A 57,671-nucleotide genomic window follows, 5' to 3' on the forward strand; every position below is an offset into this window, starting at 1 on the left:
GCCAGTTGCAGAAGGGGTTTGCCAGACGCCAGAAATGCTGATGTGCGTCTATCCTCATGGCAGCACCATAAAGGTAGCATCAGAGGGAACCGGCGAACGTTCGTCGATAAGCCCCTTACTTTTCAAATCCAGCCAAAAGGCGGCGGGGATCGCAACGGCACTCCATTGCAGAATTTCGTCAAGCTCGAGCTTGCTTCCAAAGCCGGGAATAACCGTACGGACCGCCGGATGTGCGAGAGGAAACTGGAGTGCGGCCGCGGCCAGCGGCACACGATGCGCACGGCACGCGTCGTCAAGTGCCCGAACGCGCGCGACGATATCCGCCGGAGCAGCGTCGTAGTCGAAACGCGCCCCCTCAACTGCGCCCGTTGCGAGAATACCGGAATTAAATGCGCCGCCGATGATGACACTTTTGTTTTCGCGCGTACACCGTTCGAGAAAGGGCACAAGCGCTCCCTGCTCCAGCAGCGTGTAGCGTCCAGCGAGAAGGAAGCAATCCCAGTCTCCGCGATCCATCGCAAGATTACAGACCTGCCATTCATTCACGCCAAGGCCGATCGCCTTGACCGCGCCGGAACGGCGAAGCTCCTCCATTGCGCGGTATCCGCCATCCATCGCAACGCGAAACATCTCTTCGTGCGCGTCTCCGTGAGTCTTCTCACCGATGTCGTGCATCAACAGAATGTCGAGGCGGTCAAGGCCCATACGTTCGAGGCTCTCCTCGAAGGAGCGCATGATGCCGTCGTAGGAATAGTCGAAGACGGGTTCGTACGCCGGAGCGTCGATAAAGTAATCTCGCTGCCCGTGCCAATCCTTGTTCGGCACAAGAGTACGCCCTGCCTTCGTGGAAACGAGAAAACTGTCGCGGGGCTTTTCACCAAGAAAACCGCCAAGGCGCCGCTCACTGAGGCCGAAGCCATAGAGTGGCGCCGTATCGAAATAGCGAAGTCCCTCACCCCACGCTGCATGAAGCAGTACGCGCGCGTCTTCCTCCGCCAACGGACGGTAAAGATTGCCCAGCGGCGCCGCTCCAAAACCCAAGGCCGGAAGCTTCCCCGCGGACGAGCCGAGCACATCTGCCAGTGCCATTCTTCGTCCTCCCGTGTTTTATATACACTAGTACATTTCACGAGTAAATCGAAAGAGTTGGTGGCGCCCTTGGGTCAAGGTAAGAAAAACGCGGCGAAGCCGGGGCTTGCCGCGCAGGAAACCACATCAAGGGGTGTTCAGACGACGCTCAGCCGGGCGGAAATCTCTTCCGCGGCTTCGCGAAGCCGGGCCGCGACCTCTTCCTTGTTGAGCTGATTAATGACGAGACGCACATAGGGCGTTGTGATCGCTGCAACGAACTCTTCATTGCCTGTACTGAGAATGGGACAGGAAATGTCCCAGACACCCTCCATGATGCGGCTGGCCTCCAAAATGAAGCCGTTGCTGCGGATCTGCGCCCGTTCAGCCTCAAGTGCCGCGTGATTAATGCCGCCTGGCTGCCGCTCAAGAATCGAGAGCACGTGCCCGCGCTGTGCCTCATTCATATAAGCAAGAATGCATCTCCCTGACCCCGTTTCGAGCAGCTTCTGGCGATAGCCAACGCGAACCGTAACACCAACAAGATCAGGCGACTCCGCGCGCGAGATGACAACGATCTGCTCATCTGAAGCAATGGCAAGGTGACAGGGATAGCGCGTCTCTGCCGCAAAGCGTTCCATCACCGCACGGGAGATCTCGGTCAAGGCACGATATTTGGGACGCCTGAGACCAATCCGAAGCAGTTTATCGGTGACCTGGTAGTAATCGGTCTCCGGTTCGCGCTCGACATAGCCACGCGCCTCCAGCACCGCGAGCATCCGAAAGATTTCGCCCTTCGTACGCCCCATCTCCTCGGCGAGCTGCGCCAAAGAATAAGACCGGGCGCGCTCAGAAAGAAACTCCAGAATATCGAGACCCTTTTCCAAGGCCGGCGCCGAATAGCGCAGCGCACCCTTTGCCTCCTTGGCCGACGCCCCGGCCCTAACCTTAGCTTTTCCCGTACCGCTCACGTGCCGCCCTGCTTCTCAAGCTCGTTGACCATAAAGTTTTATATATGATAACTGAATTATACATATAAAACACCTCTCTCCGCCGCGCTATCTATTGCGCATGCATCCGCAACACAGCGGCGGACCGACCTTAACAGAAGGGATTTTCGGTGATCGAACAAATCCGGATCAAGGGATGGCGGACATCCGATATCCGTTTTCCGACGTCGAGCGGGCGTCACGGCTCCGACGCGATGAATGCCGATCCGGACTACTCAGCTGCCTATCTCGTGCTTGAGACGGACCATCCCGGCCTTGAGGGACACGGCCTCACTTTCACCATCGGGCGTGGTAACGATCTCTGCACGGCGGCAATCGACATGCTGACGGAACGAATTGCCGGAATGACACTCGGAGATATCGTTTCCGACATGGCTGCCTTCTGGCGCTTCGTCACGGGTGATTCACAGCTGCGTTGGCTCGGTCCTGACAAAGGAGTGATGCATCTCGCAACCGGCGCGCTCATAAATGCGGTCTGGGACCTTTGGGCAAAAGCCGAGGGAAAGCCAGTCTGGCAACTCGTCACAGACATGGCACCTTCGGAACTTCTTCGCTGCATCGACTTCCGCTATCTCACAAACGCTCTCACGCCGGAAGAAGCACTTGGGATTCTGGAGCACGCTGAAGAAGGCAAAAACGTCCGCCGCGAAAGATTGCTCGCAGAAGGCTATCCCGCCTACACGACGTCCGCCGGTTGGCTCGGCTATGACGATGAAACCATCGGACGCCTTGCAAGGCAGGCCTATGCGAAGGGCTGGCGCCACTTCAAGCTGAAAGTTGGACGGGACCTTGCCGACGATATTCGCCGCGCGACTCTTCTGCGCGACGCGGTAGGCCCGGATGCGAAGCTGATGATGGACGCCAACCAGGTTTGGGAAGTCAGCGAAGCCATCGAGTGGATGAATGAGCTCGCGCGTTTCAACCCCTGGTTTATCGAGGAACCAACATCACCAGACGATATCGTTGCGCATTGTGAAATTCGCAAGGCCATCTCACCGGTGAAAGTGGCGACAGGCGAAATGTGCCAGAACCGCATTGTCTTCAAGCAATTCATGCAGATGGATGCACTCGACATTGTGCAGATCGACGCCGCACGCGTTGGCGGGCTGAGCGAAAATCTCGCTATCATGCTGATGGCAGCAAAATTCGGGAAACCCGTCTGCCCCCATGCGGGTGGCGTCGGGCTTTGCGAGTATGTACAACACCTGTCAATGATCGACTATTTGTCTATCTCCGGAACGCATGAGGGCCGGGTCGCCGAATATGTCGATCATCTGCACGAGCACTTCGTTACACCCTGCATTGTCGAAAATGGACACTACATGGCGCCTCGCGAACCGGGCTTCAGCATTGAGATGAAATCCTATTCCATTCGTGAGTTCCTTTACCAAGAGCGGGTGAAATAACAATCTTTAGACTGATAATTGTGCAACCATCGGCCTGATTAGCCCTGCTTTTATTCGGGTGTCGGACCAGCTCTCTTCGCCATATCGGAGGAGAGCTGTCCGTAGATATCAAAATAGGCATCACTCATGGCGCGGCAACTATTCTCACGAACGGCGCGCCTCTGCCACTCAATCACCTGAGACACTTTCTCCTCCTGCCTTTCCGGGTGTCGACGTAATTCCCGCAAGAAATTGGCAAGCGAGAGAGAAGACATTTCAACAAGCCACCCTGCCCCGCTCTCCCTTATACGCTCGCCCACCGCGCCAACATCAAAACCAACAACCGGGACACCTGCCGCCCAAAGTTCCGTCAAAGTATGACAATAAGTTTCCGGCCAAATCGACAAGACAGCACCTAGATGGGGTCGGATGGCATCGATCTTGTCTACAACCTCATCACGTAGATAAGGCCCGTGGACCTGAACATGTTGCGGAAGGACAATGTCACCGGAAACCGTGCCAAGCACGTGGATTTCGATATTTTCCGAGGGAGCGAGCTTCGCAAGAGCTTCAAGAAGTCGCCCCCCTTTTGCGATGGATATCCCCCCGAGCAGCAGCAGCCGAAGAGGTTCATGTTGAACGATGGGTGCGCTGGCGGTCCCGAATCTCTCAAAATCCCGACCATGCGGAATGACGCCAAAACTCCTTTCAGCAAGGAAAGGGAAACTATCAACCACAAGCCTTCGCGCATGCTCGGATGTCGTGATGAAAGCGTCGCATTTTTCAAGCGCGCTCCGCATGTTGGCGCGCCAATCGAAGACTGCCTCGTTCTTTAGTGGAGGGAAGTTTTCACTGTCCCAGAGTTCCACGCGACACTCACCGGGCGTAGCCGTGCATCGGCCTGCGCAGTGGACATTACTTTCGTCGAGCAGCTTCACCGTCGGGCAGACCGAATAAAAATCGTGGAAGGAGAATACGACAGGAATGCCAAGTACCTTGGCTACATCGGCAATACCAAGCCCATGCCATGCGATATGGCGAATATGCACGAGGTCGATCGCATACCGAACCAGCCAGCCTGCCACTGCTTCATCATAGGCAGAGCTGCGATGAGGAAACGCCTCGACAGGCGTGCGGAGAACCTGTTTTTCAAGCTCAACCAGGACTTCGCCATCGAAGAAAGAAATGGAGATTGCCGATCCGTTGCTGTGTAACACGAAACATTCCACGCGGCCGGAAAGCGCCGTCATCAAATCCTGGTTCGTCTGCGGTATTCCCCCTTGTTTCGTCGATAGGACAAAGAGGGCACGGGGCATGATGCAAGACGGGTTGGCGACTGCCGTCTGCGTTGCTCTGCGTATTAATACGTCACTTGCAGGAGCATTTCCGATTTCTTGCTTCTTCCACTCGTCAGAAAGCAGAACCGTTGCATCGTCGACAACGCACCCCCATCCGCGCTGCGCCGCTCGTTCGACAAGCCCGGCAAGAGCGGCATGAGGGTCGCGCGGGGGTGCGTCGTCCCTGCCGGTCTCACCACCTCTATCTATCTCACCCAGACACTGCCTGCGGATATAGAGCGCCGCGAACGGGCCAGTCGACGCGGAAGGATATTTACGCGGGGATGACTGCGTAACGGCCCGGGCAACAGCCGAGGGCTCTCCTCCTGCGAACTCCGTTCCCATCGCGACAGCGACACCCGTTTTATCGTCACGGAATGCTGCGATCCGCATGTTACGCATCCACCCAGGCGCGCCGGCGAAGGCCGGGTCGAGCACCAGCAGATCGGCTGCACCAGCGATTTGCGCACCCGTCTTGATCATACCGGCGGCGCCCAACTCGTTTGCGTTTTCGTGAAATTCGAGACCCGGAAAGTCTTTAGTCAACTCACGAAGTTCCGTGGCAAATCCCGCAGCAGCCTCATCAAACACAATGAGTACCCTGGCGGCAAAACCTCTAGCCGACCTTAACGACGTTAAACACCGCTCAATGCGGACCTCTCCACTGCAGAGTGGGATTATCAGCGCAGGGGGAAGGGTGGCGGCCATTCTTTCGATCGTATTCATGCGCAGCATTATTGGCGGATGGTCTTTGGTAATCTCTTCCCACCACGGCACATAATGTCTTGGACGAACTGGGCTCAGCCCCACCTTTCTGCCATATCTCAAAAAATGCACGAGGGGATTGAGGGAAAAAAGCGACACATCTGGATGCGCTTTGACGTACCACGCCGTACTGAAGGAGGGGCCGGGATCGCGAAGCTCACTGGCACCAAAATCAAGGTAGTGAAGAACCGGGTCCACACGGTTGATCGCCACATCCGGATATTCGGCAGCATACCAAGCTGCATCGAAGAGCCCCGAGCATTCGATCATTGAAAGCTGGCGCGCTTTTTCACGGTCAAAAACATGGAGCAGGATGCGGCTTAGGACGGCCCGCAGATACTTCAGTACGCCGAGACCGCGAGTGAATTTCTGTCCTGCGCCGCTGTTACCATCTCCAGGCACGACGATGTTTCCCCATGTGCAAAACCGCTCCCATGCGTTCGACTGACACGATGGCCTTTCGGCTGGAGACAACAATGGCGCATCGACGAATATTCAAGTAGCGGTTTTCAACCTCAGGTCATCCTTGCTCAGTATCAGAACGGTATTGGGGGTGAATCCTGTCCAGGCTTTTTGCGGAATGTTGGCTTGGCGCAAACGCTCGGCTCCGAAGCGGGCCTTTGCATCAAATTCCGCGGGCAGACTGACAATCGAACCCAGATGGGCGTGCCTGTCCTCGGCCCCAAAGCGCCTAACGTGGTCGTGCTGGCCGAACCGCCGCGTTCTTTCTTCATCCGAAATATCCTGAAAGCACTCATCATATTTTCCTCGCCCAAAGGGAATAATGCAGATTTGCTTCCCGGCCGGCTTCAGCATCCGATGCAGATGGAAAAGCGTGTAGGCAAAATTGCAGGGCACGTGCTCCATTACGTGAGAGTGGATAATGAGATCGTATTCTCCGGATAGCTGCGCGTCGAGATCACAGAGATCGAGCTTGATGATGTTCTCGACAAACTTGTAACGCTTTGGGTTGATGTCCGAGCAGACGTAATTTTCCGGCGTCAGCAGTTTGCTCAGTTTTCGATAGAGCCCGCGTTCGGGTGCAAGATGAAGAACCCGCGTGTCAGGACGGAAATCAACCTCCTGCAAATACATCCAAAGGAGTCGCGTACGCTCGACCGAGCGGCAGCTCCTGCATTTGACCTTTGGTCGCGACTTGACGTCCTCGAACTCTGTGCCGCCACAGAGATTACATTTGATTTCAGACGCAGCCAGCATTTTCCATCCTACGAAAGAGAGACGTTGTCTCAAAATCCGGACCTCAAATGTGAGGTATTCGACGTAACCGAGCTCTTCTCTTTTTTACATAAGCGAGCTGTTTCTCCAGTTCATTCCCGAGCCCTCCAAAATAAGCGGTGGCATCACGCCGTTCTGCTATTTCAAAAGCGTCTGCGTCAAATTTTCGGCGTGGAACAAGACCCAGATCAACCATCGCATTATGAATTTCTATCGGCCGTAGCGTATACGTTGGACTATTCGGTCTTTTCTTTCCCGAACGGCTTGCCATTCGGAAGATAGAATCTCGGCTCGCTAAAACATGAAACTCCGCTCTTGGAAAAATGTGTGGCGTGAAAATATCTACTCCGTTAGCACGCCGAGGAATCATGAATATCTTTCCTCTTATTTTCGCAGTTAATTCGATCGGATAAATACTACTTCCTTCGGCGAATACTATACGTTCAGCGTTTTGAATTATTGAAACCTGATGATGAATATCAAATTCTTCTGGTCGAACATACTCGAAGCCATTGCCGGTTAAGAGATCAGCAAAATAGCTTTCGCCCATGAGCGTCCCCTTCTGAATTAGATGAGTGCGACCATAATAAACATTTCGGGGAGTGTGATTTACGCGCTTGATCGGCAGCTTTTCCAGATGAGGCATGTACCAATCTGCGGGACCAGACTTCAGAATGCTTCCGGGTTCGGCAAATTCCAATTGTTCGAAAACCATCGGCTCGCTGACGATCACGATATGATGTCGTTCCAGTCCAAAGATAGAAACGATATCGTAGAACCAGTCTGGGACCGCCTGTTCACGGCCTTTCAGGTAAGCAAAAACAACACCATCATGCCGCTGAGGATCAAACGCCCAAAGCCTTATGATCGAGTCAACCAATACATGTCCAAAATGGATCTTGAGTGGCCCCCCGTAAAGATACCTTCCTCTTCTCTGTTCCGAGATGTTTTCATACTCTTCGGGCGAAGGAAATGAGTCGATCGGCTCCTTACCTTTGCCCCTTCGTACTCTCCCATGTTTTGGAACTTGTGCGTGGTCTGGCCCCCCTACCCAAGCCTTCCGGTAAGGAAGAATGAGGACGTCACGCCTAGTTTCGATCACACACCCATCCCCAACTTGATTTCATCAAGGATTTTTTGAAAAGAAGCGAGACGAAATATCTGCTGCTCATTTACTAAATTTTCGAATGACTTTTCGCCGACATCACGGATTGTACGCTCATCGACTCGAGGTCTTCTCTTCCTCCAGACAACTGTCTGCCCATGGTTTTCAAGTATCGTCCTATGCTCCATCTGCTGCATAAACGTATCTAGAAAATAAATGCATCGGTACACATCGCCCATCCAGCTTTTTTGCTGGGAACCCGTGTAGCGGCGCACCTGGCGGAAGGTATTTCGGTCCGGAATCGAGGCAAGGTGAGTGGGAGGTCGAACGTCATCTATAAGAATGACGCCATTTTCATCCAAATAGAAAATGGCGTTGAACAAATCCCTTAAAGTCTGTTCTGACGTATGCAGACCATCAAGATAAATGACGTGAAACTTATCGTCAGGCCCAATGATCGAGCCAAAATACTCATCGCTTGTTACCTCATGATACTCAGCGTTGGGATGAGTATCCTTTGCGACCTTTAAATCGAACTTAAAATCGGGATCTACCGCTACCTTCCGGGGAGCGATGACACTATGAAAGGTGACACCTTTGCTAACACCAACTTCCAGATAACTTGGCTGATCAAATAACGAGAGTAAGCCTTGTACGGCCTGGTCTCTGCGAATAGCCATTTATGTCCTCCGCATCTTTTGCGTCAAACTCAATTCAGCAATTATCCGACTGACATTTCACCAACTACTTTGAGCGTTTTCCAGCGCGAGCTTTCTTGTCCAGCCGCGCCAACGCCGCTATAGCCTTTATGGCTATCTCCCCGGTCTTTCGAGGGTCGAGGTCAACCGGCCCAGGAGGTTCTGCCTCCCTAGAGGAGAAGGCCGACGCTTCCCACCACTGCGCATCGCCAGAGATCCCTTCCCTGATTTCCTCATCGACCAGTGAGAGCAGTACCTTGTTGTCTTCCCGAAAGAAGTCGATCAAGTCTGAAACTATCTTGCTTTCCAACACCCAAGGGGCGGAACCGTTTCCGCCAACACGGTTTCTTTCCAAAACGAAATCGATCCCCGCGCCAAGTTTTTCGGCGCGGGTCTTTCTGTACTTCTGGAAGAGACGCAACGTACCTGCATCGAGCGTGACATTGCTCTTCCTCTGTGTGGCCATAAAGGGAAGGTCTGCGCCGAGCATTTCATAGAAACTTTCGACGACGTTGCGTGATACCGGAAAAACAGTGACATTGCGCACGGCGGGAACCTCATTCCATTTGGCTACCGTTTCCGCCCACAGGCCACTTTTCTTGAACTTGTTCGCCCAGACGGGAAACTCCTTGCCACTCCAGGCTCCCCATTGCCACCAGGATGAGTTTATCCAAGGCACCTGAGGGCGCACAAAAATAACAATATGAGGCGTCAGACCTAGTTTCTCGAAGACTTTACGATCCGAGAACCTGGCACTTTCATTGATCCAGCCTTCGTAGGAAAATACTGGTGTGACCCCCTCGTCAGCGATGGCCTTAAGTCGGGAAGCCAGAACGGGGACAGCTTCTTCAGAAAAGAAATCCCTAACCGAAACCGAGGAGGTATAGCCAAAGGCACTCTTCTTCGCTTCAGCGAGGCATTCCTCTCCGCGCTTAAGAATGCCTTCTTTCTTCAAACTCACATATTCGTATCGCGTACCTTCGCGCGAATAGAACACAGGCTCCTTGCTGAGGACCGACTGGAGCGAGCTGCTGCCGCACTTGCCCGCTCCGACATGCATAATACAGGGAAGCATATACCCTCAATTCGCCTTTGAAACCGAATGCAACGACGCGTCGCTAACCAGACTGATCGCAACACAGCTTTTGGAACTCTGTGTGTAGAGCGGGCCGAGAGAGAAGATAGGCCTCCTCTTCATTCGTCAGCGCTTCCCGTCTGGGATTGGCGGAAACATTCACCGTCTGGTTCTTCGCCCCCATACCGGCAAGGTAAGTGCGCAAATCCTCTTTGAGGTCGAGGTCCAGTTTCTCGATGATGTTCTTATCGAGATACCCAAAACCATATTTGATGTGGTCGTCGAGGTTAAACAACAGCACCCGGTCTGGCGCCGCCTGCTTGATCTTACGGTAGTGCTCTACGGATTTCAGATAGTCATCCGCCACCATCTCGATTGTACGGTCCGGCCAACGCGAGCTGATCGACAGATAGTTATCGACAAAATTTCTCACGCAGTAGACATAGACTGCCTTCTGGTCTGCGAGGTGTTTCTCGTAGAAATCGAAATAGAACTCATTGTTCGGACGCTTGTATCCGTAATAGCGGCAATCAGGCGAAGGGTTCAATCTCCTGGACTGAGTAGTATTGGCCCACATAGCATAAATCAGGTCTCTCTTCTTTTCCGTCCACGCCTGATACTCGCGCACTCGCCGGGGGTTCTCCCACTTGGCGGCACCTCTATAATATTTCTCCGACTCCTGAATGAACTTAACGAGCGATCTCATAACGGGGTTCGGAATTTCACCCTGGATCGTCACATCATCAAACGAGTTCAACACTTCGGTCAGGTACCGCGTTCCCGCGCGCTGGCGCCCAACGACGATCAGTGGAGTTACGTTCTTCAGATACATATTCGCATTTCTTTTTAAGCGAGCCATAGAACTAATCCGCGACGAGAGCGGCATCCCGCATCTCCACCCCACCGTAGCTACCGATGTTCCAGAACGGCCGGATGCCATCATGAGGGAAATAAAGCGGTTTGACCTCATATGGGGATGTTGCCAGCGGCGCGACGTCCAGGCTTGTTTCGAAGCGCTCCCGCGCGGCAAACCAGATCGGCAAGAATCTTTCGTCGTCAAATTTGTCGATCTGCTCATAGGGCCAAGGCTTACCTGCGTGGTCCAGCAACCAGCGGGTAGCGCTTTTCAACCCTGCACCTTCCGGTGTGCTGTAGTTCCACAAATCCACCCCCCAACGCGTCCCGAGCTCAGCCAGATTGACCCAGCTCTGCAGATTAAAGCAGCAGTAATGTGCTGTCGTCTTACGCTTCAACTCATCGGGCTGGGCGCCTTCGGGCGTAAACTGCTGCGCTATACGAGACTGCGCCCGGGCGAGAGTATCATACAAAACACCTCTCTCTCCGATGAAGGCGGCAATTGCGGCAACCTGCAAATCGTAGCAAGTTCCGTGATTGTTTTCCGCCGTGCGTTCGGCCTTGCCTTGGCGCGAAGACAGCAACCATTTCAGATAGGTACCAAGCCAATCCCGGAATGCGTCACTGCTGGCGGAGGCCAACGCCCCCGCTTCCTCTATCAGCCTGACGGCATCGAGATAGTAGTACATGTCTTTCATCTCGATCAGACCCGTGGGCGCGCCTTCATTCCCATCATGCCCCATGCGAACCTGGCCGTATTTCAGGTGAGGCTTCATGCGCGTGTCCCTATTTACAAAGAACCGCTCAAGAATTTTCGCTCCGTGGTCGGCGTATCGCTTCTCCCCGAAAACCTTCGACGCAAGTGCCAATGTGAAAGAGTCATCAAAAACACGTTGCAGGCGCGTTCGATCGTATTTCTCGCTATCGGGGTCGTACATGCCGGTGCCGGGAACCCGCTCGCCATCCTTGCGAATGTAGGGCAGTCCATCGGGCTTTTTCGGATCAGGCCACCAATAAGGCGCAGGATGCCAATAGTCCTGTCTGTTTCCGCTCGGAGGCAACGTCGTCTTGTCCGTGACGGAATAGAGGCCTCGAGAAAGTGCCTCCTCGGAAGCGCGGCGCAACGCCTCCGCAACCGGAGAGATCTCCGGCAGACGGCGGCCTGCAACCTCTCGCGCAACCACATCCGACCGAAGCGAAACGCATCTCGATTCCGCCGCCTCGCTCAGGGTTGCATCCAGCGTCTGCAATGTCTCCAGAACCGCGTCGGCTCTCGCCACATGCCTTCTTTCGGCGCCGCCGACGTCTTGTGTTTCCAGTTCTTCAACGCCGGAAAACATACGCGCAACCCACCCCGCCACACCGAACTGTCGGGCCTCCCGGGAGACCGGCCTGCGCTCCCTGTCCCAAGCATCGTCCTTGTATTCGTCCCATTTCCCGGCAATCTGGAGTCGCCAGAAAAGTTCCACCTTCGGTCGCCTGCCGTAGCAGAAGTCCTCGTCAAAGCTTTCCGCAGCATCCTTCCGGAAGAGAACCTGAGGCTCTTCGCGAGGCTCCGCAGCAAAGGCGTCAGAGAGCAAAGCCTCGTTTGACGTCACACGCGTCATCGGCACGACAAAATATTTCAGATGTGCGTTCTGAATAACATTCGAACACAATTCGTCCCACGCAGTTTGCGTAAAGAAGCAATTCCCGTCGAAGGGGAGAATCCACTTCGCTTTTTCCCGACCACTTTTCAGCGCAAGGTTACGGGCACCATTGTTATTCATCACGTAGTTGTTCTTGAGCCGGTAGAGAGCCATCCGAAGCCTTTGCCTGCGCAACGGCTCAAACGAATTGATATATCTGGCCGTGAGCAGGTCCGGCCTGCTCATGGCTGACATATCGAACCCTATACGCCGGTATTCCTCTGGATCGAATGGCACAACCTCATAGGAAGCACCGGATGCATCGAGAAGATCCACAATCTTTCTTTTCTCAGAGGGATCGACAATACGGTTGACGATATAGCGCTTCTCGCACCCAGGAAGCTCCTTCTCATTCTCGAGAATGAACTTGAGGTTCTGTCTGGATTGCCCGAGAGCGTGGCGCGGGTGAAGATCGTTGCCGATGATGCGATAGAGTACAAACTTGTCTTCCTCGCGATCTAATCCCCTCTCGATATATTCCTTCTTCAGCCTCTCAAGCTCCTCCTGCGACAACCGTTCGCGATAGAAAGCGGACGCAGCGGGAGCTCCAGACGCCCCCTCGCTCTCCGGTGAGCCGGCAGAATCCCATTTCACGAAGTAGGCAGAGGCCAATGGCTCCAGCTTATCGAGAGGCGCCAGCCCGTCGAAGCCCGACCGGAACCGCTGGTGAAACAGCGTCTTGTCCTCCGGCACATTTTCCTTGAACACCTTTTTTGCGTCGTTCTCGAGCAGCAAGCAACGAGGATCATAATCCAGCTGATCCGTCACTCGCGCGATTACCGTCAATTCGTTGTCGGCCTTGTGGGCGCGATAGCCGGGAAACAAAACAGCCCCCCCGTAAAGCGACCTGACCCAATCGAGGCGAACCATTCCGAAAGCGGCTACCCGTCCTCGCCATTTTCCGCAATTGAAGGCGAGCAACCCCTTACCGGTCTCCTCCATCCGGCTATGCGCTTCCTTGAGCCAATCGACACCACCAAAAGAATCTTCAGCAAGATACACAACGTATTTCACTCTAAGCCGAGAAACAGTCTCATTCAGAGTACGAATGAACCCCTGCCTGACAGTATCATCAACGATGAAGAATTTAGCTTCGATACCAGACCTGTTCATAAGCAAGCGGGCCGTGCTCAACGCCTTATGCTGGTCTATGCATGGCATGACGACCGCAATTCCGTTCGGATCGTCCCACGACAGCTCCTCGACGTCGGTAACGTCAACGAGATGGATTGAATCATCGGACGGTGAATAGGGCTCGCCGTCCCGCGCACGAATTTTCCGAAGATTGAGGTATTCGTCCTTGTAGGGCTTGACCTCAGGCCAGCGAAACCGCGCATCGAAGCTCTTGTGAAAGCGTTCGTAAAACAGGTCCCGATCCTCAGGTGTCCAATTTGCGTGTCCCCCGCCCTCTTCGTTGTACGATGTTTTCTTCTCATCTATCTCCACCAGGACGCAATCTGGATTGTAGATAAACTCGTCCTGGATCCGCGCAATAACGGTCAGTTCATTGTCAGCCTTGTGTGATTTGTATCCTTCGAAGAAAATCGTCCCCCCATAGACACCTCTGCTCCAGTCACTACGAACCATCCCGAAAGCAGCTATGCGGCCGTCCCACTTCCCGCAATTGAAAGCTAAAAGCCCCTTGCCGGATTTCTCCATAGTCTCGTGAGCTGTCTTCAACCAATCCGTGCCCGCAAAAGCGTCTTCCGCCAAGTATACGAGATACTTTACCTCCAGCCGGGCAGCGACATCGTTCAGGGTATGTATGAATCCCTGTCGCAGCGTATCTAATGCAATGAAGACTGTCGTTTTCATTCCCGCGCGGCGCACCAGCAGGCGCGCCGTCTGAAGGGCGCGACCAGCATCGATACTGGGCATGACGATGGCAATGCCTTCAGCATCGCGATGCCGAAGGCGCCCAATGTTCCGAACATCGATTATCTCAATCGAAGAATCTTCTTCGGCCGTTCCAAGATCAGGTGCTGCAGGGCCCAACGCTTCAGCAATAGTTTGTGAACGAACAACCGGGACACTCACCAGGTCATGTCTTTCCGATCCGGTGATCAAATCCGAAACTTCGCCCGTCTGCCTCCTGTAAAACTCATTGAAGCGGTCAAGGAATGCTTTGGCCGCAGGAAGCGGTCCTCTCACCTCACGCAAAGCACGATAAGCCGTGAGAAAAAAATTAGACCGTGCCGCCGGATAGGAAAACTGGCGGCGAAAGAGCTTGCCACTCGCTTCGCGCATCCTCTCCGTCTTTTCGGGATCATCAAATATTTCGCAGACGACTTTCTTCATTGCGTCCCAGTCGCCGAAAGGAACCAGACGCAAATATCCTTGCCGTGCCAAGTCGCCGAGATCCGAAATATCGTTAGCGATAATGGAAGGCCCCATAGCAAAAGCATCGGTCGCCTTATAGGGCATCTGATAGTGACTGGCGGGCACCTCCGGATCGAGCCACAAGATGACAAGGTCTGCTGCCAGATTGATGCGAGCCATCGCCTCCCGATCTTGCGGCGGCATGACCTTCACCCGCTCGCCATATTTGTCGACAAGCTTCTTTTGATCCGGAGTCGGACGCGAACCGACAAAAAGAAGCTTGTAGCGTGGGTCGTCCAGCCTCTCCACGAGTTCCACAAGCTCGTATATGCCTTTGTGTTTGCGCAGCAAACCGCCAAACAGAATTACTCGATCATCCGGACCTATTCCAAGATCACGCCTCACCTTGGCGCGGTCATAAGACTTCGGATCGTAAACCCTTTCATCCTTCAGATTGCGCATATAGAGGCAATTGCCTCCGAAATGCGCGTCGATATTCTTATTGTGGGTGAGAAGAACCGGAAGCTGCTTCGCTATCGGGTCCATGATACTCGACCAAAGGTCTCCGTATGGGGAAGCGAGATTCTTGTCCGCGAGATCGGCGCTTTCAAATTCCGCCTCGGTATGACGGTCTTCACTCTTCGGCGAGCTTACAACTGTTTCCAGGTCGTTGATCTCTAGGACAATAGGTGTACCGCGAAGTGCGTTGACCAACAAGGCAACACCAAGACTCGGCAAGCGTGGCTTCACGACATAAATCAGATCGCCATCGATTGCATCGACCGCCCGCTTCATCGAATCGAAGAAGTCTGGAAAGTCCGTGCCCGGCAGATATATCGTTTCGAATTTAGGCTCCACGCCTTTCAGTGGTGGAAATATTTCCTCTTCGAAAAACCTGAATGAAACGAGCTGAACCTCGTATTCTTCGCTCAAAGCCTCCGCCAAGGCGAAAGGCTTCGAGAAATGGTTTCGGCACATATCCCACGACAGTATCGTGACTTTTTTTACGGGACGTATGGAAGCCTCGGGCAAACCTCTTTCGATATAGCCTGCAACGCTATTGTTTATGATCGAAACGCAAGATTCGTCTGCCTGCTGCGCTGTAGTGATCTGATTGAGGCTTTCATTTCTCTGGTAGAGCGCGAGGGGCTCCTCAACAAACAAGGGGTCTCGAAGCCAGGTATATTTGATTATCAGGTCGTAGTCCTGACGGCGTGTAAGCCGATCGTCGAATCCTCCGAAACAATCATATAGCTCTCTTCGGTGAACAAACGTATTCAGGTCAATGAAGTTCTTCATCAGCAAGCGCTCATGGTCGAACGGCTTTGCCGAATAGTCCTTTATAGAGTTCACACCCTCTCTATCCACTTGGTAGTCAATATAGCTAGAGCGTGCGGATGAGCTTCCTGGCCGCTCAAGCAAAGCAAGAACCAACCGCGAAAGAAAAGAGGGGTGCCAGCAATTATCGCTATCGAGATAAGCGATCAGGTCGCCCCTTGCGCGCGCCAGTCCTCTGTTGCGCGCCGCCGCCGCACCCGACTTGGGAAGACTCAAATAGCGAATTCGATTCCGATCGAACCGCTTGATAACATCTGCCGTATTGTCGGTGCTGCCGTCATCACAAATGATCAGTTCCCAATTGGAATAACTCTGATCGAGTACACTCTGAATTGCCTCTTCTATTATGGCGGCCCGATTGAAGGTCGGCATAATTATGCTGACAAGTGGCTTTTCTTGATAATTTTCTAGGCGCGCAACCGCGTCGCGAAGCTTCGCCTCGCTCCGCTCGAAAGCTTTGGCAAAATCCGCGGGAAAGCCGTCAGATAAGACCTGTCGCAATTTCCGGCCAAAGATACCCGCCTGAACGTCTGGATGAAGAACGCGTTGAACAAGCTCTCGTCCTGCGTCCTTTCCGCCTTTGTTCGACCAAACCTGTTCGCTACCAAACGCTCCGCCTACGATCTTTCCCGACTGCACTGCGTGTATGAGGGGGTTCGTGCGACCCGCAAGTTCCGGATGTTCCTTCAAATAAGCAGCCGTGTTGAACCAACGGCTCGGGTCACGCCCCTCTTCTGCGCCATGTAACAGATAGTGCTCGAGAGGGTTTAGCCCCGCTTCGGCAACATCAGAATATTGGCTCAGATACCATTGCGCGTCGAACGCCGGGTGAGGTTGCCGCCCCTCATGACCTCCCGATACCAAGAAATGTTCGAGCGGATTGAGCCCCGCGTCCGCGACATCCGGGTTTCGCTCGAGATACATTTCCGTATTGAAAAGGGAATGTGGATCGCGCCCCTCCGAGGCACCAAAAATCAGGTAGTGGGTTTCCGGAGCCATACCGCTTTGGGCAACATCAGGATTTTTTTCAAGATACCACTCTGCATCGAAGAGTGGTGATGCTTCTAGACGCTTCTGACGCCACGCTAGGCTGACCCCCTCTCCGACAAGCGGCAGAGACCAAAGCAACGACAGCGAAAACCTTTCCGCCTGCTGCAGCCTTTTCTTGACTCCGTTCACCCCTGTTGCCCCGGATGCTGCGTCTGAAGCCAACCTCTCATCCATCTTGGCCAAGGTCGCATTTCGGGGACGGTTCCAGATATTTCCTCTCCACAGCCTGGCCGCGAGCCATCCGCTCAACGGGCGCAGCCTCGCCAGATCGTCCAGCAGAACCTGGGCTAATCGCTCGAACTGCGTTTCCGACTTCTCTGTGGCCGCAAGTTTTTTTTGATAAACTTCATTTTGCCGTTCTTGGCGAGCCAATGCTTCCTTCAGCGCTTTCTCTTTTTCTCTCTGCTTTTCACCTTCGGACTGCAGTATCCTTATCCGGTGAAGCGCTTCGCTGCGCTCCCTCTTGTATTCTCCAGCCCTTTCCTGGCTCGCTTCGAGCCTTTCCTTGACTGTGCGGTTCATCTCGCGCAAAGCCGAGAGCGTTTCTTCGTCTGCCTCGAACTCTCTCAATATGGTCGAAGCGCGATTTGAAAGACGCGGCAGTTCAGAGAAATTTCTTCTACGAGAGAGATTTCCCCACAGTTCGGTTTGCTCCGGCGACAGAAGCGCAAGGTCCTCGTCGCCGCTTGCTCGCTCACGACGAAGCGATCCCTGCACGGATTGTATCGCTGCCTCCAGATTGAGGCCTCGGACACCTCTTTCAGCGAGCTCACTTGCCAGCTTCCCGAGCGTTTCCTCCGGCACGGTAACGAGGTCATCATAGTCGACGAACAGATGATCGAGGTGCAATCCGTATCGAAGCGCCGAAACAGTATAAGCCTCCCAGAGGGCGAGCCCTCCCTGAAGCCGAAACCCATTTCTCCGTCGGAGAGATTTCGCAATTTCAACAGGGTGTCTGGTGACGTAGATGACCAGAGGATCAGCTAACGCACTCTGAAATATCGGCAGGAGGAGGCAAAGGCGCGGCTCCTTGAGTGCCCAAGTGCCTTGTTCATTCAGTTCCGAGAGCAATTTTCGTATGGCCGGCCGGGCCTTCTGAACGATGTCGAAATTGATATTGTCGGGATCAAAATTGCTGATCTTCCACCAATCGGCACCCGAGTTGTGGAGAAGCATATCGCATATCTCGCGCGCGTCGCGCCGTTCGAAAAAGCCCTTCTGGTTTTGCCAGTTCGTAGGGGTCAATTCCTCCTCGTCGCCAACATGAACCCCCATGCTCGCGAGCGCGCCCGTCAACGCGGAAGTTCCGGACCGATGCATTCCGAGGACCACGATTTGACGATTGCTCCTCGTTCTCCCTGCCTCCTCGCTTGGCAAGGTGCCTGTCTGCATTTCTTCGCCGTCATTATTCATAAAGCGACTCTGACAATTTCTTGCACGTATGGACCTGCGGACGCAGCCGTCTTTCAAAGATGCAACACGAAACGCAACCGCCTCTTCGGCGGTGCGTATGTCCTTACCAACTCTAAGGCTGTGTTACCCTCTGTTCCCCCAAGGGAATTTATCAATCGAATGATCAAATCTTCAATAGCCGGATGCCCCCAAGTATCAACGAGTTTAGCTTGACCTCTCTATAAGGGTAAGCGAAAGATCGGCGAGCAAAATGCTCTAGCCGCGCTCAAGTTTGACGCTGCGAAGGTACTGAGTTTTTCTCATCGGGCTATAATCCTTACCCTGACGTGGATGCCTTTTTACTAATGATCGAATGCATTCCTACAGTAATTCCTGCCGTAAAAGTGTTGATTCCACGGCGTCATGGCGATGCGCGGGGTTATTTCAGCGAAACCTTCAATCGGCGCGCCATGGCCGATGCGGGCGTCGATCTCGATTTTCTGCAGGACAATGAGTCACTCTCGGCCATGACGGGCACGATCCGGGGATTACATTTCCAGAACCCTCCCTTTGAACAGACAAAGCTTGTTCGAGTGCTGACAGGCGCGATATTGGATGTGGCTGTCGATCTGCGTGCGAACTCTCCCACCTATGGGAAACATGTCGGTGTCCGGCTGAGCGCAGAGGAAGGTAACCAACTCCTGGTACCTGCGGGATTCGCCCACGGGTTCTGCACACTTACCCCCAACACACGCGTTTTTTACAAGGTTGATCGCTATTACTCGGCGGCTCATGATGCGGGCTTGTTCTGGAACGATCCGGATATCGGAATTGAATGGCCGGTCGCCGACGCCGATGCGGTCCTTTCGGAGAAGGACATGCACCTACCGGCCTTTGCCGACTTCAAAAGCCCGTTTACGTTCCAGGGCGCGTGATTCCGGCGGATGTCACGCTCCAGAGGGGAGTTGAAATGCGAGTGCTGGTAACGGGGGGAGCGGGCTTTATTGGCTCCGCGGTTGTCCGAACAATCATTGAAGAGACGAATTTCGAGATCTTGAACGTCGATTGCCTTACCTATGCGGGTAATCCAGACTCTCTTGCACGTATTGCGGGTAGTGACCGCTATTCTTTTTCGAGAACGGATATTCGCGATCTTCCAGCCCTGCGCCGGGCAGTAGAGGAGTTTCGCCCCGACCTCATTATGCATCTGGCGGCAGAAACGCATGTCGACCGGTCTATTGATGGTCCTGCGGACTTCGTCATGACCAACATGGTGGGGACCGCAAACCTGCTGGAAGCTACCCGCGCATACTGGACAGGCCTTGATGATGCCGCAAAAAGGCGCTTTCGGCTTCATCACGTCTCGACCGACGAGGTGTTCGGCTCGCTTGGTCCGAGCGGTCAATTCAGCGAGACGACACCGTACGCACCAAATTCGCCCTACTCTGCCTCCAAAGCCGGTTCCGACCATCTCGTGCGAGCTTGGCATGAAACCTTTGGGCTGCCGGTTATTACAAGCAACTGCTCCAACAACTACGGGCCATGCCAGTTTCCTGAGAAACTGATCCCTCTGATCATACTCAATGCTCTGGAGGGCAAGAAGCTGCCCATATATGGCACTGGCAAGAATATTCGCGACTGGCTGCATGTCGAAGATCATGCGCGGGCTTTGATCGCCATTGCGACCCGCGGTCAGCCGGGGGAGACCTACTGCGTGGGAGGAAACGAGGAACGCACCAATATAGACGTCGTGCTTACCGTCTGTTCCATTCTTGACGAGTTACTGCCGCAATCCCAGAATCGACCTCATGCCAATCTCATAACCTATGTCGCCGACCGCCCCGGCCATGATGCACGCTACGCGATCGACGCTTCGAAGATCGAACGCGAGCTCGGCTGGCGGCCCCAAGAAACTTTCGAGAGCGGCATCAAAAAGACGGTGCAGTGGTATCTCGACAACCGAAGCTGGTGGGAACGTGTGCGCGCTGGCGCCTATCGCGGTGAACGTCTTGGTCTTGCAGGCGCAGGCTGATCAATGAACGAAACGGGGAAGCCCACGCGGCTGCTCGTAACCGGAGCACAAGGACAGACCGGCACAGAGCTTACCCTTAAGGGAAGAGCTGCCGGCTTCGAAATTGTCGCTTTCGGACGAGACGAACTTAACATCGGCGACCACAGAGCGGTGGCTCAAGCCATCGAAAGCAACCGGCCGGACGCGGTTATCAACGCGGCTGCCTATACCGCAGTCGACCGAGCGGAAACCGAACCGGAGATCGCACAGACAGCAAACACCGATGGGCCGGGAAATATTGCGGACGTGTGCGCGGATGCCGGCATCCCGATTTTTCACATCTCGACCGACTACGTTTTCGACGGACGTGGTACGCGGCCATACCTTGAAGATGACGCGATAGCACCGCAAGGTATCTACGGCGCCACCAAAGCTGCGGGAGAAGAGGCCGTCAGACGAGCGACGAAGCAGCATATTATCCTCCGTACATCATGGGTTTTCAGCGCCCACGGCAGAAATTTTGTAAAAACCATGCTGAAACTCACCGAAGAAAGAAGCGAGCTCGGTGTCGTCGGCGACCAGAAGGGCTGCCCCACTTCGGCCGGCGACATCGCTTCGGCCCTGCTGGATATCGCCGCGCAGTCCTTGCGCAGACGCGAGGTCGATTGTTCTCCGTGGGGCACCTATCACTTCTGCAATCGTGGTGAAACGTCATGGTTCGGCTTCGCCCAAGCCATCGTCGAGGGGGCTGCGGCGCGCGGAGGAAGAAACATTCCCGTAAGAAGTATTTCTACCGCAGACTATCCAACGCCAGCTCGACGGCCCGCATACTCGGTGCTCGACAACGGCAAGATCAATCACGTGTTCGGCATCATCCCACGTCCGTGGAAAGACGCTCTCGGCGAGGTTCTCGATGAACTGGCGCAGCCTGTGCTGCGACCAAAAGGGCAGAAGTAGAGGCAAGTAGTATGAAAGGCATCATATTGGCGGGGGGGAGTGGTACGCGGCTTCATCCCGTAACACGGGCCGTTTCGAAGCAATTGCTTCCGGTCTACGATAAGCCAATGATCTATTATCCGCTGACCACGCTAATGCTGGCGGGCATTCGAGATATTCTGATCATTACGACCCCGCACGACGCCGGCGCATTCGAACAGCTGCTTGGCGATGGCAGCCGATGGGGCATCTCGATTTCCTACTCGGTGCAGCCGAAGCCCGAGGGGTTGGCTCAAGCGTTCATCATTGGTCGCGATTTTGTCGGTGGAGGTCGCTGTGCGCTCGTTCTTGGCGACAACATCTTCTACGGCGCGGGCCTTTCATCGATTTTGCAGCGGGCCGCTGGGCGCGGCAAAGGTGCCACCGTATTCGGCTACTGGGTTGCTGACCCCGAACGCTATGGCGTGATCGAATTCAACAATCAGGGCCAGACTATTTCCATCGAAGAAAAGCCGAAGACGCCTAAATCTCACTACGCAGTGACGGGCCTCTATTTTTACGATTCGCGCGTGAGCGACATGGCGGCCGAGGTGAAACCTTCTTCCCGAGGCGAACTCGAGATCACGACGCTCAACGAGATGTATCTGAAGGACGGTACCCTCAATTGCGAATTGCTGGGACGTGGCTTTACCTGGCTCGACACGGGCACACACCAAAGCCTCCTTCAGGCGAGTCAGTTCGTCGCTACAATCGAAGAGCGGCAAAACCTGAAAATCGGCAGTCCCGAAGAGGTTGCCTTTCGTATGGGTTTTATCGACGCGGAACAGCTCCTGGTTGCCGCCCATGATACGGGACGGACGCCCTATGCTGCCTATTTGCGCTCCGTCGCCCGGGGGGACTGAGTTTCTTCCGCGTCCATGCCATCAGCGGTGCAACGCAGATGCCAGCAGAACATTCAGGTCACAAAGGAAAAGGCGAATCCGCTTTTTCCATCGCCTTCTCAAACCGAAAATCCGGTTAATATGAGGGAGATAGCAGATCAATGCTGGCAATCCCCCCGATGCTTAGAGTAGGGTTTTACGACTGTCTCTAGGGGTGGGGACAGCCGGATTTTGATTACGAGGGGGGCAGGCTTGGCCGGCGCGGCTAGCCCGCCATCAAGCAAGGTTGTTAGTCCGATGGGGGTAGCGAAGAGTGTGGCGAAAGTACGTGCCACTGACATAGCCATTGTCGGCATGTCCTGCCGGTTTCCCGGAGGATGCAATTCTCCGCAAGCCTATTGGGATTTGCTCGCTTCCGGCGGCAATGCCGTAAGCGAAATTCCAGCAGACCGTTGGGATCATTCCCGTTTCAAGCACCCAAACAAGAAAGCCAGCGGTCGCGCCTATACTTTCGCGGCGGGCACAATCGGAAATATTCGTGGATTCGATGCGGCCTTTTTCGGCATCTCCCCCCGTGAAGCCGATGCGATGGATCCGCATCAGCGAATGCTTCTCGAACTGGCATGGGAAGCGCTGGAATCCGGCGGGCAGATCCCCGAACAATACGAAGGCAAAAACTGCGCGGTTTATGTAGGAATTTCGTCTACGGAGTACGGCTCCATACAACAAGGCGATTCCGACGGCGCGAATGCATACATGATGCTTGGCACGACACTCTCGATCGCGGCCAACAGGGTTTCCTATCAATTCGATCTGCGCGGCCCGAGCATGGCCATCGACACGGCCTGTTCTTCTTCGCTTGTCGCACTCAACGAAGCGCTCAATGCGTTGTGGGCGGGGCGTTCCGAAATGGCAGTGGTCGGCGGCATCAGCCTTCTTGTCAGCCCCTTTCCCTATGTGGGCTTTTCGAAGGCGACAATGCTTTCCGAGTACGGCCTCTGTCGGGCCTTTGGTGCCAATCCAGGTGGCTATGTTCGTGGCGAAGGCGGTGGCGTGGTCGTCATCAAGCCTCTAGCGGCTGCTTTGCGAGACGGCGACCCGATTCATGCTGTGATTGCCGGGGCAGGCTCCAACGCCGACGGGCGCACAAACGGCATCGCCCTTCCCTCCCATGAAACGCAGAGCGCGCTCATTGAGCAAACGCTCGCGAAATTCGACATAGGTCCTGCTGATATAGACTTCTTCGAAGCACATGGCACGGGAACCGCCGTGGGCGATCCGGCCGAGAGCAAAACTATTGGGCACGCCATTGCCCAAAAGAGGCCCCCGGAACGCGGGCCTCTTCCGATAGGTTCAGCCAAATCCAATATCGGCCATCTGGAGCCCGCGTCCGGTATGGCCGGCCTTTTCAAAGCCGTGCTTGCAATTCGCAACCGCGCCGTACCGAAAACACTGCACGCCGAAGAACTCAATCCCGACATCGACTTCGAAGGGCTCAACATCAGTCCCGTGCAGCAGTTGATGCCGCTGCATGTCTCGGGGAGGCCAATATATGCCGGGCTCAATTCGTTCGGATTTGGCGGTGCCAATGCAACTGTGATCCTGCGCGAACACATGGAAGAAGCGCGCGAGACAGCGCATGGCGATACCGTCCCACCGCTTCTCCTCTCTGCCAAGTCTTCCGCCGCCTTACAGCAAATGGCGCAGCAATATGCTCATCTGCTACAGCAGTCGGCCGACAGCGAGTTTTATAACATCGCCTATACGTCCGCCTTCCGGCGCGCGCGCCTCAAGAACCGGCTGATCGTCGAAGGCGGTAGCCGGATCGAGATAGCGGAAGCCCTTCATGCTTATGCAGCAGGTGACGAAAGCCCTGCTGTTTCCGGAGAGGCATTTTCCCGCACAGGCAAGGTCGGCTTCGTTTTCAATGGCAATGGCGCGCAATGGGCTGGCATGGGCCGGAGGGCCTATGCCGAGAGCAATACATTCCGTATGCGGGTCGATGAGGTTGACTCGCTGATTGACGCAATTGCGGGATGGTCTCTTGTCGAAGTCCTCCACGCGGAAGATGCTTCAGAACAGCTACAGCGTACAGAGCTTGCCCAGCCTGCGCTGCTCGCCATTCAGCTTGCGCTTGTTTCCTGCCTTGCGGAACTTGGACTGAAACCCGATGCCGTTTCCGGTCACAGCGTGGGAGAGGTGGCCGCCGCTTATGTATCCGGGGCCATCGGGCTCGAACAGGCCGTCCGCCTCATTCTTGCAAGGTCCGACGCGCAAGGAAAAACACGTGGTCACGGGCGCATGGCTGCGGCAGGCCTTTCGCCAGAGCAGGCTCGAGAAATTGCGGAAGCGTCGGGCGGAAAGATAGAGCTTGCGGCGATCAACAGTCCGAGTTCCGTGACACTCGCTGGCGACGAGGAAGCGCTGGTTGCGCTTGGCGTTCGCATGGACGAACAGAAAACATTCTATCGGGTACTCGATCTCGATTACGCTTTTCATAGCCATGTGCTTGATCCGGTGCGTGCCTATTTTCTGGACGTGGTCGGAAAGATCGACTGCACATCAACGCACACCCCTTTTTACTCGACGGTAAAAGGACGGAAAACATCGGGCGGGGAGCTCGGAGCTTCCTACTGGTGGGACAATGTGCGCAAGCCTGTCCAGTTCCAGGATTCTATCCTTGCGATGATCGAGGATGGCATCGATGTGCTGATAGAAATCGGTCCGCACGCAATTCTGCAGCCATATCTACGCCAAATTCTTCGTGAGGCTGGACGCGAGAGTGTACCCATTCCCTCCTTCATGAAGACCGGAGATGGCTTGTCGGCTCTGAAGCGCGTACGCGACGTAGCGTTTTGCGCCGGTGCGTCAATCGACCTTGCACGTTTCTTTCCCGAGAAAGGCCGTTGCGTCCCACTACCTTCCTATCCATGGCAGCATGAAGACCACTGGCTTCACGCAACGCCGGAAGCCGAGGGACCGACTTTTCAGCACCGTGAGGGAGTTTTTCTCGGCGCGCGCGCGCAGCAAGGGCACGCAACCTGGGAAAATCAGGTCGACGCCGAACTTTTTCCCTTTCTCGCGGATCACAATGTTGGCGGATCCGTGGTCTTTCCCGCAGCGGGTTATGTGGAACTGGCGCTCGAGGCCGCAACAGCACTCTATAATGGCGAAGGCCGTGAAGTGGAGATGCTGGAAATCCGCAGACCAATTGTCTTCACCCGCGGGCAGGTAATAAACATTCGCTTTGTCCATGATGAGGACGACAAGGCTTTCCGCATCGAAACACGCAAGCGGATGAGCGACGACCGTTGGTCAGTGAACGCCGTCGGCAGAATCGCGCCGACTGTTTTCGAGGCGGCTGACGCACCTCAACCACGGGAAATAACCGGCGAGATGACGGAGGTTGACCGCGAAACTCATTACCAAATCGCGGCGGGGCTCGGTCTTGATTATGGGCCAGCCTTTCAGACGGTGGACTCTATCAAGGTTTCCGACAACGACGCGGTGGTCATTCTCCGCTCGCCAGAGACAGAAGCCGGTGCTTCCTTTGTTCTTCATCCCTCCGTTCTCGACGGCTGCCTTCAGAGTCTGTTTTCGATTTTATTCGCGCAGGGCGTCAGAGAGACGAACGCTTACCTGCCTTATCAAGTTGGCCGCATAAAAGTATTTCAACCTCATACGGCAATCGTTCGTTGCGACACGCACCTTCGAGTGAAGACAGAGAAATCACTGGTCGCTGATTTCACCCTGTTTGACGATCGGGGGAATTGCGTTGCAGAGGCAACAGGCTTCCGCTTTCTTCGGGCTGATCTCAAGCAAGGCGCTGGTACAGGCGCACGCCGGTTCCGCTTCGAACTGTTGCCGCTGGATCACGTAACACCGGAATGCGAGACCCCCGATGCGCTGGAAATCGCACAGGCACTTGATTTCAAAGAGCGCAACTCGGCCACAGGCGGACACGCCGGACCCGACCTCGACGCGATCGCGGAAGATCTCTTTCACGCCCCCACTACTGACTGTGTGACGCAAAATGGCGCGGGCAAGGTCGGCAGTGATATGTGGCGAGATGCCTTCGCCCGATACCCCGCCTATCTCGCCGAACTCAACACACTGATGCAACGCAGCTTCCTCCGCCCAGGTGAGGAGCTCAATATCGAGCTTCGGGATCACCTGCTGGACAGTTCGCCGAGCCTTGCCCCCGCCCGCGCCTTGCTGAAGGATGCGCTGACGGCTATTGCGGCGTCATGGCCTTCGAACCGAAGAATCCGTATTCTCGAAATCGGTACTGCGAATTCTATCGTCCGCGAAATCAATTCCATCGGCGCAAAGGGGACCGTCGACTACACGATCGTTTCTGAAGATGCCGAGCGAGTCGAAAGCCTCGGCATGGAAATCGAGAATGGCGATGTGCGGTTCCTTCATATGGATTTCGCAGGTCTTCTATCAGAAGCCGACCAAAAGAAACTCGGCTGCTTCGATGTGGTGATCTGCCCCCTGCCCGCTGCTTCGAGCGGTATCACGACCATGCTGCGCGCAAATGTTCGCGATGTGCTCGTACCCGGCGGCCTTCTGCTAATTTCCGAGCCTGTTCCCGCGCGTTGGGTCGACTTCGCTCTACACGGATACGAGGCGAACGGCGACCATGTGAAGGCGCTTCCACCGGGGGCTCTTTCGACACTACTTGCCGACGACGGGTTTTTGAACATACAAACAACGCAGGCCGGATGCGGCAGTGTCATCGTTGCCGACGCCCCTCAACCGCGTGAAATGCGGCAGGCCTCCCCTCGCTCGGCGATGGACGCAGTCGGAACTGGCTGGCTTGTGGTTTTCGATCCGGCATCGGAAGATGCTGCTTGCGCCCAGATGGTATGTGAGGCCCTACAGAATTCGGGCGCAATTGCCATCGAAGCCCACGCTCGAACTCACGACGGGTCCGGTGGCGAGGCGGCCCTTATGCTCGACCCGGATGTCGAGGATCAGTGGACAGAAACCTACGAAGCGATCTCTGCGACCGGCATCGATCTGAAGGGTGTCGTATTGATCGGAAGCATTTCCTCCGATGCGCGGCCAGGCTGGAGCACACTTCTTGCTGCACGGGCAATGTCGAAAATGGCGTTCGACCCGATGCCTCGTCTCCACATCGTCACGATGAATGCATCCAGCTTCCGTTCAACCGGTCAAGTGAACCTCGTGCAGGCACCACTTTGGGGTATCGGCCGCGTGATCGCGAACGAAGTCCCGAAATCTCGCACGCGCATGATAGACATGCTTGGAGCACCACATGAAAGAATAAAGCTAGCTTCCAGGCTCGCCGCTTCCCTTCTCGAGATTGAGGCTGAACCGGAAATCGTTATCGGAAGCGACGGTATTTTTGCGCCTCGTTTGCGTGTGGCGGACGCACAGTATAACGAAGAAGGCGGTGCGCAAAAGCTATGCTTTACATCTGGTCGTCTTGGTTCGCTGGCGTGGACGTCGGTGTCCATTCCTGTTCCAGGACCTGACGATATTGTCGTTGCGCCGAGAGCCGCTGGGCTCAACTTCCGCGATGTGATGTATGCGCTTGGCGTACTTCCAGAAGAAGCTCTCGAAGCCGGATTTGCAGGTGCGAGTCTGGGCATGGAAGCGGCGGGCATCGTCGTCGCAACTGGCAAGGATGTAAAAGGCTTTCAGACAGGTGACGAGGTCATCTGTTTTGCGCCCCACTGTTTCGACAGCCATATCGTTACGCCTGCAAAAGCAGCCGTTCACAAACCTCGTCAAATCGGCTTTGAGGAAGCTGCGACGATCCCCACGGCCTTTTTCACTGTGCAATACGCGCTCGAATATCTGGCGCGGACACGCAAAGGCGAACGCGTTCTGATTCACGGCGCGGCAGGCGGCGTAGGTCTTGCTGCCATACAAGTTGCGCAACACCTCGGTGCCGAAATCTTCGTTACTGTCGGCACCACGGAGAAGCGCCAACTTGTCATGAAACTCGGCATCCCTGCCGACCGAATTTTCGATTCGCGTTCACTACACTTCGCAGATGACATCATGCATGTCACGAATGGCGAAGGCGTGGATGTCGTACTCAATTCGCTTGCAGGGGAAGCAATCTATCGCAATCTCGGCTTGTTGCGTCCGTTCGGGCGGTTCCTTGAACTGGGCAAACGCGACTTCTACGAAAACAATCGCATTGGCCTGAAGTTCTTTCGCAACAATCTCACCTATTTTGGTATCGATGCCGACCAATTGATGGTCGAACGTCCGGAGCTCGCACAGGATCTTTTCGCAGATCTCATCAAACGTTTCGAGGATGGCATCTATACCCCACTTCCCTATCGCGCCTTTGACGCAGCGCGCATTTCGGATGCGTTCCGGCTGATGCAGAAATCGGGGCATACAGGCAAAATCATCGTACGTCCTCCACTTGCGCCGGTTCCATCCTTACGCCGCCAGCATCCCGATTTCACGGTTCGTCCCGATGCCTCGGTCTTTGTTTCCGGCGGCTTGTCCGGCTTTGGTCTCGCTACCGCACGCTGGTTCGCGGCCAAGGGTGCCGGTGGCCTGGTGCTCGCGGGCCGCTCCGGTCCTTCGAGCCCCGAAGCCAAGCTGGCTGTCGCCGAACTCGAAGCTCTCGGCGTTAAAGTCATTGCGCGCGCCTGCGACGTTACAAACATTGATTCCGTTACAGCGCTTTTCGATGAAGCAGAAAGCGCGGGGGTGCCCGTACGAGGAATTATTCACGCCGCCGCCGTGTTCGACGATGCAACACTCGAATCTCTGAGTTCGAACCAGTACCAGCGGGTCATTGAACCGAAGATTCTGGGCGGACTTACGCTTCACAATGCGAGTCTCGGACGGGAAATCGATTTCTTCGTCTTCTATTCTTCAATTACGACCGCATTCGGCAATCCGGGACAGGCGAACTACGTTGCAGCCAACAGCTTCCTTGAAGCGCTGGCGCAGCACCGGCGCGCCCAGAATCTACCTGCACAAGCCATCGGCTGGGGAGCTATTGGTGATGCCGGCTATCTTGCTCGGAATGAGGCAATCCGCGATCAACTCGCAGCGAAACTCGGTGCCGATCCGCTGACTACAGACGGCGCCATGGCATTCCTCGAGGAGCTCCTTTCTGGCGGGCAGACGAATCTTTATGCCGGTGATATCAATTGGCAGCGACTGCGCTCCGGCCTCCCCACACTTCAATCGCGGATTTATGGTGAGGTGACGACAAAAGCCGGGAGAGAAGAAGCGGTAGATGGCGAGGACGCTCTCGCCCGCATACAGCACATGTCACCCGCAGAAGCTCTGGAGTTCGTCGCGGTTATTCTCTCTGAGGAGGTGGGGCAGGTCCTTCGGCTTGCTCCGGAAAAGATCGACAGAAATAAACCTGTGTTCGATCTTGGTATGGACTCACTGATGGCACTCGAATTGAAGCTGAGCATGGAAGATCGCTTCCAGATAGACGTGCCTGTTATGGCACTTTCCGACGGCGGCACTATCAATCGGCTCGCCGAACAGGTTGTCCGGCAGGTTCGCGGCGGTGACGTCGAAGAAGAACTCTTGCCTAACGGAGTTCAGGCAATTATTTCCAGACACGTCAACGATGACGACATTGAAAATCTGAACCGCACAGAAGACACTGGCGGCAGTTCCTCTGACAAAATGCAATTTGGCACGTGACGCACCCTGAAAAACCAGAGAAGCCCAGGCTGTCCAAGGAGTCGAAGGAGGAGGCGCTCCGCCGTATCCTGAAGAAGCACGGCAGCGCTGACGGGCAAGCAAAGGGAGCGTCCGTTCAACCTTCTGGAAGTGTTCCCGAATCCCACTACCGCATCGATAAGTTTGCCGACTATCAAGCGCTCACCCTGCAACGCGAACTCGCGAAGAAGGTTGATCTTGAAAGCCCCTACTTCCTTGAACATGACAAACTGGCGCGCGATACAGCCTTCATCGGCGGCAAGGAATACGTCAATTTTGGGACCTACAACTATCTCGATCTGAATGGCCACCCGCGGGTAAACAACGCCGCTCACCAGGCGATGCTCAAATACGGCACTTCGGCCTCGGCCAGTCGCCTTGTATCCGGTGAAAGACCGCCGCACCGGGAGCTCGAGTCACTGATTGCCAAAATTCATGGCACACCTGCAGCGATCACATTCGTTTCCGGCCATGCAACAAACGTATCGACCATCGGAACGCTTCTCGGCAAACGCGATCTCATCCTGCACGACAGATTGATTCATAATTCCATGCTGCAGGGGGCGCTTCTCTCCGGCGCCACGCGACAGCCCTTCGATCATAATGATGTGAAGGGACTTGACGAGCTGCTGACACGCTCCCGCCGCAAGTTCGAGAAAGTTCTTATCTGCATCGAAGGCATTTATTCGATGGATGGGGATATGCCCCCTCTACCCGACTTCATCGAAGTTGCGCGCAAGCACAAGGCGCTCATCATGATTGACGAAGCGCATTCTCTTGGTGCTTTGGGGGCACGCGGATACGGAATTTCCGAACATTTCGGCATTGACCCATCTGAAGTCGACATCTGGATGGGGACACTCTCAAAAACACTGGCTGGCTGTGGCGGCTATATTGCAGGCTCGGAAGCGCTGATAACGCTGCTCAAGCATTCCGCTTCCGGCTTCCTCTATTCGGTCGGCATGCCGCCCCCTATCGCGGCGGCGTCACTCGAAGCAATTAGAATCATGGAGGAAGAACCTGAACGCGTAAGGAAACTTCAGGCCAACGGAAAGCTGATGCTTGACCTCGCTCGGGCAGCCGGACTTAATACCGGATATGCAATCGGCTCACCGGTTCTCCCTATTATCACGGGAAGCTCCTTGCTTGCTGCGCGGCTCTCTAAGGCGCTTTTCGAAGCCGGCATCAATGCGCCACCAATCATTTATCCCGCTGTAGAAGAACGTGTGGCGCGGTTGCGCTTCTTCATCTCAAGCGCGCACAGCGAAGAGCAAATCCGTTTCACCATAAATGAAACAGCCACTCAGTTACGTCTCCTCACCAACGGCCAGGCGAATATAGCGACGGACTAGAGGCCTCGTTGTGCCTTATAGGCCGACGACTGTGTTCCAGCCATTGCTGGTAAGGCACACGGCACTTACCTGTGTCTTGCGAAGAGTTGTATCGGTCAGGATGACGCGCTTGCAACGGTCACCCGCAGCGGAAATATACTCTGCGCCAACATGTACCCGCGCTTGAGAACCCGACGCCATTCTTACAACACCGGTCGCACCGTGAGAGACACCAGTGGCATATGCCGCCACGGGATCGCCTGGGGCAGCGGGCACAATAGCTGCATCCTGGACTGGCATGGAGGCAGACCCCGTATTGTCCATTGTCGCGCAGCCAGCGAGAACAACACAAAGCCAAGCCAAAAGAACCGGCTTCACTGTCATGTTTCGTCCGGACAATTTCATCTTCGAACCCCTCATTTCCCAGCGGCAGCAAGACGCAAGCTTAGCACACAACGTTTCCATTTCAGTCTTTCGAATCTTTGGCAAAAAGAGACAGAAGCGCAGGCGGTGTCGAGATACTAGCGGGCCAATCGACCCCGGAAGTCAACTGCCGACGAAGGGGCAGGTCTTCCACCAATGTCGCCAGTGCTTCAATCCATGCTGCCGGATCTTGCGCGGCACGAAGTAAGCCATTCTCTCCATCGCGGACCACGCAATCGTAAGGCTGTCCATCCGCGTAGATACCTGTGGCGCCGAAGCGTGCGATATCCAGATACTTTACCCATGATCGCGCCCTGTTGAAGGGGGTGGCCAATAGTGGTGCCAGCCCGATATCGAAACGGGCGGTGCGACTCCGCTCAAGATAGTCAGGCCAAGCAAAAGCGGGCCTCACAGCAACGCGTTCAAGTCCCTTGTAGAGCGACCTGACCGCACTATCCCCGACGATTTCGAAACATACGTTTGGATAGCGATCATGGATAGGCCCCACGATCTGACGCAACCAGCGCCTCTCGGTGCGATGCGTCTTTTGCCCATGATAGAAAACCCTCACCCACCCTTGATCCGCTTCTTCCCGCTCGCGCGGTAAGGCGAATGGTTCAGGCAGAGGATCTATTCGATGCGTAGGCCCGGATTGCGCCAGACGGTCTGCCAGAACATCCGACGCGGCCCATATCTCGCTGGTCACACGGGCAAGCCTGCGGGCAAAACGCAGCCAGAAGTGAGCCATGACAGCCCGATAGTGAAGGGGCAAATCTCTGTCTCCAACAGACGCGGCAATGTCGTCATCGAGAAGCCAAGCGACACCGCTCAGCTTCGTTCCGGCGCGCTCGATCTCAGCGATGGAAATGCTATCCACGTATCGCACAACGATAATGAATGCATCCTCAAGAGGCACAGGACAGGCCTCGCCCAGCGTCCAATAGATGACGGGCAAGAAGCCGTCCGACAGCCTTCTGCGCAGATAGAGATCGCGTGTAGGCGAAATCCTTTGGGCCAGGACCACGATCCGGGCGGGCGCTCTATCGTACTCCCCGCCGCATCGGAATGCGGCGGAGTAGTCGCGAATGCTCTCAAACATCGGTGAACCTAGTCGACGTTCAGAACCACCGCTGTCGATAGCGCGACGCGATAGATCACCTCCACGAAGTCCCTGAATACGGCGAAGGTCTTATTATTGGGCGCTGGGAGCACCATGATGTGATCACCCTTGCGAATGGATTCGGACCCGTCCTGTACGGACCCGTCGCTCCTCATGACAAGTACGCGCCCGGAGTCACCGCGATTGCTGACGCCACCCGCCGCGTCGATGTAATCACCCAGCGACAAAGAATCCCGCCAGACAACCGTCTGCGGCAGTTTGACTTCGCCAGAAACCACCACCACATCGCTCTTCTTTGGAATGACGACTTCGTCGCCATTTTCGAGAATCATCTCCTTCCAGTCGCTACCCGAAAGAACCACCCTCCCCTCTGGTTCAACGGCGCGCACTTGCTGCACGAAGCGTTCTACAAGAGAAGCCTCCTGCACACGCATCTGGGCTTCTGTTCCCGTAATCGAGCTACCTGTCAGCACGGAGCGTTGAAGCTCGTAGAGCGCACGATCAATTGCCTGCCGCTGACGAATTGCGACGGACTCCCGGCGGATATAGATCGAGTTGAGATCAGCGAGGTCGGGATCCACCTCAATAAGCTGAGCGACTGCACCAAGGCGAGTGGACCGTGGCACCGCGAAGGTCGACGGCCCAAGATCGTTTCCTTCGACCTTCACGACAATGGTTTCAGCCTCGCGATCGGCATCAACAATCCATGCATCGCCATCTGCCAGATGGTAATTATCCACCTCGGAAAGCGGGACATAGGTATTGAAGCGCTTGCCATCGCGAATTCCCTGGATCAGCACATGACTGGCAACCGGCTCTGGCTGAGCAAGTTTCAGGATAAAGGAAACTTCGCCGATCTCCGCCGGTAGAAATTCAAAGAGATATGCGTTTTTTACTTCGCCACTGACCGCCACGGTCGGAAATTGGTTGCCTACTACCACGACATCATTATCGGAAAAGCGAATATCCGGCATGACGCCCTTGGTAAGAAAATCGTAGAGATCAATGCTCGTGAGTGTACGGCCATTGCGTACGACCCGAATGTCTCGATAGCTGCCACTGCGCGAATCAATGCCGCCTGCGCGCGCAAGATAATAGAGTACGCTGTCGTCCTTGGCGCCCGGATATCGCCCCGGAAAAGGCACGGCACCCGTCACGAATACCCCGAGCGGCTGCGTACCAAGCAGATTCGTGTAAACCTTCACATTGTCGGTATAGACTTGAGCAACGGCGGCCCGGACCCTCTGTGCGAGACGGGAATTGTTGATCCCCTCAACCTTGATGGGGCCGATCTCAGGCAAGAAAATGTTGCCCTGAATGTCGACAACCAGAACGCCGTCGAAAGTTCGCGCGCCCCACATGCGCACAGCGATACGATCGCCTTGCGCGATCGCGTAATCCGGGTTCACGCCCACACTGCGATCGACGAGAGCCGAGTTTTTGAATATTTGCGAGCCGTAAGGCTGCAAATCCCCATCCGACAGCGGCGGAACGGAATGCGGAATATCTGTGCGCATGCCGCTTTGTTGCTGCAACAAAATGTCACCACCCGCTGGAGCAGTCACAATCGGTTTCGGTTGCTCTGCGCCTGTGGGATCGTCAAAGACTTCAGACATCGCACCGGCATCGCTCCCGGTATCCTGTAGAACGCTACGATCCAGCTGGGTGCTCTGCGCCAATGCCGGCCCGGTCATCGCAACTAGAATGATGGCCGCGACTGCCCCCCAAAACTTCTTCATATCCGCGCGTGCTCCCTAATTGCAGCCCCGATCAACATCAGAAGGCCGTATGCAAGCAGTCCCCCTAGAAGGAACGAAACGATAATCAACAGCCGCTCGGGCTTGGAAGGATCTGCCGGCAAGGATGGTTCGACGAAAGCCACAAGATAGGCTTGCTTTCGATTGGCATCCGCCCTGGCGATCTCAAGTGCCGAGATGGCCGATGTATAAGCGGATTTTGCGAACTCTTCCTCGATCATCAATCTTTCGTATTCGGCCAGAAGATCCGAGTAAGTGAGGGAAGGGGTTTCCTCGGTGTTTGTCAGCCTGCCACGCTCCGCTCTCATCTGTTGTTCGATGGCAGCAATGCGGGCTTTTACGCCGGCGATCTGAGGGGCATCCTCGCGCATATAGCTGCGAAGCGACGCCAGCTCTGTCTTGTAGCGCGAGAGTTCTGCCTCAAGGCTCGCAACGATGCCACCGATAGAGGCCGCCGCACTCACCGGATCGAGTTCGCCGTGTTCTTCCCGGAAGCGGTAAAGCACCAACCGATTTTCGCGTAGCCGATCCTCGGCAAGAGTAACCTCTTCCCGGGCAAACTTGACCGCATCCTGCCGTGATTCCTGCGAAATACGATTGACCATGTCGTCGCTCAGACGAACGATGGAAGCTGCAATCTTCTTCGCATCTTCCGGCCGGTAGGCCTGAACTTCGAGATGAACCACATTTGCGGTCGAGTCGAAATAGACCTCGATGCGATCCAGATAATAATCGTAGAGGTCGTCCATGCTCGCGTCAGCGGGCAGGCGGGACAACATGTCCGCTTCGGGTACCCAGTAGAGTGATCTCAGATCGAGGTCATCCTGCAGCTTGGCGACGAGTTCACGCGACTGAACATATTCCTGAACTACATAGCCGTCGATCGCCCCGGGATTAGCACCAAGAGACCCCAGCAACCCGCCGAACGCCGTCGCGATCTGCGCTTCGCTCGAGCGAACCGTCATCAAAGACTGGGAGACATAGCGGTCGGAGGCCCAAAGCCCGTAATAGACCAACGCAAGGACGGTCGGCACGACGACGATGGCGAAGAAGAGAAGCTTGGAAATTCCGAGCTTCATTACTTCAGTAACTTCGTTCTCGATAAATGGGCGTGCTTTCTCGCGAACAAACCTGCGCGCTTTTGTCAGCGCACCATCTTCTCGAAGGAGGTAATCGAAGCGGTTTTTAAAGGGTTCGTAACTCATGGCGCGCACTTTCGCGTGTAAAAATCAATTGCTTCGTCAATATCGCCAAAAGGCACGAGAAAGCCTTCATACAGCACCATACCAATCTCGCAATATTCGCGGACTGTTGTCTCGTTATGCGAGACCAGAAGCATCCCCGCCCCTTCCGATTGTTCAAGGAAAACCTGCCGCGATTTTTGCCTGAAGAACCTGTCCCCTGCGCCAATACTCTCGTCGATCAAATAACACTCGAAGTCGATTGCCAGACTCAAACCAAAAGCCAGGCGAGACTTCATACCACTGCTGTAGGTTCGAACTGGCATATCGACATAGGCACCGATTTCGGCAAAATCTTCCGTCTTCTCGAATATCTCGTCATAGTCGGCGCCATATAGCCTTGCAACGAAGGCGATGTTCTCGCGCGCCGTCAGATCGCCATGAAAGCCCCCTGCGTAGCCGAGCGGCCAGGACATGCGCGCCTCGCGGATAATCATGCCTGTGCTCGGCCGGTCCACACCCGCAATCATATTCAGAAGAGTGGTCTTGCCTGCTCCGTTGCGTCCGAGCACACCGACACGCTTGCCCGTCGGAATGGTCAGATTGGTCTCCCGCAGCACCCGCTTGAAGCCGATATCGGTGTTGTAATGCTTCGATATGCCAACCAGATGGATCATCGTTCCAGCACCTTGTGCCGCAAAGCCCGGTCAGCGATGAGCCCCAAGGCGAATATCGCAATGGCCCACATATAGCCATATGAGATATCGACCCTGCTGCCTCCCATCAACGGATTAAAATTACCGCGCACACCGTCGACAAAATGCAGCAACGGATTATAAGCCGCATACTCAGCGACTTTCGCCGGCATCATGTCGAGTGTGAAGAAAACACCCGAGGTGATGTAAATGATCCTGTTGAAGCCGGTCATGATATTCGGCAGTGACTCGAGGTGAACCACCAGCGAACCTACGAGAAGCCCCATGCCAATGCCGGCTATCCACAAGCCGAACAGATTGGCGAAAACCGAAGAAATATTGCCAAAGCGATATTGCTCGACAACAAAGTAAATAGCCGCTGCAAAAACAATCAATACAAGCAGCTGTGTGAAAAATTCGAGTACAGCGCGCGCCAGGAATATGTCCATAGGCTGCACTGATGCATGATTGAGCAAAGGCCGGTTTTGCCTCAACGCATTCATCATCGAGCTATAGGTTTTCAGATAAAAGAAAAGAGGAATGATGCCTGTGGCTACAAAGAGAACGACATTCATTCCAAGCGTATCTCTCATCCTGATGTAGTAGAAGATGAAAGAAAGAACGGTGACATGAATTAGCGGTTCTATAATCGCCCAGAGGTAGCCGAGGTCATGACGTCCGAAACGCGCCATGGTTTCGCGCAAGATGATCGTTCGCACTGAATGTCCGAGAGCACGAACGGCGTGGAGCGTATTTCCGCTTTTCTGTATCAGCTCAGATGTCCACCGCGGAGTAAATTCGGGAGGAATATTGCTCAGACGATAGAAGAGCTCGGCATCCTCCATCGGATTCTGTTTAATCTTTCGTTTGAGACGCTTCGCCCCCTTTTTGCCCGGTCGCGCTTCTGCGATATCTTTTGCCGATAGACCAAGCTCTCCAATCAGGGCGGGCAGCTTCTCCTCCCCAACATTTGCCAGAACCTGCGCCGCTTCCTGTTTTCGCCCGGCGGTGACCAGGCACCGCCCCAGCATCTCCCGGCCTTCCATCCAACCGGGATCGACTTTCAGCAGCTTTTCGATCGAGGAAATCGCATCGACAGATTTCCCCTCGTTGTAAAGACAGCGGCAAACGATGCGCTGGAGAGGAAGATTGCCGCGCTCGACGTCAAGCCCCTCCTTCGCGGCCTCTTTGGCCGTCTCCCAGAGGCCCTGGTCATAGCAACGCTGTGCAAACTCGCGTATCCGTTGGACGCTTGCACCATAGCTGCGCGCGGCGCGCTGCACCCAGCGGCCCGCGATTTCTGCATTCCCTGCGCGCCAAGCGATCCGAATACCGATATCCACGAGAGAGGCGGGGTCTTCACCAAAATTCAAGTTGGCCTTGAAACAGCGCAATGCGTCTTGCGGTTGGCCACTCGCGGCGAGGAACCGCGCCTTGAGCAGAGACATCTCTCGGGCCGCTTCGTCGGGTGCCAGGCTGATCGCGCTATCCAAAAGGCTCAAGGCTTTGGAGAAATTCCGCGATAGCCCATGAAAAAGAGCCCGCAGATAGAAGATACGCCAACCGCGAAAACCGCGCTCGAATGCTGATTCGACCAAGGAGAGGCCGAGCGCGAACTCATGCCGGTCTCGTAGCCGATCGGCGAGCCACCAAATACTTTCCAAAGGAGGCTCGAAAGAAGCGCCTTCACGCAACGCCGCAATAGCGACATCGACCGCATCCGCCTCCCTGCCCGCAGCATAGAGACGGGAGAATTCATTCGTCGGCTCCCAGAGCCTCCGATCGCCGGCCGCCTCAATACTCACCGGATCAATACTCCCATCACCACGCTCGCCTCAAAATCGGCATAGCGCATATCCCAAACTCGTAAACCGGCTTGTCGTCGCCGGATTGCGATCTCGCCCCCGAGATCTATGGCTATGGCCGGGGTGCGTCCCCCGGGCGCGCCTCTCGGCATCCATCCGGCCGACGGGCCCCGGAGCTCTCGCGAACAGATGATGCGTCGGTTCTGACTTCCATGCCGACCACCGAACACCCGGCAACCGGAGAACCCGCAACGCCTTCGCATCGCGGCAAACCGAAACGAGCAATCGCATTCCTGATAGCGAGCCCCATACCCTGATCGGTATAGTAGTCGCCATTTATCAGGCTTTCACGCCTCAAATAGCGCAAAAAAGCGGAAAAATGCGCAGAGTCGGGCCGCGTGGGAGACTGCCAGAAAGCTTTCAGTTCCCCCTTAAAAGTAAGGCCAGGCAGGTCAAAGATGGCCTTGCCGAGGCAAATGAGGGGACATCCGGCTTCGAGTGCGGTCAATCCCACCGTACTGTTGAGGATAACCGCGCCCTGGGCATGGCGAAGCAGGAGATTGAGGTCACCGCCATCGATAAAATCGACACGAACCAAAACGCCGTGCCGCTGGGCTATGGCCTGCGTCCGGCGCCTGAAATTGACCCACCCATTGTCGAGAGGGTGCGCCTTCACGACAAGCCGGTCATTCTTCTGCGCGTACGCGGCAAAACTGCCTATTACCTCTTCGAGCGCTTCCGTCATCCCTGCAAAAGGGGAATGCACTTTCACCTGCGAATCTGTGTCGAGTTGCATGGGAAAGACGAAATAGCGCTGCCCTTGCGATACGAGCTGACTCACCGTTTTCCGGGCCTGCCGTTTGCGAAACGGCAAAACGGCAAGCCGCTTGAGCCAAGTCGCATATTCCGCCCAGATCGGAAATGGCCGGTGCGTGCGGAACCGTGGATAACGAAGCAAAAGCAGATAGTTCCAAATCTGCCACTGGAAGTCGTAGATCACCCGCCGCTTCATTCCTGAAGGCAGGCTTACGAAATCCGATTCCTCTCCGGCATTGTCGTTGGCACTTTCAAGGTGCACGGCCATGCTGTTCATAAGTGGCGAATGACCGTTGATGCCGCCCTCTTCGAGGGTAAGCCAATGCGGCCGCATGTAACCTTCCTCAAACACCCAGATCCGGCATCCAAGATCGCGAACCGCATCAATTGCACTGCGGTGCCCCGGACGGCAATCATTGTGGAGAACGATATCGGTGATGCTGTTTGCAACAACATGGTCGCGAACAAAATCCCCCAGCCGGGCAGGTGCCCCCTTGAAGTCGACAGCGTTCCAGTTTCCCCAGAAGTACCAGTCGCCGCCGGACATATTGATGCGTGAGACCCCGTAGCCGCTTTCGGCCAAGGCTCCCCCGAGCGCCCGAAAGAAATGGCTGCTATTGCCCTGAAGAAAAAGGAATTTCCTGCTCATGGAGCGTCCTTAATCTGACCGATGCCCGCCGCTCGCGGCGCATTCACGGTCTCGTCGTCCGGCCTGGTCTGGGCGGCTGAAAAAGTCTCCAGAAGCAGACGGTTCAAGGCATCTGCACTTGCGTTTACGCTGCGCCCCTCCACCGGCCCGCCACTCAGCCAAACGAAATAGTCGGTCCTGGGATCGTCAAACCCGATTGACGTAAACAATTTAGGCATGCTCGGAAGGTGGTCGCCATAGAAGCAGAAGATGGATTTCCGCCTGGAGGAAAGCAGCATATTCCGTATTCGGCCTATCATCCGATCGGCATTCTGCAGATGTGCCAGATACTGCGCGAAGGCGTTGGATTTGACGGGCGGTGCCGACCTCAACTCCGGCGGGACTTCAATCCGAGGCTTTTTCCAGGGACCGTGGTTTTCCATCGTGATGGCAAAAACGAAAATCGGCGCCGTTTCGTCTTTCACAAGAGCTTCAATCTTGTCGGCCACGGCATTGTCCGACACGTAAGGCCCAACCCGATCACCCTCGTTGAAGTCGTCGATATCTATGAACTCGTCGAATCCCAGGTGAGGATAAACCTTGTCGCGCCGGAAAAACGATTTGTGAAAAGGGTGAATACAGATCGTGCGGTAACCAATGCTGCGGAGATAGGTTGCCACTGTCCATACCGGCTTGTCGCAATATTTCAGATATGGATTAAAACGATCGACGCCGAGCGCCTCGTCGGGAATACCCGACAGGAAAGCAAACTCGGTGCGGAGAGTGTTCGCGCCCCAGGCAGGGACCCGCAGACGGCCGAGATATCTCGCCTCATGGCACATCGTGCTGAAGTTCTGCATAAATCCCTGAGGCACATTTTGCAAAATCCGCCGGGCATCGAAAAACGATTCACTCTGGACGACAACGACGTTCGGCAGACCGGGGCGCTGTCCAACGGGACGGGCCCGGTCCTCTTCCTCGTTTTCGCGCGACTTGGCGACAGCAATTTCCTGCTCCCCGGCCAGGAGGAAGTAGAAAATCAGCGTGGTGACAAGGCTCAGCTTGTCGACGTCTTCCCGGACATCGGTCGAAGCGCCGAATTGCTTAAGAATGTCGCGAAATTCGTTTCGCAGCGGCCCCCGTGTGATCGCGTAAATCAGCCCGATAACGACGGAAAAATAAGCGAGCGTGGAAAACCATTCCGCGGGCGTGTCGCGGTCGATTACCGGGGGCTCATATATCAGCGAGCCGAATATTACGGCGGCCCCTGCCAGAATTACCGCAGCGACCTTGAATGGGCCGATATAGGTGACGTAAAGCGCCGGATGAGCGATCGCCTGCCTCAGCAATGCGAAATCAGAATAGACCAACGGTTCGCGAAGCTCGCGAAACTTGGCGTTATTGACGATGACGATGCCGAGGAAAAAGATAATGCCAAACACGGTGGCGAAAACCGGCCGATAGGTGGCCATGAATACCGAGAGATAAAACACGATCATCGGCATAGCCGAGAGCATGCTCACTCGATGAAAGACCGGCCTTCTCGAGCGTTGCGGCTGAATGAAACGCTCAAGCACCAACACGATCGCGAAAGCGATCAGAAAACCGGCAAGACCGGCAATCATTTTTCCCCTCTTCCGGTGCCAGCCGCCGCTGGGCGCCCCTTAGCCCCTCTGCGAGAAATCGTAAAAGCAAAGGCAGGCAGGATCAAGAGCGCGAGGCGCTCCGGCAAGACATTCAGAAGCCTTATTCCCACCGATAAAACAAGGGGATAGGACATGCGCGCCGGGTTCCCGCGAAGGGCCCTCCTTATGCGCATTGCGATATCGTCCGGTGTCGTCAAAAACGGCTTTCGCCCGCTCAATTGCTGACTCATCCGGGTTTCTACATAACCGAGACTTATAACGTTGACGCGGACACCCCGGGAGCCGAGAAGCCGCCTCAGAGACAGAAGATAGGTCTCAAATCCCGCCTTCGCGGCGCTATAGGCCGGACAGGATGGCATGGGAGTTAACGCCGCAAGCGAGCCTATTCCGGCGATCTGCCCCTCACCCCTCAATGCCATGACGTTGGCAAGCGGCCCGATACTCCTGAGGGCGCCCATGAAGTTGGTCTCTGCCACCTGCTCTGCGGTATCCCAGGGTTCGAGCCCATCCGCTTCCGAAACACCGGAAGTGACGCCGGCGCAGACGATCAGGAGGTCTACGGTGTGCCTTCGATCGAAACCGAGGATAACGGCTTCCGTTTCCTTCGCGGTGACATCCGCCACAAGCTTTTCCGTGGAAGCGCCCAGAGCACGGCATTCCTCTTCCACCTGCTTGAGCCGTACTTCGTCGCGTCCAAGCAGGCCGAGCGTTATGCCCGGCGCCGCGTAGCCCCTTGCCAGCGCGGCCCCTATGCCATCGCTCGCTCCGGTAACCAGTACGACTTCGGGATTTTTCCACCCCATATCAGGTGAGCAGGGTCTGCAGCAGCAACATGGGTTCCGTATGCCTCAGTGCGTTCGACGGCGGAATCGGGATGCGTTCTACGCATTCAAAGCCCTTGGCCGTGTAAAGGCTGAGAGCGGTCGTGTTGTCCCCCCAGGCATGGAGGGTGAGACTTTCGTAATTGGCACCGCGTGCAAGTTCTGCGGCGAAATCCAGAAGCAACCCTCCGACGCCTTGTCCGCGGGCACCCTCATTCACGGCGAGCGTATTGATATAGAAGCTGTTCGGGACATGGGTGGTGAAGAGCGGCAAAACCGGATCGAGACGTTCGGGCGGCAAAACGCTATAGGCGATTTCGGGCAGACCGATTTGCTCAGCCGGGAAAGCGATCAGACAGCCTCTGATCTCGCCACCATCTTCGACGAGATAGGCATTCTCGAAATGATAGGGGCTATCTTCATCGCCGACGGCAAGGCCGAGCGCGTCGATAGCTGTGAGTCCCGGGTAAGCATCTTCAAACAGATGTTCAAAGAGACCTTCGCCTGCCATAAGCAGAAACCGGACGAGTTCGTCACGGTCGGTCGCCATACCAATTCTAACGTCCATCGCCCCACCTCAAGAAAGTCAGCGCCGCTCCGCTCTTACGACACCGTGATGAGCCATTCGGTCGGATCCGCAAATTCGTTCCAGAATGCCTCGGCCTTCGTATCCTCCCGAAGGCTGTCTCGTGCAAGCGGCTTGTCAGCCGGCCCCGCCATTCTCTCTGAATGGTAACCTTCCATTTCCCGCATAAGCAATTCGAACCAGCCCTCAAATCCGTCTTTCCAGTCGCCCAGATAGATATCACCCCGCCAGGAAGCACTTTCGGGGATATCGAAGGCTGCAATGTGACAGGTATCGGGCGGCAGCGAAGGCCGCACTCCTTGTTTCAGCCAGATGACAAAATCATCCCGCATGGCGGAGGGTGAAGGATAAGCCTTCGTCTCCACACAGCGGACGGACATGCCTCTGTGCCTCAGCGCTCTCGCAAGAAGGAGCTGCCGCCCCTCTTCCTCTCCGCCCACGATCGCGATCCTGTGCTTGTCCCGCAGAAAGCGGGCAACCACAGACATCAGCCCTTCTTTTCCGCCTTCCGGGCGCAACAGTTCAACCGGTCTGCCAATGCGCTCTGCAACTTCAGCGGCAATGCTTTCGTTTTCTGCGACCAGAAGGTCATAGTTGGCCGCTTCACCCCACCCCTCGGGCTGGCGCACCAGAGCAACCGTCACCGCCATGGGGCTCAAATGACGCGCGTATGAGAAGTCAAAGGCAGGATCGCAGGAAAGGACGAGATCGTAGCCGTAGAGATTTATTCCCAGCGGGCCACGCCGTTTTGTGTCCACGAAAGCGAAACCTGAAGGCTCAGCAAGCGAAGGCGCCTCTTCTCCCACGGGTTTAACGATGGCGACCGCGGGACGCCTGCCCCAATCGAAGCCCTCGCCGCCAAAGAGCCCGGCCCAGGCATGGCGGCGGCAAAGATATCCGCAACGCGCGCGGAAAACGGAAAGATTGTAGCGGTGCCAGCGGCGGCGACGCGTCCGGCGCGCGCGCTTGAAGCGCGTAGCACCGACGATATGGGTCGCAGAACAATTGTTGAGCGAGATGGACGGCATACCCGCAACCATTGCCTTCAACCCGAAATCCACGTCCTCATAAGCGTAGAGATATTCCTCGGGGAACCCGCCAAGGGCAAGAAAGCGCTCACGCGAGCAGGCGAGAACGGCTGCCGTTACGACAGGCATCGATGATGGACGGGCAGCACGCAACGCATCCGCAGGGCCCGGCTTCGTCTCATAAGGGACGGTCCAGCCCTGCTGCAAATTCCATCGAAGCCTGATGCCGATCTGCGGCTCTTCCGAAACCACGCCTTCCGGGGATTTCTGCCACAGCTTCAATCCGACGAGGCCACCCGTCGCTTCGCACGCCGCGACCATTGGTGGGACTGCATCTTCGGTAAATTCGATATCGTTGTTCAGAAACAGAACCGTTTCCCCGCGTGCAAGCTGAGCGGCCCTGTTGCAGGAAAAGGCGAAGCTGAAATTGCGGCCGGGAACGAGATGGCGAATGGCGAACTCGGATGAAAGCCCGGCAAGGACCTGTCGGGTCTCTTCGTCCCCGCCGTGGTCCACCACGAGAAATTCCAGATCCGGCCATGTATTGTGCGTTCGGATGGAACGGAACAGCGATGCCAGCATGTCCGCACCATTCAGCGTCAGGATGACGACCGAGACGAGGCCGGAACCGGGCTTTGCGAAACCTGCATCGAGAACACCGGCCTTCGCAGGCGGCCCGGCAACCGTATGTTCGCGGTAAAAGGCATCAAGTGCCGCAATCCGGCTCCCCTTCGCGGCAATCAGGCGCGATGCACTCTCAACGGCTTCTGTAAGGCGGCAAATGAGGGGCATAGGTGCGGGACGGGAATTCTGTGCTTCGTGAATGGGGCGCCGCCGAGACCGCAGACCTCGCGACGAATTTCCTATAGGCTATATTGTTCTCGAGACGAAGCATATCTGGATGGCGAAGATGGCGGCCCCACAGGGTTTCAGGGAAAACCAGGCGACCTTGAGGGAAGCAGCGCGCTTCAGCGGGGTCGGCCTGCATACCGGCCGGAAGACGAACGTCACCATCCATCCTGCACCAGCGGACACCGGCATCCGCTTCCGCCGCGCGGGCGGACGCGGACAGAGCGCGGAACTTCAGGCGGACTGGCGCAACTGCGTCGACTTTCCCCGCTGCACAATGATGAAGGCGGAGAATGGCGCCAAATTTCAGACCATCGAACATCTGATGGCGTCGCTCTTCGCGCTGGAGATCGACAACGCCATTGTGGAGATGGACTCGCAGGAAGTGCCCATCATGGACGGCAGCGCGAGGCCCATCGTCGAGGCGTTGGCGAAAGGAGGCATCAGGGAACAGGACAGACCAAGGCATTTCCGGCGGATCACCGAAAGCATCACGCTTACCGATGAGCGGATATCGCTTACCATCGAACCGCATCCGACCTTCGCGGTCGACTATGCGCTGGAGCTTCCCTACTGGAATACGCAGCGCTGGTCCGGGGATATGTCGCCTGCGCGCTTTCGCGAGGAAATCTGTTTCGCGCGTACCTACGGCATTCTGTCGGTCATCTGGCCCGCCCTTATCCTCGGCAAGCTGCGCCTTATCCCGCTTGTGCGTGGCGCGTCGCTCGGCAATGCACTGCTGATGTACAAGGACCGTGTACTGAACGAAGGCGGCTTGAAGACGCCCGACGAATTCCTCCGGCACCGCATTCTCGATCTCGTCGGCGACCTCGCGCTGGGTGGTGGTCCGATCATCGGGAAGGTGACGGCCTTCTGCTCGAACCACAAGCATAACCGCGCCCTGCTGAGAGCAGTTGAAGAACGGGACGCGCTGGCGCCCGCCGCGTGAGCGCTTAAGGCTTTCCCTTCACTGTCAGATCATAGCCGTAGTGTTCCGCCCATTTGCCGCATATATCGCGGATCACAGCGATATCCTCATCCGACAGAACCGACAGATATTGATCCTGCTCGGCGTGTATCTTCGAAAAGCTGTAGGTGAGCGAGCGCGTATTCTCGCCCAGAAATTTCATCAGTCTTTTGGATTCAATCTTCGGGTCCGAGGTGAACGTCTCATATTTCAGCTCATAGGAGCGGGTCTTGATTGCGGGACGCATGGTGTTGAATATTCCCACCGCTTCCTGCCAATAGTTCGCTGCGGCAACAACGCTCGGCGCGCCAATTACCTTTCCCACCATCAGGCTCGCCACCACGTTCAAGGGGTTTCGGACGATGTGCACGAACTGCGCTGCCGGATAGTCATGAGCAAGAAGCGATAATCCGTAGATATTCTGCGGTGACTTGTCGAACCACCGGCCCTCTTCGTTCCCGGCACCTGCCAGAAAGGCCGCCATGTAGCGGTCCTGAAAGTCCCGGCGGGAGGAAGCCGTGGCGACGATCTCATCGAAAACCGCTTCGTCCACCTTGTCCATCCGGCGGTGCCGCTTGAGGACGCGGCGCTTCGTCACTTCTGTGCGATAGGCATTGCTGCCGAAGGGTTGCCCCCAGCGGTAGTAGTGCGTCTCTTCAGGGCACTCCAGGCGCTCGCTGCTTCGCAACACATCGCGCAGCAATGTCGTGCCGGAGCGCACGCATCCAAGAATGAAGAAGGGAGAATCAGACGTCATCTCAAGACCCGTAGTAAGAATGGTAGTCATATGCGCGCGCGGGTTGAGCGAACTCCCCGTCCGCCAGCATTGCAAGCTCGCCCCGCTGACCAAGAAGGTAATCGACCACGAGAGCCGGGTTTGCAAGCCCCTCCCCCGGCAGATAAATCCCGCGACCGGCCCCCTCTCCCGCAAGACGCTCGTGCTGCGCGCCAAAAGGAAAAACCGCGACAGGAAAGCCCGCGAGCAACGCCTCCGACAAGGTGTAGCAGTAGGTTTCGGGCCAAACGGAGGGAATGAGCGCGATATGCGCCTTTTCCTTCTCGAGGATATCGCTCAGATCGGCGGGGCTGTAAACGCCGGTAACCCGCACATGGGGGTTCTTGCGGAGATCGTTATCACGGTCCGTATAGCCCACCACGACGAAATCCACCGGCAGGCCTTTGCGTTTTGCATATTCGGCCGCCTTCACAAGTATCTTCGAGCCCTTGTGCTGCGTGATCGCGCCCAGCAAGACCACGCGCAAGCGCTCGCCCTCCCGCCAGCGCACGGCCACGGGCTTTGAAGCCGCAGGCTCGGGATGCGGGCGTATTGCAATATCGAGAAACGGAAAGGTCTTCTTCATGCGTTTGGCAGCATCCGTGCTGGGCGCGAGACACAGGCGCACACCGCTCAGAAAATGCCGGAATGCGGCCTGCCAATCGTCAATATCGGTGACGCCAAACGAATTTCCGTTCCGCTTGAGGCAGGCATTGCATTTCTCACGTTCCGCGCCGCCGCAAAATACCCCCGTGTGATCCACCATGTTGATCCGGGGGCAGACGGACATGTAATCGTGAAAGGTGAAGTCGAGCGGGATGTTCAAGCGTTCCGCAATGCGGGGCAGAAGCTGCAAAAGCCGCATATCCCAGCCCGCCAGGCTGTGAACGTGAATGCGGGTTATCCCCGCCAGAGCCAATAGCTCCACGACCTCGTCGATATCCGGCCCGAGCTTCAGATTGCTCAGGTTCGGGATGTTGAGAGTGCCCGCCGAAACATCGCCCGCCAATCCATGTGTTCGCGACGGACGAAGATAGACGACACCTATCCCCGCTTCTTCGCAGATTGCGCCGATGTCGCGCATATGCCTTTCAATGCCGCCACCCCATGTATGCGACACGAAGAGCACATTCCTGCGATGCCGCCCAGCAATGCGCGCCGCGTCGGCACGGCGGCGGAACAGCGAGGCCGGATCGCGGCGGATGAACGCGCGGACATCCCCGGTGTAGGCGGGGTGCTTGCGCGTCAAGGCGCGCATCCCTTCGGCCCGCGCCTTTGCGGAGGTCTCCGCAAAGGAGACGCCGCCGGTATGACGCACGAAAACATCGCCGGCCAGAAGATTGCGCCAGCCCGCCGCAATGGCCCGCTGGCAGAGATCGTTTTCCTCGCCATAGCCGCGCCCGAACGAGGCTTCATCGAACATCCCGATCTCGTCCAGCACGGCGCGCGCGATATACATGCAGAAGCCAACGCCCGTCGGCACGTCAACGGATTGCCTCTTGTTCACGCCCGCGAAAATGCGATCAAGCGCGGCGTAGCCCAGCTCGAGCTTTTCCGGGTTATCCCCGTTCACAACCGGATAACTGCAGATCGTGGCATTGGTGGAGAACGGTGTGACAGTGGCAATGCGCGGGGCACGTCCATGCGCCAGAAGCCTGTCCAGCCAATCGCCATAGACGACCGTATCGGCGTTCAGGAGAACGATATCGCGCTCCGGGTGCAGAGCCATCGCCTTGTTGCAGCTCCGCACAAAGCCGAGATTGGCCTCGTTCCGCAAAAGCGTGATGAGGCCGAGAGCATGAAGCTCCTGCAACTTTTCCGACAGGTGCGGCTCTGGCGAGGCATCGTCGACGACCACAATTTCGAAGGGTGTCTCATTCGCGCTGGAGAGGACCGAATGGAAGCAGGCAAGCGTGTCGTGCCATCCGCGATAGACGGGCACGACGACATCGACCGAAATGGCACCTGCTGTCCGCACCGCCCGCCGCCGCGCATGTTCGGCCCAGACGGAATCATCCGGCGCTCTGGGCTTGGATGCCACCTGCCACTTTCCCCCCGCGCCCGCCGCGCCGGAGCCGCGCCCCTCCTCCCGCCCGAAGCGGAGGTAGTGCTGAAGCGGCTCCATGCCCCCCGTGACGACATCGGGGTAGTGAGCGAGGTATTTCCGCACGGAAAAGCCGGGCCCCGGATCGCGCCGCTCGGACGCACCATGACGCACGTAATGCACGAGGGGGTTCATACCGCTCGCGGCCACGTCCCTATTTTGTGCGAGGTACCAGCGGCTGTTGAAGACAGGGTTTGGCTGACGCCCTTCCTGCCCGCCGCTCATCAGATAGTGAAGGAGCGGATCGACAAAGCGGCCGGCGACGTCGGGATACTCACCCCGGTACCATTTCTCGTCGAAGAGTTTCGAGCGGCGAAGAAGCAGGTAATCCTCGAGGATCGTGAAGCGATCGCCTCTGCCCAGCGCTTCGAGCCATATCTGCACGTGTCCCTTGAACAAGCGGACGTTCAAGCTCCATGACGCACGAATATTCGAGAAATCCAACAGAGACATATCCCCCGAGCTCGCAGGCCCTACCTATGTGCGGGCTGCTCGCCCACGCTTTTCCCCAACCCGCCAAGGGATAAACATAATAGGGACGCGCCGCCACCCGGGAATGGGCAAACGGCGCGCGGCCTGCGGCAGAGGTGAGCCGGGGACGCGCTCAGGCGCCTTTCAGCGCATATTCCGCGAAGTCCGGGTGGCGCATCTGCCACCAGTATTTGGCGGTAAAGCTCGACCAGTTATTGGTGACCTTGCCATCCGCCGTCTTGTACCAGCTTGAGCAGCCAGCGGCCCAGACCGTCTTCTGCATGTCCTGCTGGAGATCGCGGTTGAAGCTGTCCATCGCTTCCTTGCGGACATCAAGGTAACGCAGCTTGCTATTACGGAGCGCCGAAACGCATTGCACGATGTAGTTCGCCTGGCACTCGATCATGAAGATGATCGAGTTATGCCCGAGGTTCGTGTTGGGCCCATAAAGCATGAAGAAATTGGGGAAACCCGCCACTGCAACGCCGCGATGCGCCTCCGCGCCGCGCGCCCAGACATCGTTCAGGTCCGCATTGTCACGGCCGACGACTTTCATCGGCGCGAGGAAGTCCGTGGACTCAAAGCCCGTGGCATAGATGATGACGTCGACCGGATGGGAGACGCCGTCTTCCGTCACGATCGCATCGGCCGTCACCCGCGCGATGTGGCTCGTCTCCACCTCGACATTCGGCCGGGCAAGCGCGGGGTACCAGTCGTTGGTCAGCAGGATGCGCTTGCAGCCCGCAGGATAGTCAGGGGTGAGCTTCTTGCGAAGTTCGGGATCCTTGATGTGGGTTTCCATCTCCTTCAGCGCGGCTTTCTCGAAGAGCTTGCCGAAGAAGCTGCCCTGCACGAAGGCGAGATAGTTCCGCTCAAGTGTCAACCATGTCCACCAGCGCTGAATGCGCGCGAGGATGGGGAATGAACGGTAGAGCTTCTTTTCCCATTCCCGGAAAGGACGGTCGGGCTTGGGCACGCACCAGTTCGGCGTGCGCTGGAAGATGGTGAGCTTGCCCGCCACAGGCGCGATTTCAGGCACGAACTGGATCGCGCTCGCACCATTGCCGATGACGCCGACGCGCTTGCCCGCGAGGTCAACATCGTGGTTCCAGCGCGCGGAGTGGAAGGCTATGCCCTTGAAATCGCTCAGGCCTTCGATTTTCGGGTTGGCCGGACGGTTGAGCTGGCCGACGCCCGAAATGAGCACGTTTGCCGTGAATTCCTCGCCCGCGGCCGAGCGGATGCGCCAGAGGCCTTCTTCCTCGTCGAAACGGGCTTCCACGATTTCGGTGTTGAAACGGATGTTCGGCAGGAGCCGGTATTTCCGCGCAACGGTCTCGAAATACTCCACGATTTCCGGCTGGGGCGCGAATTTGCGGCTCCAGTCCGGCTTCGGTTCGAAGGAATAGGAGTAAAGCATGGAGGGCACGTCGCAGCCCGAACCCGGATAGGTGTTGTCGCGCCAGGTGCCACCGACGCTGGCTGCCTTTTCGAAGATCGTGAAATCCTCGATGCCCGCTTCGCGCAGCTTGATCGCGGTGCAGAGCCCCGCCGCGCCCGCGCCCAGAATGGCGACGCTAAAGGGGCGCTTCTTCACATCCGTTCCTTCGACACGCGAGCCAATGGAGTCTCCCACGAGCCTTCTCCCGACTTGTTCTGTTTATTGATGTTCTCGCCCTTCACGCCGATTCCGCAAACGCGGCGCGCGGATAGGGTCAACGCCCTATTTTTATATGACTCAAGGCAGAACGGCAAACCGGACAAGCATGAAAAAGCGACCGCCGCGCCCCGGTGGAGAGCGCGGCGGTGCTCCGAAAACCGCGTTCCGAAAGGATCAGAAGCGGTAACCGATACCGGCACCCACAATCCAGGGATCAAGGTCGACATCCGCGCGGATGGCGCCGCCGTTCATGGAGACGTCGGTGGAGAGAAAGATCTTCTTCACGTCGAGGTTCAGATACCACTGGTCGGCTATGGCATAGTCGACACCGGCCTGAAGCGCGTAGCCGATGCTGTTTTCATAATCGATGCTGGTGACCGCGCTGCCCGCAGCGGGGGACTCGTCATAGAAGAAGGTGTAGTTGAGGCCCGCGCCGACATAGGGGCTGAAACGCTCCTTCGGCATAAAGTGGTATTGCAGCGTAAGTGTCGGCGGCAAAAGGCTTACTTCACCCAGGTTGATGCCCGTCGGCGTATGCGAGACGTCATGCTTCGTGGTCGCCGCGATGAGTTCGAGGGCGATGTTGTCCGTCAGGAAGTAGGTGAAGTCGACTTCCGGCACCCATTCGTTCGAGACGTCCACATCACCGCCGATGGTGGTGGAAGCGCTCTCATCCGGGAGCACGCCGATGACGCGGGCACGGACCATGAAATCCCCCGCGGACTTGCCCTGGAACTCCGCATAAGCAGGCTGAGCCGTGCCTGCCACCATCACCCCGAGCGCGACGGCAGCGACACCCGCGCCCAATTTCCGGTTGGTCTTCATTTTCGTTTTCTCCAGTTCGCTGCGCCCAGCCCCAGCGGCCCGCGCAAGTTCTGCAACCAGATTGCGCCCCATAACCCTATTTGGAGAGTGGTCATTCGGTCGCAGGGCCAGCGCGAAATGTCGCAGCAAAGACAAGGGCTTATGTCCCAGCGCCACCGTCAAGTATGTGCATATAGGTGCGAACCTGCTGCACGAAATGAACGGCCTGCCCGCCCCTTGCGCGGCCATGCTTCAGGGTCTCGGCATAGGCGGCATTGTTGAGCAGAGGCAGGACGCGGCGGAGATCCGTCCAGCTATCGCGGTCGCGGCCGAGACGTGCGGCAAGGGCGCGCGCGTCGTAAACATGGCCAAGGCCCATATTATAGGCGGCGAGCATGAACCAGGTGCGGTCCGGCTCTTCGATGCTGACGGGCAATCTGCCTTTCAGATCAGCAAGATAGCGCGCGGCGGCCTCGATGCTCTCGACCGGATCGAGCCGGTCTTCGACGCCGAGTTCGCGCGCCGTCTGCGCGGTCAGCATCATAAAACCGCGCACGCCGGTCGGACTCTTCGCCTCGGGGTTCCAATGCGATTCCTGCCAGGCGACAGCCGCAAGCAGTTGCCAGGAAAGGCCATTTTGCCGCGCGGCGCGCCGGATGACCTTTTCGTAGTCCGGCAGGCGATCATCAACCGCGCGCTTGAAGGCACGGATATCGACATAGTCGAAAAGCGGCAGGAAGCCGAAGAAGCGGCGCTCCAGAGCCGCCAGCGCGCCTGACTTTTTCGTGCCCGCGAACCAGGCACGAAAGTGATCCTTCAGGTCTTCCGAGCCCGGCGCGAGAAACCAGCCGAGCGGCATTTCATCAGATATATCAAAGGCTTCCGCAATTTCCGGGTGATAGGGATTGACCACCTTGAGGGTCAGCGAATCCACCGCCGCGCAGTCGTAATCGCCATTGACCACCCGAGCGAGCAATTCCTCCGCAGGCTGATCTTCGAGATGCAGAGCGACATCTTCCGCCCCCTCGGCGGCCACGGCGAGCGCCTCGGCCGCCGGTGTGCCTGCCGAGGCAGCGACAGATAACCCATTGATATCATTTATATTATCTGGAAGCCCCCCGGCCCGGCGGCAGGCGAGCTGCTGCGTCACGTCTTCATATTCCGCGCCGATGGCGAAGGCTGCCTTGCGCGCCTCCGTGACGGCAAGGCCGGCGGCGGCGACATGGCCCTTGCGCGCGGCGAGCGCATCCATAACCCCTTGTTCCGTCTCGTAAATCCGGAACTCGACTGCGACGCCGAGCGACTTTGCGAGACGCTTCATCATCTCGTATTCGAAGCCGGTGCGGCCGTCCGCGCCCTCATACAAGGTGGTGGGCGCCTCGCGCGCCAGCACCACGAGGGTGCCGGATTTCTTAATGTTCTCAATGCCTTGAGGAACAGGCGGCACATAGACATAGAGATAGAGAAGGTGGTTCGCGCCGAAAAGCACGAGGAGCACGGGCACAATCCAGGGGACGCGGCTGCGGCGCGCATGGGGCGCCAAACGGGAGACGAGCGCCCGCGCGCGCGCAACCCAAGCCCTTGTTTTTGCTTTCAAATCTGGCAATCAGCCCGCCACTCGCGACCGCACCTGAGAGGAAGAATAGCACAGGATCACACGGGACGCCCTGGGGGCCGGGAGGGGCGCGGGAGGGCGCCGGTTGTCCCCGGGAGCGGGGACAATTCGGCTTTGCTTGTCCCCGGGGGCGGGGACGTTTCGGCTTTGCTTGTCCCCTCCTTGTCCCCTCCTTGTCCCCGGGGGGCGGGGACAAGTGACGGCCACCGTCATCGAAACGTCATCAAACCGTCACAAAGGGGATAAGTCATCAATTCGTATACAGATGATATGAGCGACGACTGCCCTTCCAGCCCGCGCCAGACCACTGCGCGGCCCGCGAAAGAAATAATCCCCGTGTCTTCCCGGCACTTCGGCGCAGCGGGAGGCAAAAAACTTGTGCCCGGGGTTTGCCCGGCGCGAGATGGGCGACGGCGACTCGGTGTTCGATGCGATGCGGTGTGTGAGGGGCACGCGAAGACGCGGAGGTGATGGAGCAATGGATCAGAGGCGGTCCAACAGTGACTCCCCTTTTTTTGAGCATAGCTAGTTTGTCACTGAACGAACGAAATGTTGAGTTGGCAGCCTCTCTAAACCTTAGTCGGTTGATTAGGCCACCATAGCTTCTTGTCTCGCTGGCGTACCACCTGAAATGAACCGAAGGCAAGTCTGGCTCTTGAAACTTTCACGTCGGCTTGCAAATCACCCAGCGCTTCCATTAGCTCTGCCTCCTTAAGTGTACTATTAGCGCCCACGATCACTTCCACCAACTTCAGACGGTCCGAGAAATCTGCGAAATAGAGACCACTCTCGGGATCAACCTCTTCCAGTGTTACGAAGCTGCGAACTTCGTTTTCGTATCGCCAGTGAGAGTACTTGGTAAAAAGCAAGGCCTTAGCCGTTTCGAAATCAATTTCTCGCGGATTCAAGAGGCGATTTGCATCAACGGCAAATCGCTTCGACGAGTAATTTACTGCGCCAAGATGCTCGGAAGGAATGTCAAACCCGAGACAGAGGCCGGTATGCATTCCTGCGTAGTGACTCCACTGCACCGGATTTTTCCAATTTCGACTGAAGCATAATATGCCTCGATTTGACGCCATTTGATCTTTCATTACATGAAATGCTCGACGCAAATCGGGGTTTGAGAGATTTGCCCCAAAGAACTCAAAAGGATCGTTGAGTTTAAGAAGCTCGGCGACCTTCAGCCTGCGTCGGCGAAGATCATCCAATCCGTATTCAAGTTCGACAAAATGATAGACGCGCTGAATGTCACCTGACACAGGGCAATCTCTTGGAGTCATGTTTAACGTCTCGCATATCACGCAGCATCTTCCGGCGGTACGCACCAACAATACCTTCAGTTGATTCGGGAGCAGCCTGACTTACGATTGACTATGATCCTAGCAAGTATCCACTCGGGCCGGAAGCGAGCCGTCAGTCTGCCCGCCTTTCCATCACCTAGAAATTCGTCACTGAACGGACGGAAACTCCATCTTCCGTATGTTTCATGCTCTTCTTTTCTCACATTGACGGTGTTGGGGGGCTAGATGGAGGTATTCCCGCGATCTGCCTGCCCTTCGCGTGGCTCAGGGCATTCGAGGCTCGAAAAGGTTCCCGGCTTTCGCCGGAATGACAGCTGAGGGGGTCGCGGGCGCGGAGGATAGACCGTAGGCGGAGGGATTTGCGGTGTGGCTGCTAGCGATAGCGCTGCGTGCGACGCACCGCCCATGGATCCCGGCTTGCGCCGGGATGACAGTTTTTGGTTTGGGAAGCGCCGGGAGCGAGACTTCAGAGGAGGCTCCGCCCTGCCCCAAGCTTACCCCTCCCCAAACGGTCTTCGACCGTTTGACCCTCCCACAGGGGGAGGGTGGGAAGAGGTTCCGGGTCTTTCCCGGCCTCCGCCGGGACAGGCCACCGGACCTTTTCGTTTGCTTCGCAAACCGCCTCTCACCCCTCTCCCCGCTGGGGAGAGGGGAAAAAGCGCCGGAAACCCGCGTGAACCTTTCTCTTTACTAAATACCGACTGGTTGGTATGTAATTGCGCAACAGGAGGACGAGATGGCCGCCAGGACCGGGAAAGCGCCCGCCAAACAGACCGCAAGGCAAACCGCAAAGCCCGCGAAAGTGGATGCCCGCGCGAAGCTGCTCGATGCGGCGCTCAACGTGATCCGCACCAAGGGATATGCGGCGACGAGCGTGGACGAGCTCTGCGCAGCGGCGGGCGTGACCAAGGGCGCATTCTTCCACCACTTCAAGAGCAAGGAGGCGCTGGGCGTGGCCGCCGCCGAGCACTGGTCGGCGACGACGGGCGCGATGTTTGCCGGGGCGCCCTATCACGAGGCGGCCGATCCGCTCGCGCGCGTCCTCGGCTATGTCCGCTTCCGCAAGTCGATGCTGACGGGTGGCGTGCCGGACTTCACCTGTCTTGTCGGCACGATGGTGCAGGAAACGCACGAGACCTCCCCCGCCATTCGCGATGCCTGCGACCGGAGCATCAGCGGGCACGCCGCGACGCTCGAAGCCGATATCGAGGCGGCGATGCACGAACGCGGCATGAGGCCGGACTGGAGCGCGAAGTCGCTGGCGCTGCACACACAGGCCGTGCTGCAGGGCGCCTTCATTCTCGCCAAGGCGAAGGGCAGCGCGGAGGTTGCCGCCGACAGCGCCGACCATCTCATCCGCTATATCGAACTTCTTTTCCGCGCGACGGACGCCCCGACGACAGGAGAATGACCATGACCGATCTCGTGACCTGCATCTGGTTCGACCACGGCGAAGCGGCCAAGGCGGCTGCCTTTTACGCCGCGACCTTTCCCGACAGCCATGTCGACAGCGTGAACGCCGCGCCGGGCGAGTTTCCCGGCGGCACGGAAGGCCAGGAACTCACCGTGGAATTCACGGTGCTGGGGCGGCGCTTCGTCGGCCTCAATGGCGGGCCGGTCTTCACGCCGAATGAGGCGGTGAGCTTCATGGTCGTGACTGAAACCCAGGAAGAGACCGACCGCTACTGGAACGCGATCGTGAACAATGGCGGCGCGGAAAGCGCCTGCGGCTGGTGCAAGGACCGCTGGGGCTTTTCCTGGCAGATCACGCCCGCACGATTGCTCGAACTGAATGCGAGCGACGACAAGGCCAAGGCAAAGCGCGTTTTCAACGCAATGATGACGATGAAGAAGATCGATATCGCCACGCTGGAAGCGGCGGCGTCCGCGAAGGCGTGACGCGGAATGCCGCCCGTCATCACCGGCTTTGCGCATTCTCCCGACCGCGGGCGCGGCCATGCGCGCGACATGCGGCTGCGCTGGGCCTTCGAGGAGGCGGGCGCGGATTACGATGTGCGCCTTCTCTCCTTCGCACAGATGAAGGAGCCCGCGCATCTGGCGCTTCATCCCTTCGGGCAGATCCCGACTTATGAAGAAGACGGTACGGGTGAAGAAGACGGTACGGGCGAGGAAGAAGGGCTCACGCTTTTCGAGTCCGGCGCCATTGTGCTCCATATCGCGGAGCGGCATGGCGGCTTGCTGCCGGAAGAGGCGGGGGCGCGCGCCCGCGCGATCAACTGGGTCTTCGCCGCGCTCAACACGATGGAGCCCCCGATCGTCGAGCGCGAGGCGGCCGGCTATACGGAGCGCGAGAAGAGCTGGTATGGCGAAAGGCTTGCAATGCTCGATGCCCGCGTGGATCAGCGGCTTGGCGAACTGTCGCGGCGGCTCGGCGAGGCTGACTGGCTCGGCGGCGCCTTCAGCGCGGGCGACCTGATGATGGTGAGCGTGCTGCGGCGTATCGAGGGATCGGCGCTTCTCGCGCGCTATCCGAACCTCACCGCTTATATCGCGCGCGGGCAAGCACGGCCTGCCTATCAGCGCGCATTCGATGCGCAGAGAGCGGCGTTCGAGGCCGCGCGGCCGGACGGGGCTTGACTCCCGATCCGACTCGCAACATATAAAGTTACATGAAACGAAACAGCCAGCTTTCGGGCGTGCTTCATGTGCTGCTGCATATGGCGGAGCATGAAGAGCCCGTGACCTCCGAGATGCTCGCCAAGGCGATGCAGACCAATCCTGTGGTGATCCGCCGGATCATGGCGGGGCTTCGCGAGGCGGGCTATGTGCGCTCGGAAAAGGGGCATGGCGGCGGCTGGACCATCGCCTGCGACATGAGCGCGGTGACGCTTGCCGACATTCACGAAGCGCTGGGGAGCCCTTCCCTCCTCGCCATCGGCAACCGCCGCCAAGCGCCCGGCTGCCTTGTCGAGCAGGCGGTGAATGCGCAGCTCGACAAGACATTCGAGGAAGCGGAAGCGCTGCTGCTGAAGCGGCTCGGCGAGGTGACGCTGGCGGCGCTCGCAAAGGATTTCCACAAGCGGTTCGCGAAACGGCGCGGCGCACACGAACTGGAGAAAGCCCATGCAGGCTGATGCGATGAAGGACATGCTCGCGAACTTCAACGATCCGAGCCATGTCGCACAATATACGAAGGGGCCGGCGCGCTTCATGCCGGGATATGCGGATGTGCAGCGCATGGCAGCGGTATTGCTCCGCGAACGCGCGCCCGCCGATGCTCATGTGCTCGTGCTCGGCGCGGGCGGCGGCATGGAGCTGAAGGTCTTCGCGGAAGCGCATCCGGGCTGGACCTTCGAGGGCGTGGACCCGGCAGGCGAGATGCTGAAGCTCGCCGGGCGGACACTGGGAAAGAATGCCTCGCGTGTGGATCTGCGCGAAGGATATATCGAGGATGCGAGCGAAGGCCCATTCGATGCGGCGGCGTGCCTG

The 57,671-nt window shown here is 56.8% G+C and carries 39 protein-coding genes (2 of these 39 cut by a window edge); 13 read left to right on the forward strand and 26 right to left on the reverse strand.

Annotated features, from left to right (window positions below):
- The 3 genes from ABJO61_RS06475 to ABJO61_RS06485 form a co-directional block, all read right to left on the reverse strand.
- Positions 1-58, reverse strand: the beginning of a protein-coding gene (locus ABJO61_RS06475) for an amidohydrolase family protein (protein ID WP_348324311.1). 833 nt of this gene lie to the left of the window's left edge; the window shows 58 of its 891 coding nt (coding positions 1-58); it begins with the start codon at positions 56-58; the stop codon falls past the left edge of the window.
- Positions 55-1,089 (reverse strand): aldo/keto reductase, encoded by a 1,035-nt coding sequence (locus ABJO61_RS06480; protein ID WP_348324309.1) that lies wholly within the window; start codon positions 1,087-1,089, stop codon positions 55-57. The genes ABJO61_RS06475 and ABJO61_RS06480 overlap by 4 nt, the downstream gene beginning before the upstream one ends.
- Before the next feature lie 137 nt (positions 1,090-1,226).
- Positions 1,227-2,039: an IclR family transcriptional regulator gene (locus ABJO61_RS06485; RefSeq protein WP_348337098.1), complete on the reverse strand. Its 813-nt coding sequence runs from the start codon at positions 2,037-2,039 to the stop codon at positions 1,227-1,229.
- A 149-nt stretch (positions 2,040-2,188) separates the two neighbouring features.
- On the opposite strand from ABJO61_RS06485, the gene ABJO61_RS06490 reads away from it, so the two are divergent.
- Positions 2,189-3,484 carry an L-fuconate dehydratase gene (locus tag ABJO61_RS06490; protein WP_348324305.1) on the forward strand — a complete coding sequence of 432 codons (1,296 nt, stop codon included), beginning with the start codon at positions 2,189-2,191 and terminating at the stop codon, positions 3,482-3,484.
- 50 nt (positions 3,485-3,534) lie between these two features.
- Here ABJO61_RS06490 and ABJO61_RS06495 read toward each other — a convergent pair whose 3' ends face one another.
- The 7 genes from ABJO61_RS06495 to ABJO61_RS06525 all read right to left on the reverse strand — a co-directional run bounded on the left by ABJO61_RS06495 (position 3,535) and on the right by ABJO61_RS06525 (position 18,342).
- A complete protein-coding gene (locus ABJO61_RS06495) occupies positions 3,535-5,967 on the reverse strand; it encodes a glycosyltransferase (RefSeq protein WP_348324303.1) in 2,433 nt (810 codons plus the stop codon).
- 93 nt (positions 5,968-6,060) lie between these two features.
- Positions 6,061-6,783: a methyltransferase domain-containing protein gene (locus ABJO61_RS06500; RefSeq protein WP_348324302.1), complete on the reverse strand. Its 723-nt coding sequence runs from the start codon at positions 6,781-6,783 to the stop codon at positions 6,061-6,063.
- A 43-nt stretch (positions 6,784-6,826) separates the two neighbouring features.
- The gene (locus tag ABJO61_RS06505; RefSeq protein WP_348324300.1) at positions 6,827-7,681 is read right to left on the reverse strand and encodes a hypothetical protein; all 855 of its coding nucleotides are present in this window, start codon (positions 7,679-7,681) and stop codon (positions 6,827-6,829) included.
- A gap of 218 nt (positions 7,682-7,899) precedes the next feature.
- On the reverse strand, positions 7,900-8,586 hold the full coding sequence (locus tag ABJO61_RS06510; protein ID WP_348324298.1) for a class I SAM-dependent methyltransferase: 687 nt from the start codon (positions 8,584-8,586) through the stop codon (positions 7,900-7,902).
- A gap of 64 nt (positions 8,587-8,650) precedes the next feature.
- A complete protein-coding gene (locus tag ABJO61_RS06515; protein WP_348348367.1) occupies positions 8,651-9,559 on the reverse strand; it encodes a hypothetical protein in 909 nt (302 codons plus the stop codon).
- A 163-nt stretch (positions 9,560-9,722) separates the two neighbouring features.
- Complete coding sequence (locus ABJO61_RS06520; protein ID WP_348324294.1) at positions 9,723-10,511, reverse strand: sulfotransferase; 789 nt, start codon at positions 10,509-10,511, stop codon at positions 9,723-9,725.
- Between the two features lie 31 nt (positions 10,512-10,542).
- Positions 10,543-18,342, reverse strand: coding sequence for an alginate lyase family protein (locus ABJO61_RS06525; RefSeq protein WP_348324292.1), 7,800 nt, complete (start codon positions 18,340-18,342; stop codon positions 10,543-10,545).
- A gap of 344 nt (positions 18,343-18,686) precedes the next feature.
- Between ABJO61_RS06525 and rfbC the strand changes: the two genes are divergently transcribed.
- From rfbC to ABJO61_RS06555, 6 genes are all read left to right on the forward strand, one after another.
- Complete coding sequence (rfbC, locus tag ABJO61_RS06530) at positions 18,687-19,256, forward strand: dTDP-4-dehydrorhamnose 3,5-epimerase (protein ID WP_348324290.1); 570 nt, start codon at positions 18,687-18,689, stop codon at positions 19,254-19,256.
- A gap of 35 nt (positions 19,257-19,291) precedes the next feature.
- Entirely contained in the window at positions 19,292-20,353 is a 1,062-nt protein-coding gene (rfbB, locus tag ABJO61_RS06535) for a dTDP-glucose 4,6-dehydratase (protein ID WP_348324288.1), read from the forward strand.
- Positions 20,354-20,356: 3 nt separating this feature from the next.
- Positions 20,357-21,289, forward strand: a complete 933-nt coding sequence (gene rfbD / locus ABJO61_RS06540; protein WP_348324286.1) for a dTDP-4-dehydrorhamnose reductase — start codon at positions 20,357-20,359, stop codon at positions 21,287-21,289.
- 11 nt (positions 21,290-21,300) lie between these two features.
- The gene (gene rfbA, locus ABJO61_RS06545) at positions 21,301-22,170 is read left to right on the forward strand and encodes a glucose-1-phosphate thymidylyltransferase RfbA (protein ID WP_348324284.1); all 870 of its coding nucleotides are present in this window, start codon (positions 21,301-21,303) and stop codon (positions 22,168-22,170) included.
- A 294-nt stretch (positions 22,171-22,464) separates the two neighbouring features.
- Entirely contained in the window at positions 22,465-29,817 is a 7,353-nt protein-coding gene (locus tag ABJO61_RS06550) for an SDR family NAD(P)-dependent oxidoreductase (protein WP_348324282.1), read from the forward strand.
- Positions 29,814-31,187 carry an aminotransferase class I/II-fold pyridoxal phosphate-dependent enzyme gene (locus ABJO61_RS06555; RefSeq protein ID WP_348324280.1) on the forward strand — a complete coding sequence of 458 codons (1,374 nt, stop codon included), beginning with the start codon at positions 29,814-29,816 and terminating at the stop codon, positions 31,185-31,187. Before ABJO61_RS06550 ends, ABJO61_RS06555 begins: the two co-directional genes overlap by 4 nt.
- Positions 31,188-31,632: 445 nt before the next feature.
- Here ABJO61_RS06555 and ABJO61_RS06560 read toward each other — a convergent pair whose 3' ends face one another.
- The 10 genes from ABJO61_RS06560 to ABJO61_RS06605 all read right to left on the reverse strand — a co-directional run bounded on the left by ABJO61_RS06560 (position 31,633) and on the right by ABJO61_RS06605 (position 44,464).
- On the reverse strand, positions 31,633-32,544 hold the full coding sequence (locus ABJO61_RS06560; protein ID WP_348324278.1) for a hypothetical protein: 912 nt from the start codon (positions 32,542-32,544) through the stop codon (positions 31,633-31,635).
- A 152-nt stretch (positions 32,545-32,696) separates the two neighbouring features.
- Positions 32,697-34,448 (reverse strand): polysaccharide biosynthesis/export family protein, encoded by a 1,752-nt coding sequence (locus tag ABJO61_RS06565; RefSeq protein ID WP_348324276.1) that lies wholly within the window; start codon positions 34,446-34,448, stop codon positions 32,697-32,699.
- A complete protein-coding gene (locus tag ABJO61_RS06570) occupies positions 34,445-35,671 on the reverse strand; it encodes a hypothetical protein (protein ID WP_348324274.1) in 1,227 nt (408 codons plus the stop codon). The genes ABJO61_RS06565 and ABJO61_RS06570 overlap by 4 nt, the downstream gene beginning before the upstream one ends.
- Complete coding sequence (locus ABJO61_RS06575) at positions 35,668-36,324, reverse strand: ABC transporter ATP-binding protein (protein ID WP_348324272.1); 657 nt, start codon at positions 36,322-36,324, stop codon at positions 35,668-35,670. The genes ABJO61_RS06570 and ABJO61_RS06575 overlap by 4 nt, the downstream gene beginning before the upstream one ends.
- Entirely contained in the window at positions 36,321-38,147 is a 1,827-nt protein-coding gene (locus ABJO61_RS06580; protein WP_348324270.1) for an ABC transporter permease, read from the reverse strand. Before ABJO61_RS06580 ends, ABJO61_RS06575 begins: the two co-directional genes overlap by 4 nt.
- A 112-nt stretch (positions 38,148-38,259) precedes the next feature.
- Positions 38,260-39,612: a capsular biosynthesis protein gene (locus ABJO61_RS06585; protein ID WP_348324268.1), complete on the reverse strand. Its 1,353-nt coding sequence runs from the start codon at positions 39,610-39,612 to the stop codon at positions 38,260-38,262.
- Complete coding sequence (locus tag ABJO61_RS06590; protein ID WP_348324266.1) at positions 39,609-41,216, reverse strand: LTA synthase family protein; 1,608 nt, start codon at positions 41,214-41,216, stop codon at positions 39,609-39,611. The genes ABJO61_RS06585 and ABJO61_RS06590 overlap by 4 nt, the downstream gene beginning before the upstream one ends.
- A complete protein-coding gene (locus ABJO61_RS06595) occupies positions 41,213-42,040 on the reverse strand; it encodes an SDR family NAD(P)-dependent oxidoreductase (RefSeq protein WP_348324264.1) in 828 nt (275 codons plus the stop codon). Before ABJO61_RS06595 ends, ABJO61_RS06590 begins: the two co-directional genes overlap by 4 nt.
- Position 42,041: 1 nt before the next feature.
- Positions 42,042-42,626 (reverse strand): GNAT family N-acetyltransferase, encoded by a 585-nt coding sequence (locus ABJO61_RS06600; protein WP_348324262.1) that lies wholly within the window; start codon positions 42,624-42,626, stop codon positions 42,042-42,044.
- Between the two features lie 35 nt (positions 42,627-42,661).
- Positions 42,662-44,464 carry a glycosyltransferase gene (locus ABJO61_RS06605; protein WP_348324260.1) on the reverse strand — a complete coding sequence of 601 codons (1,803 nt, stop codon included), beginning with the start codon at positions 44,462-44,464 and terminating at the stop codon, positions 42,662-42,664.
- Positions 44,465-44,582: 118 nt separating this feature from the next.
- On the opposite strand from ABJO61_RS06605, the gene lpxC reads away from it, so the two are divergent.
- A complete protein-coding gene (lpxC, locus tag ABJO61_RS06610) occupies positions 44,583-45,470 on the forward strand; it encodes a UDP-3-O-acyl-N-acetylglucosamine deacetylase (protein WP_348324258.1) in 888 nt (295 codons plus the stop codon).
- A 4-nt stretch (positions 45,471-45,474) separates the two neighbouring features.
- On the opposite strand, the gene ABJO61_RS06615 is transcribed toward lpxC, so the two are convergent.
- The 6 genes from ABJO61_RS06615 to ABJO61_RS06640 all read right to left on the reverse strand — a co-directional run bounded on the left by ABJO61_RS06615 (position 45,475) and on the right by ABJO61_RS06640 (position 54,179).
- The gene (locus tag ABJO61_RS06615) at positions 45,475-46,245 is read right to left on the reverse strand and encodes a sulfotransferase (protein ID WP_348324256.1); all 771 of its coding nucleotides are present in this window, start codon (positions 46,243-46,245) and stop codon (positions 45,475-45,477) included.
- A gap of 1 nt (position 46,246) precedes the next feature.
- Complete coding sequence (locus ABJO61_RS06620) at positions 46,247-48,820, reverse strand: glycosyltransferase (RefSeq protein WP_348324255.1); 2,574 nt, start codon at positions 48,818-48,820, stop codon at positions 46,247-46,249.
- Positions 48,821-48,971: 151 nt separating this feature from the next.
- Positions 48,972-50,474, reverse strand: a complete 1,503-nt coding sequence (locus ABJO61_RS06625; RefSeq protein WP_348324253.1) for an NAD(P)/FAD-dependent oxidoreductase — start codon at positions 50,472-50,474, stop codon at positions 48,972-48,974.
- 198 nt (positions 50,475-50,672) lie between these two features.
- On the reverse strand, positions 50,673-51,323 hold the full coding sequence (locus ABJO61_RS06630; protein WP_348324251.1) for an OmpW family protein: 651 nt from the start codon (positions 51,321-51,323) through the stop codon (positions 50,673-50,675).
- Positions 51,324-51,462: 139 nt separating this feature from the next.
- Positions 51,463-52,800: a membrane-bound lytic murein transglycosylase MltF gene (gene mltF, locus ABJO61_RS06635; protein ID WP_348324249.1), complete on the reverse strand. Its 1,338-nt coding sequence runs from the start codon at positions 52,798-52,800 to the stop codon at positions 51,463-51,465.
- 686 nt (positions 52,801-53,486) lie between these two features.
- On the reverse strand, positions 53,487-54,179 hold the full coding sequence (locus ABJO61_RS06640) for a DUF2971 domain-containing protein (protein ID WP_348324247.1): 693 nt from the start codon (positions 54,177-54,179) through the stop codon (positions 53,487-53,489).
- 778 nt (positions 54,180-54,957) lie between these two features.
- Here ABJO61_RS06640 and ABJO61_RS06645 point away from each other — a divergent pair.
- The 5 genes in view from ABJO61_RS06645 to ABJO61_RS06665 are tightly spaced (at most 32 nt apart) and all read left to right on the forward strand, a layout consistent with a single transcriptional unit that may run on beyond the window.
- Positions 54,958-55,632, forward strand: coding sequence for a TetR/AcrR family transcriptional regulator (locus ABJO61_RS06645; RefSeq protein ID WP_348324245.1), 675 nt, complete (start codon positions 54,958-54,960; stop codon positions 55,630-55,632).
- A gap of 2 nt (positions 55,633-55,634) precedes the next feature.
- Positions 55,635-56,120, forward strand: a complete 486-nt coding sequence (locus ABJO61_RS06650; protein ID WP_348324243.1) for a VOC family protein — start codon at positions 55,635-55,637, stop codon at positions 56,118-56,120.
- A 6-nt stretch (positions 56,121-56,126) separates the two neighbouring features.
- Positions 56,127-56,819, forward strand: coding sequence for a glutathione S-transferase family protein (locus tag ABJO61_RS06655; RefSeq protein WP_348324241.1), 693 nt, complete (start codon positions 56,127-56,129; stop codon positions 56,817-56,819).
- A 32-nt stretch (positions 56,820-56,851) separates the two neighbouring features.
- Positions 56,852-57,316: an Rrf2 family transcriptional regulator gene (locus ABJO61_RS06660; RefSeq protein ID WP_348324239.1), complete on the forward strand. Its 465-nt coding sequence runs from the start codon at positions 56,852-56,854 to the stop codon at positions 57,314-57,316.
- Positions 57,306-57,671: the 5' portion of a class I SAM-dependent methyltransferase gene (locus ABJO61_RS06665; protein WP_348324237.1), read on the forward strand. It continues 333 nt past the right edge of the window; the window shows 366 of its 699 coding nt (coding positions 1-366); the start codon lies at positions 57,306-57,308; the stop codon falls past the right edge of the window. Before ABJO61_RS06660 ends, ABJO61_RS06665 begins: the two co-directional genes overlap by 11 nt.

The organism is Parvibaculum sp., assembly GCF_039973015.1.
GTDB lineage: Bacteria > Pseudomonadota > Alphaproteobacteria > Parvibaculales > Parvibaculaceae > Parvibaculum.

What these genes read in the sequence shown, in the direction of transcription:
- ABJO61_RS06480 (WP_348324309.1), bottom strand. Translation starts at nt 1,089, where the DNA reads ATGGCACTGGCAGATGTGCTCGGCTCGTCCGCGGGGAAGCTTCCGGCC.
- ABJO61_RS06500 (WP_348324302.1), bottom strand. Translation starts at nt 6,783, where the DNA reads ATGCTGGCTGCGTCTGAAATCAAATGTAATCTCTGTGGCGGCACAGAG.
- ABJO61_RS06510 (WP_348324298.1), bottom strand. Translation starts at nt 8,586, where the DNA reads ATGGCTATTCGCAGAGACCAGGCCGTACAAGGCTTACTCTCGTTATTT.
- ABJO61_RS06520 (WP_348324294.1), bottom strand. Translation starts at nt 10,511, where the DNA reads ATGTATCTGAAGAACGTAACTCCACTGATCGTCGTTGGGCGCCAGCGC.
- ABJO61_RS06525 (WP_348324292.1), bottom strand. Translation starts at nt 18,342, where the DNA reads ATGAATAATGACGGCGAAGAAATGCAGACAGGCACCTTGCCAAGCGAG.
- rfbC (WP_348324290.1), top strand. Translation starts at nt 18,687, where the DNA reads ATGATCGAATGCATTCCTACAGTAATTCCTGCCGTAAAAGTGTTGATT.
- rfbB (WP_348324288.1), top strand. Translation starts at nt 19,292, where the DNA reads ATGCGAGTGCTGGTAACGGGGGGAGCGGGCTTTATTGGCTCCGCGGTT.
- rfbD (WP_348324286.1), top strand. Translation starts at nt 20,357, where the DNA reads ATGAACGAAACGGGGAAGCCCACGCGGCTGCTCGTAACCGGAGCACAA.
- rfbA (WP_348324284.1), top strand. Translation starts at nt 21,301, where the DNA reads ATGAAAGGCATCATATTGGCGGGGGGGAGTGGTACGCGGCTTCATCCC.
- ABJO61_RS06565 (WP_348324276.1), bottom strand. Translation starts at nt 34,448, where the DNA reads ATGAAGAAGTTTTGGGGGGCAGTCGCGGCCATCATTCTAGTTGCGATG.
- ABJO61_RS06570 (WP_348324274.1), bottom strand. Translation starts at nt 35,671, where the DNA reads ATGAGTTACGAACCCTTTAAAAACCGCTTCGATTACCTCCTTCGAGAA.
- ABJO61_RS06575 (WP_348324272.1), bottom strand. Translation starts at nt 36,324, where the DNA reads ATGATCCATCTGGTTGGCATATCGAAGCATTACAACACCGATATCGGC.
- ABJO61_RS06585 (WP_348324268.1), bottom strand. Translation starts at nt 39,612, where the DNA reads ATGAGCAGGAAATTCCTTTTTCTTCAGGGCAATAGCAGCCATTTCTTT.
- ABJO61_RS06590 (WP_348324266.1), bottom strand. Translation starts at nt 41,216, where the DNA reads ATGATTGCCGGTCTTGCCGGTTTTCTGATCGCTTTCGCGATCGTGTTG.
- ABJO61_RS06595 (WP_348324264.1), bottom strand. Translation starts at nt 42,040, where the DNA reads ATGGGGTGGAAAAATCCCGAAGTCGTACTGGTTACCGGAGCGAGCGAT.
- ABJO61_RS06600 (WP_348324262.1), bottom strand. Translation starts at nt 42,626, where the DNA reads ATGGACGTTAGAATTGGTATGGCGACCGACCGTGACGAACTCGTCCGG.
- ABJO61_RS06605 (WP_348324260.1), bottom strand. Translation starts at nt 44,464, where the DNA reads ATGCCCCTCATTTGCCGCCTTACAGAAGCCGTTGAGAGTGCATCGCGC.
- lpxC (WP_348324258.1), top strand. Translation starts at nt 44,583, where the DNA reads ATGGCGGCCCCACAGGGTTTCAGGGAAAACCAGGCGACCTTGAGGGAA.
- ABJO61_RS06615 (WP_348324256.1), bottom strand. Translation starts at nt 46,245, where the DNA reads ATGACGTCTGATTCTCCCTTCTTCATTCTTGGATGCGTGCGCTCCGGC.
- ABJO61_RS06620 (WP_348324255.1), bottom strand. Translation starts at nt 48,820, where the DNA reads ATGTCTCTGTTGGATTTCTCGAATATTCGTGCGTCATGGAGCTTGAAC.
- ABJO61_RS06630 (WP_348324251.1), bottom strand. Translation starts at nt 51,323, where the DNA reads ATGAAGACCAACCGGAAATTGGGCGCGGGTGTCGCTGCCGTCGCGCTC.
- ABJO61_RS06645 (WP_348324245.1), top strand. Translation starts at nt 54,958, where the DNA reads ATGGCCGCCAGGACCGGGAAAGCGCCCGCCAAACAGACCGCAAGGCAA.
- ABJO61_RS06650 (WP_348324243.1), top strand. Translation starts at nt 55,635, where the DNA reads ATGACCGATCTCGTGACCTGCATCTGGTTCGACCACGGCGAAGCGGCC.
- ABJO61_RS06655 (WP_348324241.1), top strand. Translation starts at nt 56,127, where the DNA reads ATGCCGCCCGTCATCACCGGCTTTGCGCATTCTCCCGACCGCGGGCGC.
- ABJO61_RS06660 (WP_348324239.1), top strand. Translation starts at nt 56,852, where the DNA reads ATGAAACGAAACAGCCAGCTTTCGGGCGTGCTTCATGTGCTGCTGCAT.